The sequence below is a fragment of the Hymenobacter rubidus genome (assembly GCF_016734815.1).
Classification (GTDB): domain Bacteria; phylum Bacteroidota; class Bacteroidia; order Cytophagales; family Hymenobacteraceae; genus Hymenobacter; species Hymenobacter rubidus.
On the sequence record NZ_JAERQF010000039.1, the window covers coordinates 1 to 49,761 of the forward strand.

Consider the following 49,761-nt stretch of genomic DNA (forward strand, 5'->3'; position numbering starts at 1 on the left):
GTAAAAGCAGGCGAATAGGGCGGCAAAAACAGCAGACGGGTTGCCGCCCCGCGGGCGGCCACTGCTGGCCGCCCGCGGGGCCTTGTGCACGCGCAGGTTGTCGAGCACGACCACTTAGCCGGGCACGAGCGTAGGGCTGAGCACCTACTCGAGGTAGGCCACGAAGCTGACCGTGTTCACGGCCCCATCAAGTTCCATGACGGCCTCCACACCCTGCGGCGTGAGGGCAGCGAGCACCGACACGTTCGGCACTTATGCCGGGACACGTCCTGGTCGAACCGGCGGCCCCCTGCAGCGTGGCCATAGCGGCGCGTATACGTCAAATTTACGCTCGTCTACAAACTTGAAGCGCGTGATGTCTTCGCCCGGCAAGACTTCGAGGAATGCTCGACGCAGCCCCTTCGCATGTTCGGTGCCGCGCTCGGCGGCGTGGACGCTCTTTTTGCGTCGCAAGTCCAGCGCCTGCACCGCCTGCCAGACCTTGGTGCGGCCCGCCGGGGCTCCGGCGGCGAGTTGGGCGCGTAACTCGTCCAGCGTGGCGTCGGGCTGCTGGGCCACGCAGGCCGCTAGTTCGGCGCGGGCTGCGGCATCGGGCAACGGGGCCGAGCCGCCGCGGTGGGGTAAAGCCGCGGCTGACCCCGTGGTGCGCTGATGGCGGCGCAACTGGTGGACGAACGAGTACGACACGCGAAACCGCGCGGCGAAGGCGCCAACTGAACTAGCACCCTCGGCGCAGGCGGCAAAGCCCCGTTCGCATGAATCGTCAGAATACGCCTTCATACTGTTACGTAAAATAAATCGTTGTACACTGCCCTCGAAACCTCTAAAAAAGCCTTGGTCATCTTCGGCCAGCCGTCCCCGTGAGCGTCTACCAGCACATCGCCCACCAGCCTCCTACGTGCCCGTGCGTCAGTTCTGCCAAGTGCTGCGCGTGGCTCCGGCTGCCTATTATGCGTGGCAGCGCCGCCAAGAGTAGCTTGCGGTCGAGCCGGTTTGGCAAGTGGCCGTGCGCGAAGCCTTTGGGCGGCACAGCCAGCGCTATGGCACGCGCCGAAGTATACGCCGAAGGCCATGCGGTGGGCCCCTGGCGCATCTGCTGCGTGTTCCACGCCCGCGGCCTACGGGCGCAGCAGCCCCGTTCGTTTGTGCCACCTACCACCGACTCGGACCCGGCCGTACGGGCGGCGCCCAACCGCCTGCTCAGCCAGCCGGCCTCAACCGCCCCGAACCGGGTGTGGGCGGGTCGTGCACGGCAGGGCGACATCACGTACTTGCCCTGCTAGGGCGGCGGCTGGCTCTACCTGGCCATGTGGCTTGACCGCTGCTCACAAAAAATCGTGGGCGGGGATGTGCGCGAAACGATGCCGGAAGACCTGGTCAGCGAGGTCCTGCGCCGGGCCCTTGTGGTGCGCCACCCACCGGCTGGACTTATCGTGCACTCCGACCAGGGCAGCCAGTACACGGCTACCCGCTTCAAGGGCTCGCCCGCCACGAGGCCGTGCCCAGCATGAGCCGGCGTGGCAACTGCTACGATAATGCGCATGCCGAATCGTTTTGGAGCCGATTCAAAGCTGAATTGCTCGATGGCGGTAGCTTCCCCGGGATGGCCGACTCCAATCTTGAAATCAGCCACCACATCGCCGACTACAACGTCGAGCGGCGGCATTCTTCGCTCGGCTATCTTGTCCCCAACCACTTCGCAATCCACCTTCAAAAAACGTCCCAGTTCTGTCCGGCTTAGTTAGACCACGTCAGAAGTACCTTTGGTACAATTGACCAGCAGCGGTGCGAATTCCTCGGCCTTTACCCCAACGATTCAAAGCCCTGGTAGTGTCACGGCACTTGTGCGCCAACCGAACGGCCAGTTTATTATAGGCGGTAATTTTACCGAACTTAATGGCCAGCCTGTGCACAGGATGGTCCGCCTCACAACGACTGGCGCGCTGGATGCTGGCTTTACTGCCGCTGTTGGCGTGCTACCTGCGCCGGTGAGTTGTCTTGCTTTACAGCCAGACGGTAAAGTGTTGGCTGGTACCGCGCAGGGTACCTTCCGGTTTGCGCCTAGTGGGAATCCGGACCCTTCCTTTTCTTCGGCGCTTGCTGCTACTGTCCTTGCAATACAAGCCGACGGCAATATAGTAGTTGGCGGGGGGTTCACATTCACTGCCGGGGGAGCCACGTACAGCCGACTGGTTAGATTGACTAGTACAGGAGCTGTTGACCCAAGTTTTACTCGAAACACAACCGGCGCTTGGACACCAAGTACCACAGATGCCATATTGCTACAACCCAATGGTCGAATTCTAGTAGCGGGCACCTTCTTGCCTCCTGGCCAGCCGGTAGTCACAAGGGTAGTTCGATATGAGGTCAATGGAACTCTTGACGCCACGTTCAATAACAACCTAGCTTTCACAAACGCCAACGGGTCTACATCAAGTACCAACCGTATTTTCGCACTAGCCTTACAGCCAGACGACAAAATCCTAGTAGGTGGGAACTTTGGCGCTGTGGACGGAACGTTTCATCCTCAATTAGTGCGCTTCGACCCCAATGGGGTTTTAGATGCGACTTTTGGGTCAATATCAACTTTGTCAGGCAGCGTTTTTAGCATTGCTTTGCAGCCTAATGGGCGAATATTGTTGGGCGGAAATTTCGTTAATACAGGTTCGGGAAGTGCTGGGACATTAAATAATTTAGCTCGCGTACTCGATAATGGTCAGACGGATGCTTCATTCTCCACCAGTACAATACCTAATGATATAGTTCGAGCTATACTAGTCCAACCTGATGGGGCAATTGTTCTCGCAGGAAATTTTCTCACGATAGGAGGTCAATCTGCCGTTGGGGTAGCACGAATTATTGCGGCGAACGTATTGCAGATTAGTGAACCCGTAAAAACTCCTGAAGCGAAAATCTACGTATGGCCAGTTCCTACTAATTCAGTGTTGCATGTTGCCTTAGCAGCTGGTGAGCATGCTTTGTATTATGAGTTACTAGACCTATTGGGAAGGTCGGTTCGTTTCCAAACAACCACGAACGAGCCAGATTTTCAAATAAATGTATCTAACTTACCTGCAAGCAGTTATTTGCTTCGAATAAGATTGAGCGGTAGTATAGTCACACATCGCATTCTTGTACAATGATAAAATGGGACAGTTTAGTAAAAACTGAGGTGTTCCAGCTAAGCCGGACACAAGTGGGACATTGTTTGGAGTTGGGGTTCGAGGTGGTTGGGCGATTGGTTGCCGAGCGGGGAATGGCGGTGTTCAGCGTTGCAGTAGGCGATGAGGTAGCTGATTCCGGGCCTGGCTTCGGCCAGACAGGGGAAGCTTCCGCCGTCGAGCAGTTCGGTTTGAAGCGACTCCAAAAGGATTTGAGTCGTACTCGGTAGTTATCGTAGCAGTTGCCGCGCCGGTTCATGCTTTGCCGGGCGCCGTATTTGGCGACTAGGTTCTCGAGTTGGGTAGCTGTGTACTGGCGGCCTTGGTCGGAATGTACAACGAGTCCAGCAGCGAGGGCATGTACCGTCAGCGCACGGCGCATGCCCTCGCTGACCAGGTCTTCCGGCATCGTTTCGCGAAGGTTCAAGCTGACGGCCTTGCGTGAGCAGAGGCCCAGCCAAGTGGCTAGGGAGAGCCAGCCCCCGCCCTGTTTGGGCAGGTAGGTCGCCCACCCTCACCCGATTGGGGCCTGCTGGTCGAGTAAGGGGTTGGGCGCCGCCCGCCGGGCGGAGTCTGAATCCGTGGTGCGCGGCACGAAGGCCATGCGGTCGGGTGGGGCGCGCAAGCCGTGCGCGGCTAGCGTGCGGCGGATGCGCCCCACCCGACCGCACGGCCTTCGGCGTGCAGCCGGTGGGTTCCATAGCGACGACCGTGCTGGGCAAACGCTTGCTACACGGCCATCTGCTAGGCCAGCTCGAGGGTCAGCGCTTGGGAGATGATCAAGGATTTTTTAAAATATCGAGCTCCTGCTCGGCCCGCTTGAGGCAGGCACGTAGGGCGCGCACTTCGGGGCCACATCCTCACTGCCCAACTCGGCCACGAACTGCGCTTGTTACCCGCAGTAAAGCAGCTTGGGGCTGATGCCCAATTGCCGGGCGGCCGCTTGCCTTCTGCGGCTCTCAGACGCCAGGCGCAGGGCCTCGGCTTTGAAAGCCTCGTCGTATTTTCGGCGTTTGTTGGGCGATGCCCACTCTTTTTGGCTGTTATCACAGAAGAAATATACGTCCTGCTTCTATCCGGCTTGCCTAGACCATCTCAGCACGCAACTGCTCCATCCAACAAAGCCACCTTGCGCATTGAGCTGAGTAACAAATAAAATCTTGCCCTAAAGGGAGCTTTAACTGGCTTACCTAAAAAGTAAAACCGACCAACACGACGCCCGCCTGCTCTGCCGCTCAAGCTTGGAACATGCCCTACGGGCGTGGCAGCTCCCCACTCCGGCGTTGCGCCCTGCAGGCGCTTTCGCGCGAGTGCCAGAGCCTGCCCCAGCAGACCGCGCGCCTCAAGAAGTAGCGCCATGCCCATTAGCACCGCTATAAGCCCGATGCACATACCCTCCCTGGCTAATCGCCCGCCGGCACCTGCTCGAGCAGCAACTGCAGACCCTGGACCAGGACGTATCGGCGCTGCTCAAAGCCGAGCCCGAACTCGCACGCAAGCTGGCGAACCTGGCCAGTATCCCGAGCATTGGCTAGCCCCCGCCATTGCTACCGTCGCCGAAACTAACGGCTTCGTGCTGCTGGAAAACGAGCGCCAACTCGCTTCATAAGCCTGCCTGGACATGGTGCAGCGCCTAAGTAGGCTCTCCGCTGGGACGTATCTCGCGTTGCGGCAACGTGTGCACACAGCCCTGTATCTGCCGGCCGTGAGCAGCTTGCGCTACAAACCGCAGCAATGGCCTTTCACACCCGGCAGCAAGCCCGCTTCGTTGCCGTAATGCGCAAACTGTTTCTCTGCTACGCGCTGTGGAAAAACAACCGGCTCTACGACCCGCAGTACCAATCACCCCACATCGCCGAAAAAGAAGTAACCCCGACAAGCTAATGTGCCGAGGCTACACAGGATGAACCCAAAGGCCCTCTTTCAAGGAGTCCAAAGATAAAAAAACTGCCCGATTCCTTGTTTTTCATCACAGTATCTATTGCCATCGAGAAAGAGATGGGCGAGTTCGAGTGCAGGATTTCTTCCTTTTGTTGTACGGGCCGGGTGCCAAAGCTGGCGTTAGGCCGCCCACGCTACTACCTCAACGTGGGGAGCTGCCAAGAAACAAGAGGGGACAACGCGGGGACATTGGAATTGAGCAAGGGGCAAAAAAGGCTTTTGCTGCATCCATTGCAACCGTTTTTCAATCCTGTCCCCTAAAACGTCCCCCATTGAATAAAAAACCCTGTTTCCAGTGCGGAAACAGGGTTTTTAGTAGAGAGCGAGGGATTCGAACCCCCGGAGGTTTAACCCTCAACGGTTTTCAAGACCGCCGCAATCGACCACTCTGCCAGCTCTCTGGGTCAATTGTTCCTGCGCTGTGATACGTTTGGTCAACAAAAAAGGCTTTTTCCAGCGCAGAAAAAGCCTTTTAGTAGAGAAGGGGGGATTCGAACCCCCGATACCGTTGCCGGTATAACGGTTTTCGAAACCGTCGCATTCGACCACTCTGCCACCTCTCTATACAGGCCCCCGAGCGATTGGGGAGTGCAAAAGTAGAAAGGAATGAGGAATGAAGAATGAGGAATGAAGAATTTTTCTTGCGTTTTTTTCTATTGCGCTCAAAATCAATTCCTCATTCCTCATTCCTCATTCCTCATTCCTCATTCCTCATTCTAAGCTGCTCGCGCATCATCTGGCGGCGCCGGCCGGTGATGGCGTCCATGCTCACGTTCACTTCGAAGCCGATAATCAGCGTCATGCACACAAATTCGAGCCACACCATGAAGCCCACCAAGGCGCCAATGGAGCCGTAGAACGTGTTGTAGGAATTGAAAATGCGGACGTAGAGCGTGAAGAGAAACGACACCAGAAAGATGAGCAGCGTGGCCACCACCGCCCCGGCCGAGAGCAGCGGCCATTTGTCGTGCACGGGCGGCACAAAGTAGTAAATCACGCAAGTCGTGCTCAAAAACAGCCCCACCAGCGAGCCGTAGCGGATGAGCGTGAGCACCAAATCGGTGAACCGCTCGGGCACAATTTCATAGAACACCAACCCGTCAATCAGATAGGTGCCGAAGAAAATGCCCGCGATGGACAGCAGCAATATCAGCGCCAGCACGAAGGTGAGAGCAGTGGCAATCATGCGCTTGCGCAGGTAGCTGCGGTGCTTAAACCAGGGGTATTTCTTCTCGAACGCATCGAGCAAGGCCATGATGCCATTGGAGCTGAGCACCAGGGCCGTGAGAAAACCAAACGAGAGCAAACCGCCGTGGTGAATGGTCACGATGTCCTCGATGGTAGAAGCCGTGGCCGCATACAACTCGCGCGGCATGAAATCGGCCAGAAACTGCAAAATGTCCACGTTCAGGTTCGGCACGGGGATGTACGGAATGAGCGTGAACAGGAAAATGATGGTCGGGAACAGCGCCACCGTGAGGTTGAACGCCATGTAAGCCGCCCGTTTTTCCAGCGAATCCAGCCGCAGCTCGTGCAGAATGCGGTCGAGCACGTCATAAAGCGAGGCGTGCCCCCCTGGCAGCCGCAGCCGCTTCAGGCCCACAATCATCCGCCGGTAGGTGCGCTGCTTGCGCACATCGGGGAAGCGGGCTCGGCTGATAGCGGCGGGGGCTTTCAAGGGGGTTGGAGTATTATGAACGCGCTAATAGAACGTCATGCAGAGCGCAGCGAAGCATCTTTACTGCAACAGTAAATCCTTTTGATTGGATTGCGTTGCGCAGTAAAGATGCTTCGCTGCGCTCTGCATGACGTTCATGCTACTTCCGAAAAGCCGCCGGCGCCGGCGCATCGGGCAAGATGGCGCCGGGCTTGGGCAGCACCGGGCTTTCCAGGTCGTCTTCGCTAAAATACGGCGCCAGCTGCTGCTGGATGCTTTCCGGGATGGGCACGGGCCGGCCGGTGGTGGTTTTCACGAACACCATGAGCGTGTGGCCTTCGGTAAGCAGCTCGTGGGCTTCGTTGTAAATCTCGTACTCGAACAGCACCCGCGTGCCTTCGGGCGGCTGGCGCAGCAGCAGGCGTACCGTCAGCAGGTCGTCGTAGCGCGCCGGGCGGCGGAAACGGGTGCGCAACTCCCCTACCGGCATGCCCACACCATCCGCCTCTAGCTCCTTGTAGCTGATGCCGAGCTTGCGAAACGCCTCGGTGCGCGCCACTTCAAAATACGCCGCGTAGTTGCCGTGATAGACGTAGCCCATCTGGTCGGTTTCGGCGTAGCGCACCCGGATTTGGATGTCGGATTGGTACATATGCTTTGATGTCCTTTGTCATCCTGAGCGCAGCGAAGGACCTTATTACGCAAAAACAGTTTTGCAGTAACTCATGCTGCGTGAACGTGATAAGGTCCTTCGCTGCGCTCAGGATGACAGACGAATTACTTAATCCCCGCCCGGTTCAGCGCCGCCTGGTAGCGTCTTGCATTCGCAATGTGCTCGGTCTCGTTCGTGGCAAAGGCATGGTAGCCGCTGAAATCCTCCTTGGCGCAGAAATACAAGTAATTATTGCTCTCCGGTTTCAGCACGGCGTCGATGCTGGCAATGCTGGGCAGGTTGATGGGGCCGGGCGGCAGGCCGGCGTACTTATAGGTGTTGTAAGGGGAGTCTTTTTGCAGGTGCACATTGAGCACGCGCTTGATGGTGAAGTCGTGGTTGGCGTACACCACGGTGGGGTCGGCCTGCAGCTTCATGCCGCGCTTGAGGCGGTTGAGGTACACGCCGGCAATGCGAGGGCGCTCGTCGGCGTGCTGCTGCTGCTCGGCTTCCACGATGCTGGCGAGGGTGCTCACCTGGGCGCGGGTAAGGTGCAGCTTCTCGCGCTCGGCGTCGCGGGCAGGGGTCCAGAACTGCTCGTAGGACGTTTTCAGGCGCTGAAAAAGGCGCTTGGCTGAAGTATTCCAATACACGTCGTAGGTGTTCGGGATGAACATGGTGAGCACCGTAGTGGTGTCGAAGCCCAGGCTTTTGGTGTACGCCGGGTCGCGCAGCAGCGAGTCGAGCCGGGCGGCGGGCACATCTACCTGGCTGGCCAGCTTGGTCACCAGCTCGTTGCGCAGGCGCACTGTGTTGAAGGTGAGCTTCACCGGCGACTGGGCGCCGCTCTTGAGCACGTTGATGAGCTGGCGGTTGGTGAAGCCGTTTTTCAGCTCGTAGTTGCCGGGTTTCACGGCGCCGGGCTTGTCGTACTTCATCAGCCGGGCCACGAAGTGCAGCGAGAGCTTGTCGACCACGGCTCCGGTTTTATCGATGGCCGCAAGGGCCGTTTTCCAGGTGGCGCCGCGCGGAATCACCACGTAGGTGGGCTTGCCCTTGGTTTCGATGTTGGCGGTGAAGAACACCTGGTAGAAATAATACGAGAAGCACACCAGCGCGAGCGTGAACACGACGCTCACAACGCCCCAGCGTTTGCGGCGTTTGAGGGCATCGTCGCGGCGTTCGAGGACGGACTTTTGGGCGGGTTTGGCCATGGGAAATAAAGCGGATAGCAAAGGAGCGGCGCCAAAAGTACGAAGGCCGGCAACCCGGGCGCGCACGGCCCGCGTAGTTGTTTCGTTTCGGCTGGGCGTAGTACCTTGCCCGCCCCTTCGGCTTGGCCGGCCCCGCGCCGCCGCCCGGGGCTGTCCAATGCCGGCCGCGGCTGGCCCTCACGCATTCATTCCCCACCTCACCTCATGCCCGCCACCCTTCTTCGCATTCACCCCGAAAATCCGCCGCAAAACCGTATTCAGCAAGCTGTTGACGTGCTGCGCAAAGGGGGAGTTATTATTTATCCCACCGATACCGTGTACGGCATCGGCTGCGACGTAACCAATGCCAAGGCCGTGGAAAGAGTGTGCCGCATCAAGGGCATCAACCCCGAAAAGGCCAACCTGAGCTTCATCTGCTACGACCTGTCGCACATTTCCGACTACGCCCACGGCATCAACACGGCCACCTACAAGGTCATCAAAAAAGCCCTGCCCGGCCCGTTCACGTTCCTCTTCGAAGCTAGCGCCAACGCCCCCCGCTTCGGCGGCACCAAGCGCAAAACCGTCGGCATCCGCGTGCCCGACAACCAGATTATCCGCCAGCTGGTGAAGGAGTTGGGCAATCCCATCGTGAGCACCTCGGTGCGCGAGAGCGAGGAAACCCTCGAAGAATACGTGACCGACCCGGACCTGATTTACGAGAAATACCGCCTGCTCGTCGACCTCGTCATCGACGGCGGCTTCGGCGGCAACACCCCCAGCACCATCATCGACTGCACCAACGACGACTTCGAGCTGGTGCGCGAAGGCGCTGGCGACATCGAGCCGTATTTGTAGGCGTTAAGGCGATAACAGGCAGCTGACGCTTTTAACCGGAACGTCATGCTGAGCGCAGTCGAAGCATCTCTACCGCAATAGTAAATAGTTACTTGCGCAGTAGAGATGCTTCGACTTCGCTCAGCATGACGTTCTTTTTTGCTTCTAACTGCGCTTGTGCTTCCACCTTCTATGCGTCCACAGGTACTGCTCGGGCGAGGCGCGCATGTCCGCTTCCAGCTGCCGAGCGAAGGCTTCGGTGACGGGGAAGGTGCCGGCCGGCGCTAGCTTGGCCTGGCGGCCATCGGGCAATTCGGTGAAAGTGACTTCGTAGTAGCCGCGCCGCACGCGGCGAATGCCCACGTAGAGCACGGCGCAGTCGAGCTGCACGGCCAGGCGGTCGGCGCTGGTGTAGAAGCTGGTGTCCTGGTGCAGGAAATTGGTCCAGTAGGGCTTGTCTTCGGGGCCGGCGGCCTGGTCGGATAGCAGGCTGAGGGTGTGACCCTGGCCGCGGTGGGCCACCAGGTAGCGCAGCGTGGCCAGCATGGGCACTGCATCGGCCCCAAGGCGGGTGCGCAGACGCCGCATAAAGCTCTCGAAGAACAGGTTGTTCAGCGGTTTATACACCCCCGCCGCCCGGCCGGGAAACTCCAGCGCCGCGCCGCTCAGAATCCATTCCCAGTTGCCCATGTGCGAGCCGAGCGAGAGCACCAGCCGCTTCTCGGCGAAGTAGCGCGTCATTAGCTCGGGGTTCACGAAGCGCATCCGCTCCCGCAGTTCGTCGGGCGAAATGGCCGCCAGCCTCAAAATTTCGATGATAACCTGCGAAAAATGGCGGTAGAACGCCTTGCCGATGCGCTCGATTTCGGCCGGCGACTTCTCCGGAAAGGAGTTGCGCAGGTTTTCCGTGACGACGCGCCAGCGGTAGCGCACCACGTAAGCCAGCAGGCAATAGATAACGTCCGCAAACAGGTAGAGTACCGCCAGCGGCAGGTGCGCCAGGCCCAGCAGCAGCCAGCGCAGCGGCTCGAAGTACCAGGCATAGGGCCGGCCGGTGCCGGCAGAAGCGCCTTTCGTGGCCATGCCTATTTAGCGGCCGGGGCGCTTACCTGCCCAAACTCGGCCGAGGCGCGCTGGCCAATGGAACGGTGCCCTGCGAGCAGCTTCTTGTTGCCCGGCCCGCCATACACTTCGATGAAGAGCGTGAACGGCCCATCGGGCAATGGCCCCAGCGGAATCTGGCCCACGATGGTGGTGGGTCGGCCGCTTTGGGGCGTGAGCGAGGCATCGGCATCGGCGGCCGAACCGTCGGGGGTGGTGAGGTGGTAGTGCACGCGCAGGGGCTGGTCCACGGGCGCGTTGTGCAGCTCGGTGTAGAAGAACACATTATCGGCCCCGCGGCCATACACGCCGCCGGCCGCGCGGGTGAGGCGGTAGCCGCCGCGGGCGAAATTATCGTCGCCTCCGCTCTTGGCCGCCGGGCGCGAGAGCAGCACCACATCCGATATGAACGGGCCGGTGGGGCCTTCCAGCACCAGGGGCTTTTCGACGGTGGTTTCGCCGCCGGCGCTACGGTACTGGTCTTTCACGGTGCCGCGCAGGGTGTATTTGCCATCGGGCAGCAGGATGCGCTTTAGGAAGCTCTGCGGGTTTTTGATGGCAATGGTGGTGTCGTTGAGCACCGGCGGCTTCAGCGTGATGACTTCGTGGTAGGCTGAGGAGCCGTCAGCTTTCAGTATGTCCAGCGTGACCACGGCCGCCGACTGAAACGCCTTGGGTGCCCGCTGCCGGTACTGCAGCGACTGCGTGGGCACCGTCACGTAGATTTCCACCTCGGCGCCCTTTTCCACCCGGTTCAGGTTGCGGAAGCGGGCCACGTCGAGCAGAATTTGCGGCGGCCCGGCGTGGGCGGCCAGTGTGAAGAAAGCGACGAGGAGAGTCAGGAAGTAGCGCATGGGGCAAAAGTACGGCGGGGGCTAATAGAACGTCATGCAGAGCGCAGCGAAGCATCTTGCCCGCCACACTAGCCAATGACGCCCTCACAATTGAGTTAGTGACTGCGGGCAAGATGCTTCGCTGCGCTCTGCATGTCGTGCTTTATAACCCACCAGGCTATTTTTGTGCCAACAACCCGCCAAACATTTGCCGCGCCCGCTTCGTTTACCTGCCGCTATGCGCTCTACCGTCGCCTTCTTTCTGGGAATACTGATGCTGCTGGGCAGCTTCGTGCCCGAGAACGACCTGGGCGAGTTGGCCAAGCTGCCGGAGCTGGTGAAGCACTACGAATACCACCATTCGGCGGCGGGTGGCGGGCTGAATTTCGGCCAGTTCATTGCCGAGCATTACGGCGCGGGCACCAAGCACTACGCGGGCTGCACGCTCTCGCCCCGCCACCAGCAGGACCACCACAACCTGCCCCTGCGCTGCCACCATGGCTGCGTGGCGCTGAATTTTATTGTGGCATCGGTTACGCGGGTAGTTTTCACGGCCCAGCCTGAAATGGCAGTACCCCGGGCCTACCGTGTAGCCGCCGCGCCGCGCTACGCCTTCAGCATCAGCCGCTCGCTGGCCCAGCCGCCCCGAGCCTAGCCCGCCCGCGCCCCCGGACGCAGTGTGCCCGTGCCTGATTGGCTTCGGCACCGAAATCTCGGCCCCTCCCCTCTCTTATTGGATTGTTAGCGCCTCCCGGGCCGGCCACTGGCCGCGTCCGGCCGGGCCGTAGTGCACCGTATTCGCATGATTTCGGCAATTATTAATTTCAGCATCCGCAACAAGCTGCTGGTGGGTTTGATGCTGGCGGGCCTCGTGGCCTGGGGCATTTTTTCGGCGGCCAGCCTGCCGCTCGACGCCATTCCGGACGTCACCAACAACCAGGTGCAGGTCATCACCCAAAGCCCCGCGCTGGCGGCGCAAGAGGTGGAACAGCTCATCACCGTGCCGCTGGAGCTGCAGCTGCGCACCATCCCGGGCGTCACGGAAATCCGGTCCATTTCCCGCTTCGGGCTGTCGGTGATAACCGTGGTTTTCGACGAGGACGTGGACACCTACCACACCCGGCAGCTCGTGGCCGAGAAGCTCAAAGTGGCCGAAGCCGACCTCGGCCAGGGCTTGGGCGCGCCGGGCATGGCGCCCATCACCACCGGCCTGGGCGAGATTTACCAGTACACCATCAAGGTCAAGAAAGGCTACGAGAAAAAGTACGGCCTGGCCCAGCTGCGCGACGTACAGGACTGGCTCATCAAGCGCCGCCTGGCGGGCGTGACGGGCGTGGTCGACGTGAGCAGCTTCGGCGGCTACGTGCGGCAGTATGAGGTGAGCGTGGACCCGACGCGCCTGGCCGGCGCCGACGTGAGCATGGCCGAGCTGTACGAAGCCCTGCAGGCCAACAACGGCAACGCCGGCGGCAGCTACCTGGAGCGCGGGCCGCGGGCCTTTTTCATTCGGGGCGAGGGCCGGGCCACGTCGTTGCAGGACATCGGCAACATCGTGGTGAAGCCCGTGGCCACGCCCGGCCAGGGCGGCGCCCCGCTGTTGGTGCGCGACATTGCGGCCGTGCGCTTCGGCCACGCCGTGCGCTACGGCGCCATGGACCACGACGGCCTGGGCGAAACCGTGGGCGGCGTGGTGCTCATGCTGAAGGGCGCCAGCTCCGAGGCCACCATCAAAAACGTGAAGGAGCGGGTGGCCGAAATCCAGCAAACGCTGCCGGCCGGCCTGGAAATCGTGCCCTTCCTCGACCGCACCAAGCTGGTGGACAAGGCCATTCATACGGTCGTCAAAAACCTAATTGAGGGCGGCATCATCGTGATTGTGGTGCTGCTGCTGCTGCTCGGCAACCTGCGGGCCGGGCTGGTGGTGGCGGGCATGATTCCGCTGTGCATGCTCTTCGCGCTGGCCATGATGAAGCTCTTCGGCGTGTCGGCCAACCTGATGAGCCTGGGCGCGTTGGACTTCGGCCTCATCGTGGACGGGGCCGTGATTATCGTGGAAGCCGTCATCGCCCACCTCGTGCTGGAGCGCGAAAAAGCCGCCCACGAAACCATGGACGGCATCACCGAGGGCGTGGCCACGCGGCTCATGCGCTCTGCCCTGTTCGGGCAGCTCATTATTCTGATTGTGTACCTGCCGATTTTGTCGCTCACCGGCGTCGAGGGCAAGATGTTCCGGCCCATGGCCCTCACGGTGAGCTTCGCCATTTTCGGGGCCATGCTCCTGTGCCTCACCTACGTGCCGGCCGTCACGGCCTGGGCGCTACGCAAAAACATCGGCGAGAAAAAGAACTGGGCCGACCGCATCGTGGGCTTCCTGCACCGGCTCTACGACCCCGTGATTCGGGCGGCGCTGGGGGTGCGCTGGCTGGTGGTGGGCGGGGCCGTGGCGCTGCTGGCGCTGGGCGGCTTCGTGTTTTCGAAGCTGGGCGGTGAGTTTATTCCGCAGCTCGACGAGGGCGACTTTGCCGTGAACGTGACGCTGGCGCCGGGCTCGTCGCTGGACGAAAGCATCCTGCTCACCAGCCGCGTGCAGCGCATTCTCAAGAGCAAATTCCCGGAAGTCATTCAGGTAGTGGGCAAAATCGGCACCTCGGAAATCCCCACTGACCCCATGTCGCTGGAAGACTCCGACCAGATGGTCATCCTGAAAGACCGCAGCGAGTGGACCAGCGCCAGCAGCCGCGAGGAGCTGGCCAACAAGATGCAGGCCGCCCTGGCCGGCGTACCCGGCGTGAGCCTGGAGTTTCAGCAGCCCATCCAGATGCGGTTCAACGAGTTGATTTCGGGCGTGAAGTCGGACGTGTCGGTGAAGATTTACGGCGACGACCTCGACGTGCTCAAGGCCAAAGCCGACGAGGCCGCCGCCCTCATCCGCCCGCTGGCCGGCGTGGGCGACATCAAGGTGGAGCAGATTATCGGCCTGCCCCAGCTGCGCGTGGCCTACGACCGTGCCAAGCTGGCCCAGTACGGCCTGCGCGTGGCCGACCTCAACGCCCTGCTGCAAACCGCCTTCGCCGGCCAGACGGCCGGGCAGGTGTACGAAGGCGAGCGCCGCTACGACCTCGTGCTGCGCCTCGACTCGCTGCACCGCCGCGGCCCCGACGACCTCAGCCAGCTGCTGGTGGCCCTGCCCGACGGCAACCAGATTCCGCTGGCCGAAGTAGCCACCGTAGCCCTGAAACCGGCCCCCGCCCAAATCTCCCGCGACGACGCCCGCCGCCGCGTCAACATCGGCGTGAACGTGCGTGGCCGCGACGTGCAAAGCCTCGTGCAGGACATCCAGGGCAAGCTGAAAACCGGGCTGCGCCTGCCGCCCGGCTACAGCATCACCTACGGCGGCCAGTTCGAAAATTTGAACCACGCCAAGGCCCGGCTGGCGGTGGCCGTGCCGGTGTCGTTGGTGCTGATTTTCATGCTCTTGTTCCTGGCCTTCCGCTCGGTGAAGGAAGCGCTGCTGATTTTCACGGGCATTCCGCTGGCGGCCATCGGCGGCGTGCTGGCGCTGGGCATCCGGGGGATGCCGTTCAGCATTTCGGCCGGCGTGGGCTTCATCGCGCTGTTTGGCGTGGCAGTTTTGAATGGCATTGTACTGGTAGCCAGCCTCAATGAGCTGGCGGCGGCCGGCGTGGCCAAGGTGCGCGAGCGGGTGCTGCGCGCCACCGAGGAGCGGTTCCGGCCGGTGCTGCTCACGGCCTCGGTGGCCTCGCTGGGCTTTTTGCCGATGGCCTTGTCTAACTCGGCCGGCGCGGAGGTGCAGAAGCCGCTGGCCACCGTCGTCATCGGCGGGCTGATTACGGCCACGCTGCTCACGCTGCTGGTGCTGCCGGTGCTCTACACCTTCTTCGTGAAAGACGACGAGCCCAGCCCCGTGGAAGCCGCCAAGGCCGAGCACGACGCCAAAGTGCGGGAAGAAACCGGCGAAGAGCCCAACGCAGCGATGACAGCCAACCCCACTGAAACCCCCAAACAACCCGAGACAAAAGCTTCTGGCGCCCCGGGCGCGGCTACGGTGGCGCTGCTCCTGGTGGCGCTGGCCGCCCTGCTGCCCGCCACCGCCCGCGCCCAAAAGGCCCCGACGGATGCGCCGCTTAGCATCTCGCAGGCGCTGAGTACCGGCCTGGCGCAGAGCCCGCTGGTACAGGCCGCTGCCCTGCAGGCCCAGCAGCAAACCGCCCTCGCCCGCACCGGCTACGACCTGCCGCGCCTGGTGTTCGACTATCAGTACGGTCAGATTTCGGGCCCGCTGGCCGACCACAGCTTCAACGTGTTGCAGCAGTCGGCCTTCCCTACCGTGTATGGCGCGCAGCGGAAGGTGCTGCAAACCACCGCCGAGGGTGCCAATATCCGGGCCCGCGCCCAGCGCCGCGAGCTGAGCCGAAGCATCCGCTCGGGCTACTACAACCTGCTGGTGACCTACCGCCTCGCAGCCCTGCTGCGCCGGCAGGATAGCCTCTACCAGCGCGCCGCCCGCGCCGCCCGCATCCGCTACCAGGTGGGCGAAACCAACCGCCTGGAGCAGGTTTCGGCCGAAGCCCGGTCGCGCGAGCTGCAAAACCGCCTCGCCACCCTGCACTCCGAGCTGCTGGTGCAGCGCCGTCAGCTGGCCCTGCTACTGGGCCAGCCCGGCCTAGCCAGCATCGACACTACCGCCAGCCCCCGCGCCGTCCTGCTGCCCGCCGACACGGCCGCCCTCACGCCCGCCACCAACCCCACGCTGGCCCTCTACCAACAGCAGCTCACCCTCAGCCAGCAGCAAACCAAAGTCGAAAAGCTCCGCCGCCTGCCCGACCTGCGCGCCGGCTACTTCAACCAGACCATCAACCAGGAGCGCGGCTTCAACGTGGCCCAGGCCGGCATTGCCGTGCCGCTGCTGGGCGGGGCCCAGCGCGCCCGCATCGCCGCCGCCAAAATCGGCGAGGAAGCCGCCCAGGTGCAGCTGAACTATGCGAACACGCAGTTCGGCACCCAGCTCAGCACCCTGCGCCAGCAGCTGGCCCGCGCCCAAGCGTCGCTGCTTTACTACGAAAACTACGCCCTGCCCCAGGCCCGCCTCATCCTCGACACGGCCGAAAAAAGCCGCCGCGCTGGCGATATCGAGTACGTGGAATACGTGGTGAACACCCAGCCCGCCTGGCAGATTCAGGAAGCGTATTTTGAGCAGCTCCGGCAATACAACGAGCTGGTGGCCAACATCCAGGCCCTGGCCGGGGCCGACGCTCCATAAAGCCGTCATGCAGCGCAGCATCTCGCGTGCCACCACTAATTAACCAGAAATGCTACCCCACGCGAGATGCTGCGCTACGCGCTGCATGACTGGCAGAATACCCCATCACGGAACCCATCCCATGAAAGCCCTATCCTACATCGCCCTCCTCCCCTTCCTCATCGCCTGCGGCGGCAAAACCGAAAAGGCCGCCGACAAGCCCGCGCCGCCCCCACCCCGCGCGCCCAACGAAGTCTTCCTCTCCAAAGCCCAAATGCAGGCCGCTGGCATCGAGTTGGGCACCTTCACCAGCCGCGACCTCGGCATCGAAGTGCAGGCGACGGGCCAGATTGACGTGCCCCCCAGCCACAAAGTATCCATCACCGCCGTGATGGGCGGCTACGTGCAGCAGTTGCCGGTACTGCCCGGACAGCACGTATCACAGGGCAGCGTGCTCGCCACGCTGCGCAATCCCGACTACCTCAAGCTCCAGCAGGACTACCTCCAGAGCAAGGCCCGCATCGTCTTTCTCCAGCAGGAAACCGCCCGCCAGCAGGTGCTTAACGATGAAGACGTGGGCGCCCGCCGCAAGCTTCAGCAGGCCACTTCTGAGCTGCGCACCGAGCAGGCCGCCGCCGGCAGCCTCGCCGCCCAGCTCCGCCTCATCGGCCTGAACCCAGGCAATATTACGGCCGGCAATATCCGGCCCAGCGTGCCGCTCATCGCACCCATCGGCGGCTACGTGAAGGCTGTGCTGGTGAACCCCGGCCAGTTCGTGAACCCGCAGGATGTGCTTATTGAACTGGTCGACCGCTCCGACCTGCACCTTGAGCTCAAGGTGTTTGAGCGCGACATTGCCAAAGTGAAAGTGGGTCAGGACATCCTGTTCCGCGTGCCGGCCCAGGGCGCCAGCGCCCGGCCGCTGCCCGCCACCGTCTTCCTCGTCGGCAAAGCGTTTGACGACGACGGCCGCACGGTGAGCGTGCACGCTCACCTGCACGACACTGGTCCCGATGCCGCGGCCACTGCGGCGTTGCTCCCCGGCCAATACGTCAGTGCCCGCATCCTCGCCGGCCGCACGCCCCAGCGCACCCTGCCCGAAGACGCCCTGGTGCCCGGCGGCGAAGTAAGCTACGCCTACTACCAGGTTAAAGCCGACGCCAAAGGCAGCACCTTCCGCCGCTTCAGCCTCCGCCCCGGCGCCACCGACCAGGGCCAGGTGGCTGTGCGCCCGCTGGACAAGCTGACTGACACCACGCACTTGGTTGTGAAGGGAGCCTATTTTCTGGATGCCGAGCGTAGCAAAGGCCAGGGCGGGGACGAGTAACGCGCCCACGCCAACCTCACCCCCGGCCCCTCTCCCGCGGAGAGGGGAGCCTGACGATTCTAAACCGCACCGAACCGGTGCCCCCTCTCCGCGGGACTCTGCGCTTAAAGCAGATGCGGGGTCAGGGGGTGAGGTCAACGTCTGGCTGATTCCCGTTATTTGCGCCCCATGATTCTCCTCTCCGAACTGCACTACCACCCGCCAGCCGCCCTCTTCGCGGCACTCATAAACGCTGATGTCCTCTTACTAGAAGCCCACGAGCACTACCGCAAGCAAACCTACCGCAACCGCTGCCTCATCCGCACCGCCCAGGGCGTGCAGCCCCTCACCGTGCCCGTTATTGATGGCAGCCGAGCAGAAAAGGTCCGCGTTTCGGCCATTGAAATTGATTACCGGCAGAACTGGATTCACCGACACTGGCGCACCTTGCAAACGGCTTACGGCAACAGCCCATATTTTGAGTTTTACGCCGACTACCTGCACGATATATATCTGAGTAAACCGGCGCTGCTATTTGACCTAAATCAGCAGTTTTTGCGTTTATTGCTAAAGTGTTTCCGGCTCACCCTGCCGGTGCACCTCACCGCCGAATACCACGCCCACTACCCCGCGCAACCTTCTACCCCGATTTCTGGTCTAGCTTCTACCCAATTAGTCGTTGCCGACCGGCGCGACTGGCTGACACCCAAAGCCGACTCAAAAACCCGCGAACCTGACACTCCGGCAGCCTCTACCCTGGTGCGGCCCTATCCGCAGGTGTTTGGCCCAGGTTTTGAGCCCGGTTTAAGTGTGCTGGACCTGCTGTTTTCGCAGGGCCCGGCAGCTGGCTCTTTTTTACAGTAATTCTGTACTCCCTACAGCAACCTGTAATTTTCTACCGACGTTAAGAGGAACGACTCATCGGTTGCTCTTGGCCCGAACCTTCGCCCGAACCAGCTTGTTTTCAAGCTACATCGGCCCAACCCGTACATCGTGTTTTTCGCCCGACGCGGGGCTTATTAGATTTTTCACTACGTTTATTGGCATGGAAGCTAAATTCTCAAACCGCGTCAAAGAGGTTATTTCCCTCAGTCGGGAAGAGGCCATCCGTCTCGGCCACGACTATATCGGCACCGAACACCTGTTGCTCGGCATGATTCGCGAGGCCGAAGGCACCGCCCTCGGCCTGCTGCGCAAGCTGGGCGTGAGCATCGACGAGCTTAAATTTTCGCTCGAACAGGCCACCCGCAACACCGCCAGCCAGGGCACCAGCATCACCGGTTCGATTCCGCTCACCAAGCAGACCGAAAAGGTGTTGAAAATAACCTATCTGGAAGCCAAAATTTTCAAGTCCGAAATCATCGGCACCGAACACCTGCTGTTGTCCATCCTGCGGGACGAAGACAACATTTCTTCCCAAATTCTCAGCAAATTCAACGTGAACTACGAAACTGTGCGCGACTCGCTGGATTACCACGGTAATGCCGGCGCGGCTCCGCAAAACCGCACGCCCGACACCGACGACGACGATAACGACAAACTCTTTGGTTCGTCGGGCCCCGGTGGCCGCGGTAGCTCGGGCAGCTCGTCGACCAAAAAGCCCGGCGAAAAATCGCGCACTCCGGTGCTCGACAACTTTGGTCGCGACCTGACCAAACTGGCCGAGGAAGACAAGCTCGACCCCATTGTGGGCCGCGAAAAAGAAATTGAGCGCGTGGCCCAAATCCTGAGCCGCCGCAAGAAAAACAACCCCATCCTCATCGGTGAGCCCGGCGTGGGCAAAACGGCCATCGCCGAAGGCCTCGCCCTGCGCATCATCCAGAAGAAAGTAAGCCGCGTGCTCTTCAACAAGCGCGTTGTGACCCTGGATTTAGCTTCGCTGGTGGCCGGCACCAAGTACCGCGGCCAGTTCGAAGAGCGCATGAAGGCTGTGATGAACGAGCTGGAAAAATCGCCCGACGTGATTCTGTTCATTGACGAATTGCACACCATCGTGGGTGCCGGCGGCGCTTCGGGCTCGCTCGATGCTTCGAATATGTTCAAGCCGGCTTTGGCCCGGGGCGAGATTCAATGCATTGGCGCCACCACGCTGGACGAGTACCGTCAGTACATCGAGAAGGACGGCGCCCTGGCTCGTCGTTTCCAGATGGTGATGGTGGACCCCACCACGCCCGAAGAGACTATCGAAATCCTGCACAACATCAAGGATAAGTATCAGGACCACCACCACGTGGTCTACACCGATAAGGCCATTGAGCAGTGCGTGATGCTATCGGACCGTTATATGTCCGACCGTTTCCTGCCGGACAAGGCCATCGATATTCTCGATGAAGCTGGTGCCCGCGTGCACATCAACAACATCGTGGTACCCGAGGACATCCTCAAGCTCGAAGAGCAGATTGAGAACATCAAAGGCGAGAAAAACGCCGTGGTGAAATCGCAGAAATACGAGGAAGCCGCCCGTCTGCGCGACACTGAAAAGAAACTTCTGGAGCAACTCGAATCAGCTAAAAAGAGCTGGGAAGAGGAAACCAAGAAGAAGCGCTACACGGTGAAAGAGGAAAACGTGGCCGAGGTAATCGCCATGATGACCGGCATCCCCGTTTCGCGCGTGGCCCAGAACGAAAGCCAGAAGCTCCTCAACATGAACGAGGAGCTGCAGGGCAAAGTAATTGGCCAGGACAAAGCCATCAAGCAGTTGGTGAAAGCTATTCAGCGCACCCGCGTGGGCTTGAAAGACCCCAAGAAGCCCATTGGCTCGTTCGTGTTCCTTGGCCCGACAGGCGTGGGTAAGACGGAGTTGGCCAAGGTGCTGGCTACTTACCTCTTCGACAAGGAAGATGCCCTCGTTCGTGTTGACATGAGCGAGTACATGGAGAAATTCAGCGTATCGCGCCTGGTGGGCGCGCCTCCCGGCTACGTGGGCTACGAAGAAGGCGGCCAGCTGACGGAAAAAATCCGCCGCAAGCCGTATTCGGTGATTCTGCTCGACGAGATTGAGAAGGCACACCCCGATGTGTACAACCTGCTCCTACAGGTGCTGGACGATGGCATTCTGACCGACGGTCTCGGCCGCAAGGTGGACTTCCGCAACACCATCATCATCATGACCTCGAACATCGGGGCGCGTGACCTGCAGGACTTCGGCGCCGGCATCGGCTTTGGCACCAAGGCCCGTCAGGACAACATGGACGAGTTGACCAAGGGTACCATCACCAACGCCCTGAAAAAAACCTTCTCGCCCGAGTTCCTCAACCGCTTGGATGACGTCATCGTCTTCAACTCGCTGGAGAAAAAGGACATCCACAAAATCATCGACATCAGCCTCAGCAAGCTCCTCTCGCGGGTGCAGGCCCTGGGCTACCGTGTCGAGTTGACCGAAAAGGCCAAGGATTTTGTGGCCGACAAAGGCTACGACCCCAAATACGGTGCCCGTCCGTTGAACCGCGCCATCCAGAAGTACATCGAAGACCCGATTGCTGAGGAAATCCTCAAAGCTCAGGTAGTCCACGGCGATGTTATCACCGCCGACTACACCGAAGGCGCGGAGGAGTTGACCTTCGCCGTAAGCAAGAGCGGTGAGGCCCAGAACCTCGCCAGCGACGAGCGCCCGGCCGAAACGCCGGAAGCCCCCGATACGGATGCGAAGAAATAAGCCTGTAGCATAAGCTTTAGCTTGTGCCCGCTAGCAGAAGCCGGCTCCAGCAATGGAGCCGGCTTTTTCGTTGTTAACTTGGAGGCCAGTACCAACGGCCACGCCACCCATTATGCCTGCTACGCTCCCTCAAACTACGCTGCCGCCCAAAACCTGGTACAGTCCGGAGGAATACCTCGCCTTCGACAACGCCGCTGAAGGCCGGTTCGAATACATGGACGGCCGCATCACACCCGTGGGCCAGCCCGACATGGTGAACGTGCTCGACCCGACGTTTCGGGCCGGTGCCAGCCCGGCGCATTACGAGTTATCACGTGTAGCAGGAGGCCTACTGTTTAGTAGACTTTCTGCTTCGTGCCGGGCATACACCAGCGATGCCCGCGTGCACATTCCCATTACACGAGCCTACACCTACCCCGATATCGTCATCGTGTGCGGCAAGCCTGAATACCTTGACCCCGAGGCGGCCATTCCGTCGCTTACCAACCCCAGGGTTATCATCGAAATCTTATCGGAATCGACGGCTGACTACGACCGCATGGGCAAATTCATGCGCTACCGGAGCATTGCGGCGCTGCAGGAATACGTACTAATTGACTCGCGTCAAATGGCCGTTGAGGTATTTACCCGAAACGAAACCGGCTGGAACTACCTGCCAGCCAACGAGCCCGTCGATTCTCTCATTCTAACCAGTGTCGGGGTTTCGATAAGCTTAGCCGAACTATACGCAGACATTTTGCCCGATGCGGCAGCCCTGGCAGAGCAGCTATAAGCGCGGGGTGAACCCACGTATTTGCGCACCGTTTGGGAGGTTGTTTTCCGTGTCCGTAATCGGCCGATAACCTACCTTTGACCTCCCACTCCCGCGCATCCCTCCCACCCGCGCGCCCAACCTAACTCATGCCCGACCCACACGCCAACGCCCATCTCTCCAAAACCGAATTGCTGGCCCGCAAAAACGAAGAAGCCCTGTTGGGCGGAGGCCAGGCACGCATCGATGCTCAGCATAAAAAAGGCAAGCTCACCGCCCGCGAGCGGGTGGATTTGCTGCTGGACGAAGGCTCGTTCGAGGAAATTGGCAAGTTTGTGATGCACCGCTCCAAAGATTTCGGACTGGATAAGGAGCACTACCTCGGCGACGGCGTAATAACCGGCTACGGCACCGTGCATGGACGCTTGGTGTATGTTTTCTCGCAGGATTTCACCGTTTTCGGTGGCTCGCTGAGCGAAACGCACGCGGAGAAAATCGTCAAAATCATGGACCTCGCCATGAAAAACGGCGCGCCCGTAATTGGCCTGAACGACTCGGGCGGCGCCCGGATTCAGGAAGGCGTGGTGAGCCTCGGCGGCTACGCCGATATCTTTTATAAAAACACTCTGGCCTCGGGTGTGGTGCCGCAGTTGTCGGCTATTATGGGGCCATGCGCGGGCGGCGCGGTGTACTCGCCGGCCATCACGGACTTCATTCTGATGGTGGAGCACACGAGCTACATGTTCGTGACCGGCCCGAACGTGGTGAAAACCGTGACCCACGAGGAAGTAACCAGCGAAGAGCTTGGCGGGGCCAGCACCCATTCGGCCAAAAGTGGCGTTACGCACTTCAGCTGTGCCAATGAAGTGGTGGCCATCAACCACATCAAGCAACTGCTGAGCTACATGCCACAGAACTGCGAGGAAACCACGCCGCACCAGCCCTACGAAACCAGCGGCGACGAAAGCCGCACCGTGCTGGATAAACTGATTCCGGAAAATGCCAACCAGCCCTACGACATGCGCGAGGTTGTGGAAGGTATTATTGACGAAGGTTCTTTCCTGGAAGTGCATCAGAATTTTGCCGAGAACATTGTGGTGGGATTCGCCCGGCTGGCGGGCCGTAGCATTGGCATCGTGGGCAACCAGCCGGCGGTGCTGGCCGGTGTGCTCGACATCAATGCCAGCACCAAAGCCGCGCGCTTCGTGCGCTTCTGTGACTCGTTCAATATTCCGTTGCTGGTGCTGGAAGACGTGCCCGGCTTCCTACCCGGCACCGACCAGGAGTGGCGCGGCATCATTACCAACGGCGCCAAGCTGCTCTACGCCTTCTGCGAAGCCACCGTGCCGCGCATCACTGTCATCACCCGCAAGGCCTACGGCGGGGCGTATGATGTGATGAATTCCAAGCACATCGGAGCCGATATGAACTACGCCTGGCCCACCGCCGAAATCGCCGTGATGGGCGCCAAAGGCGCGGCCGAAATCATTTTCAAGCGCGAAATTGCTGCGGCCGAAAACCCCGAAGCCAAGCTTCAGGAAAAGGTGGACGAGTATCAGGAAAAATTTGCCACGCCCTACCGCGCGGCGCACCGCGGTTTCGTAGATGAGGTAATTTTGCCCTCACAAACCCGGCAAAAATTGATTCGCGCCTTTAAGATGCTGGAAAACAAAGTGGATACTATGCCGCGTAAGAAGCACGGCAACATTCCGCTGTAAAACCATTTGTCATGCTGACGAAGGAAGTATCTTATCACGGCTGCCTTCGTCACCTCTTCTACCCAGCGGCGCGGACGTGATAAGATTCTTCGCTGCGCTCAGAATGACCATTACCATGCGCCCAGAATCCTTCGAATTTCTCCAAAACTACCTCAACAACTCCTCCCCAACTGGCTTCGAAAAAGAAGGGCAGAAACTGTGGCTGGAATACCTCAAGCCCTATATTGACGAATATTTCGTGGATACCTACGGCACAGTGGTGGGCGTGATTAACCCCGAGGCGAAATACAAAGTTGTCATCGAGGCGCACGCCGACGAGATTTCCTATTTCGTGAATTATATCACGAAGGAAGGCTACTTGTATTTGCGCCGCAACGGCGGTTCCGACCCGCTGGTGGCCCCCAGCAAGCGCGTCAATATTTTCGGTGAAAAGGGTATTGTGAAGGGCATTTTTGGCTGGCCCGCCATTCACGTGCGCAAGGTGGAGCAGGACAAGGCGCCGACCATCGAAACCGTATTTCTGGACTGCGGCGCAAGCAGCGCCGACGAGGTAGCCGAAATGGGCATTCACGTGGGTTCGGTGGTGACGTTTGAGGACGAATTCACGGTGCTGAACGACAAGTTTTACGTGGGCCGCGCGCTGGATAACCGCGTAGGCGGCTTCATGGTAGCCGAAGTGGCGCGTATGCTGAAGGAGAATAACAAAAAGCTACCCTTCGGCCTCTACATCGTGAATGCGGTGCAGGAGGAAATCGGCCTGCGCGGCGCCGAAATGGTGGCCCACCGCATCAACCCCGACGTAGCCATCATCACCGACGTGACGCACGACAGCCAGTCGCCGATGTATGAGAAAAAGACGGCCGGCGACATCAGCTGCGGTAAAGGCCCCGTGATTACCTACGGCCCCGCCGTGCAGAACAACCTGCGCGAACTCATTATCGACACCGCGAAGCAGGCGAATATTCAGTTCCAGCGCGCCGCCGCCACCCGCGCCACCGGCACCGATACCGATGCATTTGCCTACTCCGGCTCGGGCGTGGCTTCGGCCCTGATTTCACTGCCGCTGAAATACATGCACACCACCGTGGAAACCGTGCACAAAGACGACGTGGAAAGCGTGACCCAACTGATTTATGAGACGCTGTTGCGTATCGAGGACGGGCACGATTTCCGGTATTTCAAATAAGCCTTAAAACACGTCTGTCATCCTGAGCGGAGCGAAGGACCTTATCACGGCTGCACAAATTGCTTCAACGTGGTAAGGTCCTTCGTTTCGCTCAGGATGACAGACGTTTTTAGATAGCCTTGGAACTGCCAATAATTCCTTCCCTTCCGCTCACCGTGACCGACCAGATGGGCCGGCGCGTGGCAGTGCCGTTTCCGCCGCGCCGCATCGTGTCGCTGGTGCCTTCGCAAACGGAATTATTGTTCGATTTAGGCTTGGGCGAAAAGGTCGTTGGCGTCACCAGATTCTGCATTCATCCGGCCGAAGCCCGAACCAAAACCACTGTAATTGGCGGCACGAAAAACTTCGATTTTGAAAAAATAGCCGCGCTGAAACCCGATTTAATTATTGGCAATAAAGAAGAGAACTATCAAGGCGGAGTTGAACAATTAGCGGCCGAATACCCAGTGTGGCTGAGCGACATCAGCAACTTACCGGAAGCGCTGGATATGATTCGGCGCGTCGGCTTTATTGCGGGCGCCAAGGAAAAAGCCGACGCGTTGGCCGCCGAAATAGATGGTTCTTTTGCTGCGCTGGTTACTGCTGCCAATGAAGCCGCGCCCGTTTCCGTCGCTTATTTCATCTGGCGCAAACCCTACATGGTGGCTGCCAGCGGCACATTTATTGACGACATGCTGCACCGCGCCGGCTTCACCAATGCCTTTGCCGACCAAGCCCGCTATCCGGAAATATCTGCCGAGCAGTTGGCCGCCGCGGCTCCGCAGCGCATTTTCCTATCCTCCGAGCCCTACCCGTTCGGCGAAAAACATTTGGCCGAATTCCAGACTATTTGCCCCGACGCAAAAATTGAGATTGTCGACGGCGAATTATTTAGCTGGTACGGCAGCCGGTTGCGGAAATCGGCGGCGTATTTCAGTCAGCTTCGCTAATTACGAAGCCAGTTTTTGCCAGCTCTTTCCAATACTGCGGGTACGATTTCCGCACCACCGTTGGCGCTTCGATATGGAATGCCCCGCGCAGGGCCAGCGGCGCGAAGGCCATGGCCATGCGGTGGTCGTGGTAAGTAGCTACCGACTGATTTTCTACCGCAAAACCATTGGATTCGGCCCGAAAACGACCTTCGCCAAGGTCGCGCAAGTCGCCGCCGAATTTAGCCAGCTCGGTTTGCAGCGCCGCAATGCGGTCAGTTTCCTTAATGCGCAGGCTTTCCAGGCCGGTCATATCCACGGGCCGATTGAGGGCGGCGGCTACTACGGCGACCGTCTGGGCCAGGTCGGGGCAGTCGGTGAAATCGATGGTTTGGATTTCGGTTTGCGGCGCGAGCGGCAGTTGCTGCAAGTGGACACCGTCGGGTAGAAACGTAGTTTTTACACCGAATTGCATCATTATTACGGCAATGGCCTGGTCGCCTTGCAATGATTTCTGCCGCAGGCCGGGCAATGTGATTTCGGAGCCTGCCGGTGCTAAAGCAACCAACGAATACCAGTAGCTGGCCGCCGACCAGTCCGATTCGATAGTGTAATTGGTAGGCTGGTACTGCCCGGGCTGCACCGTCAGCGCGGCGTCCTCCGTCGAAACGGTAGCGCCAAAAAGCTGCATCAGCGCCGCCGTCATATCGATATATGGCCGCGAGCCCACGTGGCCGGTAAGCGTGAGGCGCAGCCCGCCCGGCAGCATCGGCCCCACCATCAGCAGCGCCGAAATGTACTGGCTGCTGATGTCGCCGCGCACAGTCAATTCGGTGGGTTCCGTAGCGTCGGCCGCAGCCGAGAAACTGCCAAACTCCAGCGGCGGGTACCCTTCCGCGTTCAAATAGGAGATGCGGGCTCCCGCCTGCCGAAGCGCCTCGACCAGCACCCCAATGGGCCGCTCCTGCGCGCGTGCGGTGCCCGTGAGGCGCCCGCGCCAGCTTGTCACAGCCAAGTACGCCGTAAGGAAGCGCATCACGGTGCCGGCATCCTCGGCATCAAGCACAGCCGTATTGGGTGCCTCCAGCAGCAAGCGCCGCATGAGCTGCGTGTCGTTGGCATCGGATAGGTTGCTCAGGGTGCCGCCGCCGGCCAGGGCCTGCAGAATGAGGGCACGGTTGGCTTCGCTTTTGGAAGCCGGGAGTTGGGCAACGCCGCGCAGCGGGCTGCCAGACCAGGATAGACGCATAAGATGGTAACGCACGCTTCGGCTTGCGCTTTTGGGAATTCGGAATGTTCTGACAGGCAAAGACTAACGCCTGCCTGCGCTAGGCTTGCAACCGATGATAATACCGCAACGACTCGGCAATTTCGGCCAATGTCACCGGCTGGTCAAACACGCCATTACCGATGCCGTGGAGCAAGGTGCAATTGATGGCGGTGCCCGAATTTTTCTTGTCTTGCAAGGCAAATTCGGCAATGGCTTCTGTTTCGAGGCCCACGAAGGCAATTTTATCGAACACCGAAAACACAAACGTTTCAATTTTATCCAGCTCTTCGCCGCTCAGCAACCCGCGTTGCACCGATAGCCAGCTTTCGCACACCAGGCCGGCGGCCACGGCTTCGCCGTGCAATGCCTCGCGGCCGGCCTGGGTGAGCAGGTAGCTTTCGAGGGCGTGGCCCACGGTGTGGCCGAAATTGAGCAGCTTGCGCACGCCGGTTTCGAGCGGGTCCTGCGCCACAATGCGCTGCTTGAGGGCCACCGATTCGCGGATAATGGGCGTCCAGTCCTCCGTCGGCCAGCCCAAACGGCGGTTGGTGTTGAAGGCTTCGGCATCGGCAATGAGCCAGTGCTTGATGACTTCGGCGTAGCCGGATTTTACCTGGCGCAGGTCCAGCGTTTGCAAAAACCCAGGGTCGATGAATACGGCAGCGGGCTCCTGAAACACGCCCAGCTGGTTTTTATACCCTTGAAAATCAACGCCGGTTTTGCCGCCCACGCTGGCATCTACCTGCGCGAGCAGCGTGGTGGGCACCTGCGCAAACCGAATGCCGCGCTTGTAGAGCGCCGCCGCAAACCCGCCCAAATCCGTGACCACACCGCCGCCCAGGTTCACCAGCACGGCGTGGCGGTCGGCGCGGTGTTCGGTGAGCTCGCACCATACGGTATCGCAGCTGCTGAGGGTTTTGTATTCTTCGCCGGCGGGTATTTCGATGAGACGATACCCCATAGGTAAATGCTTTTCCAACAGCGGCAGGCATTTGCGGGAGGTATTGGTATCTGCCAACACAAACACGCTGCTCACGGCCGGGCGGCGCAACAGTTCCGCTAGCGCGGGCAGGGCTTCGGGGCCAATCAAGACGGTGCTATCCATGGGGCAAAAGTCGGCACAAAAAATCGGGCCTTGGCAGCCGGCCACGCAACCATTTTGCGACAGCGCCGGTCAGGGGCTCAACGGCATTCGTTTTACAACTAGTCCCATGCGCTTCACTCGCCACCTCTTCTTCAGCCTTATCCTGCTGGCTTCGCTGGGCTTCACCGCCTGTGAAAAAACAGCCCCGTCACCCGAATCCGCCACGAAGGCCCAGTTGGTGGGGCGCTGGCAATTTGTGGAAAGCAGCGGCGGAAGCACCGGCAAGACCATTCCCGCCGACCCTGCCAAGAAGTACGAAGTTGTTTTCACCGCCGCTGGCCAAGCCACGGGGCTGCTCAATGGCACGGTCACGGGCACGGCCCCTTATACCCTAACCGTAGCCGACGCCATCACGGGCCCAAACAAAATCTTTCTCAACTGCAGCGGGATTCAGGGCTTGTTCGCTCAAGGCCCCATTGAAATTTCAGGCAACAATTTCTACTTGTCCGACAATTTCTATGACGGCTTCATGTCGCACTACGTTCGGCGTTAAGTCTCACATATCGAGCCTCTTACTCCCATACCTTTTTCTTTTGCATCATGCGCCATCTTCTTCCTGTTGTGCTGCTCCTTACCGCAACCAGCTTCAGCGGCTGTCAAAAAGAATCGGAGCCCGAGGCGCTACTGCCAACTGGCCTGGTTGGCACCTGGCGGCTGGTGCAGCACCAGTGCTACTGTTTTCCGGCTTCGTTGCCTAACGTGCAGGTCACCTTCACCAACTCCGACTTCACCTTTGTGGAGAATAATCAACTGAAGTCTACCGGCACCTACACGTATTCTACTACCACAACGTGCGGCGGCAACGGGCCCTTACCCGCCATTGCCTTGGCGTACGCCACCGTCAACATGACGCCGCAAGCAGTGGCCTACACCCTCAACGGCAACCAACTGGTGCTGGATTACGGCGGCCCCTGCGATGCCCCCGTCGACACCTACGAACGGGTGGAATAGCCGCGCTACAGCCCCGGCCCCAGGTGCGTGATACCATCGAGCGGGCGGCCATTGAGCACCTCGGTTTGCTTGCGGATGCTTTCAATGTGAATGAGCTTATACAGCTCCGCCACAAATTTGTCGTTCACGTTCAGCTTGCTGGCCCACTCGGTGCGGGTATTGAAGATTTCCTGCCAACGGTCGAATTGCAGGATTTTGACGTTGTTTTCCTTCTTGTATTCGGCCAGTTCTTCTACCAGGGCCATGCGGCGGGCCAAGGCTTCGACAATCTCGCGGTCGGCCACGTCCATTTTCTGGCGCAGTTCCTCCGCTTTATTGAGGTAATCGGCATTGTCGGAGGAGCGGTAGCGGTATTTTAGTTCGCTCAGAATTTCGCCCAGGCGCTGCGGGGTCACCTGTTGCTCGGCGTCGCTCAGGGCGTGGTCGGGGTCGGGGTGGGTTTCGATGATGAGCCCATCGTAGTCCAAATCCAGCGCTTTCTGGGCGATGGGCAGCAGCAGGTCGCGCCGCCCGCCAATGTGGCTGGGGTCGCAGATGAGCGGGATGTGCGGGAAGCGGGTTTTCAGCTCAATGGGCAAAATCCAGGTGGGCGCGTTGCGGTAGCGGCTGGGCGCAAACGTGCTGAAGCCCCGATGAATAGCCGCTAAATCGTGGATGCCGGCCCGCTCCAGCCGCTCCAGCGCGCCGGCCCACAGGGCCACGTCGGGGTTCACGGGGTTTTTCACCATCACGGGCACGCCGGTGCCGGCCAGGGCGTCGGCCAGCTCCTGCACGGCAAAGGGATTAACGGTGGTGCGGGCGCCAATCCAGAGCACGTCGATGCCGTGGGCCAGCGCTTCCTCCACGTGGCGCGGCGTGGCTACCTCAATGGCGGTGGGGATGCCGGTTTCTGCTTTCACGCGCTGCAGCCACGGCAGCGCCGCCGCGCCCATGCCTTCAAACGAGCCGGGCCGGGTGCGCGGCTTCCAGATGCCGGCCCGAAATAAATCGATGTTGCCCAGCGCCTTCAGGCCGTGCGCGGTGGCCATTACCTGTTCCTCGGTTTCGGCGGAACAGGGGCCGGCGATGAGGATGGGCTGTCCTTTCTGAGCTAGTAAGCGGGTAAAGAACGTATTAGCCACAGTGGGCGGTTGGGTGACGGACATGAGCGAGGAATGCCCCGGCCAGGCGGCCGGGAAGAAGGGCAAACGTAACTCGTTTCCCCGAAACGTTGTTTACCGGTTACCTTCGCCGGCCCATCCCACCCGTCCAGCTTTCACCAAAGCCACCCGCCTATGCCTGCTGCTCCCCCTACTTCCGCCCCGTCTATTTCCTTCGAAGACACCCGCGTAGCCTTTGCCTCCAAGTCCGATGCTCAGCTGCGCAAAGTTTACGCCCTGTTCGCAGCCATGAACAACGGCAGCTTGGTGAAAGTGGGCAGCGGCCTGATGAAAACGGCCCTGAAGTGGCACCTGCCCGGCACCAAATTCCTCATCAAGCACACCATTTTTGAGCAGTTCTGCGGCGGCGAAACCATTGCCGAATGCCGCCCCGTCACGGCCGAGCTGGGCAAGTACAACATCGGCACCATCCTCGACTATTCGGTGGAAGGTGAAGGCAGCGACGCCAGCTACGACCACACCCGCGACGAAATTCTGGCCACCATCGACGAGGCCCACCGCTCCCGGCACATCCCTTTTTCGGTGTTTAAAGTAACCGGCGTGGCCAACGTAGCCATCCTGGAGAAAATCCAGGCCGGCCAGTCCCTCACCGCCACCGAAGAAGCCGCCCACGCCCGCGCCGTGGCTCGCGTGGAGGCCATTTGTGCCCGCGCGCACCAGCACGGCATCCGCTTGTTTATCGATGCCGAGGAAAGCTGGTTTCAGCACACCATCGACCGGTTGGCCTACGACATGATGGCCCGCTACAACCGCGAGAAAGCCATTGTCTGGAATACCTACCAGCTCTACCGCCACGACCGCCTCGACGCCCTCAAAGCAGCCCACGACGCGGCGGCGGAAGGCGGCTACTACATTGGGGCCAAGCTGGTGCGCGGCGCTTACATGGAAAAAGAGGCCCGCGTGGCCCGGCAGCGCGGCTACCAAAACCCCATCAACCCCACCAAGCAGGCCACCGACGACCTTTACGACGAGGCCCTGCGCTACTGCGTGGCGCACATCGACCGCATCAGCATTTGCGCGGGCACGCACAACGAAGCCAGCTCGCTGCTGCTCACCCAGCTCATGCAGCAAGCCGGCCTGGCGCCCGGCGACCCCCGCGTGTGGTTTGCCCAGCTCTACGGCATGAGCGACAACCTCACCTACAACCTGGCCCATGCCGGCTACAACACCGCCAAGTACCTGCCCTACGGCCCCGTAGCCGCCGTGATGCCCTACCTGCTGCGCCGGGCCGATGAAAACACGGCCATCGCGGGCCAGAGCAGTCGCGAATTTTTGTTGATTCAGAAAGAGATTCAGCGCCGGAAAAAGCGGTGATTCTGAAGAAAATCTATCGTCGAACTGAATAATGCTTATTTTTTAATATTCTAAAATTCACCATCTTACAGGCAGCATGGAAGTAGACTAGGTCAGTTTGGAATGATTGTGGCAGGGAGTGGCCATCGGGGAATTAAAATTCGCTAATTTTCAGCCCCCAAAACGGTTTTTCGTTCACTTGAAGCCCTGCCATGATTGGTCGCATTCGCACGTACTTAATTCGCTATGCCCGGCTACAAACCGGAACCGTAAGCTACCTCACGCTGGTGCAGGAAGCCGAACTGGGATTAAATCTGGAGATTTCACACGAGAAATCGCGGCTCAACGAAATGCTGGCCGAAATTTCCACCACCGAATACGAAGCCGGCCGCCCGCCCCTGAGCTGCCTGGTGAAGGTGCAAGGCTCGAAAGGCCAGGGCGACAACTTCTACAAGCTCTGCGAAAAGATGGGCATGGGCGAGTGGCGCGCCTTGAAACAGGACGAGGCGTTCTTGAAAACCCTTATCCGCGACAGCCGCGCCTTCTGGCGCGACGAAGCCAATTTCCAGCAATTCGCCTAAGCTTGCTCTTTAAAACACAAACCGCAGCCCTGTTGGACAAGGCTGCGGTTTTTTGCGTCCCTATTGCGGCTGTTGGGTTGGGTAAGAAACTCGAAATGCAACTAAATGTAACCTCGGCTGGGATGGTCCCGTTAAGGTCATCACCTGGCTACTTTAAGCAGGTTTCTCATTTCCACATTTACTTTTCTTTCCAAAATGAATACCAACGATTCGAACAACCCGCAAAATTCCGGTACCGGTGCAGGCTCTAACTACGGCACCCAAGCTACTGGCACCGGCATGGGCAACAGCACCGGCCTGAGCAACGAAGGCACCAGCTACAACGCTGGCACGGGTTCTACTTCCGGCACCGGCGTTTCTTCTGCTTCCGGCGCGTCGTCGGCCAATGTTAACAACGTGGATGGTGACGACTTCAGCGCTACCGCCAAAGGTGCCGCAGTAGCCGGCACGGCCGGAGCCGTAGTAGGCCGCGCCATCGATGGTGTGCAGAACACCGCCGACAGCGCCGCCCACGCCGTAACCGGCGAGCCCTACCGCGACGGTGGCAACGTAAGCGGCATCTTCCGCGACCGCAGCAGCGCCGAGAAGGCTTACCAGTCGCTGCACTCGCGCGGCTATGGCAAAGACGACGTGAACCTGTTGATGTCGGACGAAACCCGCAAAACCCATTTCGGTGATGACACCGCGCATACCGACCTCGGCGATAAGGCCATGGAAGGTGCCGGCGTAGGTTCGGCCATTGGTGGCACCGCCGGTGCTATCATCGGGGCCATTGCCGCCATTGGTACCTCGGTGGCTTTGCCCGGCCTGGGCCTGATTATTGCCGGCCCGCTGGCTGCGGCTTTGGCCGGCGCGGGTGCCGGTGGCCTCACGGGCGGTCTGGTTGGCGCCCTGGTGGGCTCGGGCATCCCCGAGGAGCACGCGGCTGAGTACGAAAGCGGCATCAAAAACGGCGGCATCGTGATGGGCGTGAAGCCCCGCAACGCCGAAGATGCCAAGTACTTCGAAGACGAGTTCCGTCGCAACAACGGCGACAAGATTTACAAGTACTAATTCTGTCTGCGGCTTCGGCCGGTTAGTCATCAAAAAAGCCTTTCCCGTCTGGGAAAGGCTTTTTTATTGCAACTCCAACCCGGCAAATCTGTTCTGTAGTTTACACCGCAACAGCACGGTTTAGGTGGGGCACTTATTTTATCAGCTGCTGCGTTTTCAAAGCATGCAACGGGCGTAAGAATTGCTTCGTACTCTCCGTATATTTGATTTTCATCCCTGTTTTATTTTTGCTGATGACCTTTCCCCGCTTAAAAGTCGGACTGTATGCCTTTCTGGTCGCGGCCGTCTTTGTTCTGGCATCTTACCGGCTGTACCGCCGGACCGACTCGGCGGTTCCGAGCAAAGACCAGGTGCTCATTGGCATCATGCTGAGCGGCTTATCCTCGCAGCATTACCAGCCCGAGAAAGTAGACGATGCTTTTTCGCGGCGCGTGTTCGATTTGTACTTGAAGCACCTCGATTACCGCAAGCAGTTCTTGTTGGCCAGCGACGTGGAGCAGCTGCGCCGCTACCAGACCCAGATTGACGATGAGGTGAAAAACGGCACCCACGAGTTCCTCGACCTCAGCACCAAGCTGATGGCCGAGCGCACCAAGGAAATGCAGGGCCTGTACCGCGAGATTCTGGCCAAGCCGTTTGATTTCACCACCGATGAAACCTTCCAAACCGATTTTGAAAAGGCCCCTTTCCCTGCCGACAAGGCGGCCCAGCGCGAGCTCTGGCGCAAGCTGTTGAAGTATGAAACGCTGACCCGCGTTTCGGAAATGATGGAGGCGCAGGAGAAGGCGCACGAGCCAAAGCCCAAAGGCGTAATCGCCGCCCCCGCGGCAGCCGATGCCTCGGCCCCTACCGCGGCCGAGCCCGTGCGCACCCCCGCCCAAATGGAAGCCGAAGCCCGCAAGCGCGTGCTGAAGTACTACGACGACCAATTTGAGGAACTGAACGAAACCGACGCCAACGAGCGCCTAGCCACGTACGCCAACACCATTGCCAATACCTACGACCCCCACACCGAATACTTTGCCCCCAAAGCCAAGGAGGATTTCGACTACGAAATGACCGGACGCTTCGAGGGCATCGGAGCCACGCTGCGGGAGAAGGACGGGCTGATTTACGTGGATGAAATCATTCCCGGCTCAGCGTCGGCCCGGCAGGGCGACTTGAAAAAGGGCGATGCCCTGCTGCGCGTAGCCCAGGGCGCCGCCGAGCCCGTCAGCATCGAGGGCTGGCACACCGCCAAGGCCGTAACCCTGATTCGGGGCAAAAAAGGCTCGGAAGTGCGGCTTACGGTGAAAAAACCTGACGGCAGCACCAAGATTATTTCCATTGTGCGCGACGTGGTGGTGGTAGAAGACAAGTACGCGCAGTCTTCCGTAATTACGGACAAGGGCCAGAAAATTGGCTACTTGCGCCTGCCCGGCTTCTATGCTGACTTCAACGACAACGGCGGCCGCAGTTCTTCTGACGATGTGAAGAAAGAGCTGGCCAAACTCAACGCCGAAGGCGTGAAAGGCGTGGTAATGGACCTGCGCTTCAACGGCGGCGGCTCGCTTACCGACGCTGTGTCCATGGCTGGCCTGTTTATGGAAAGCGGCCCCATGGTGCAGGTGCGCGACGGCCAGGGCCGGACGCAGGTGCTCACCGACAACGACCCCCGCGTGCAGTACAGCGGCCCGCTCGTGATTCTGGTGAACAAATACAGTGCGTCGGCTTCCGAAATTCTGGCGGCCGCCATTCAGGATTACCACCGCGGTGTCATCATGGGTTCGACCAGCACTTACGGCAAGGGCACGGTGCAGCGCATCTTTGACCTCGACGAAGCCCTGCCGGCGGAGCTGAACAGTGTGAAGCCCATTGGCTCGCTGAAACTGACCACGCAGAAGTTCTACCGCGTGAATGGCGGCTCGACCCAGTTCAAGGGCGTGGTTTCTGACATTGTAGTGCCGGACCTGTACTCGTACCTCGACCAGGGCGAAAAGGAATCGGACTACCCGCTGAAGTGGGATGAAATCCAGCCGGCCCGCTACCGGCCCTGGGATGCTGCCCCCAACCTCGAAAAACTGCGCACCAACAGCAAGGCCCGCGTCGCCAGCAACCCCAGTTTCAAGGTGATGGACGAGATGGTGAAGAGCGCCCGCAAGCACAAGGACGAAACCATTGTTTCGCTCAAACTCAGCGCCTACCGCGCCGAGCAGGAAGAGTCGAAAGCCATTTCGGACCGTTACGACGCTGCGCAGAAATCTTCTACTTCGCTGGCTTTCTCTCCGCTGTCGGCTGATGTGCGGGCCCTGGGCGGCGACACGGTTAAGATTAACCGCGCGGCTCGCTTCACCAAAGGACTGAAGAAAGACATCACCATTGGCGAAGCTGTAGCCGTGATTCAGGACGAGATAAAGCAATAGCCAACCGACGGGTAAGCCTGCCAAAGGTTACCTACCAGTACCCCAAGCTGTTTACCGAAAGCCCCCGTGCCACTTGGCGCGGGGGCTTTTTTAGGGCCATGGCAGCATGACAATGCAGTTAGTAAATAGGGCATAAAATTTTATCCCCCTCAAAGTTGATATATTTACTTAAAATTCTGATTATCAACGTGATTAATATTAGTAAAATTAGACAAAAAAGTTAGCAAACAGGCAACTAATTACCCTGCCCATGCTGTTTACTTGGCATGACGACGAAAGAGGAAACCCGCATTATCCCGCTCAACCCGCAGGTAGATACCATCGGCGACGAGCAACAGCAGAAGCTGGCTGACGAAAACTGGCGCAAATCCATTCCAGCGCAGGTTTTTCTCAACTACTTCTTTGCCATTAACTATCACATTCAGGAGCAGGATGACGTATTGGGCGGCTTGCAGAACCTGCCGTTCTTCCGCGCACACGCTGCGGAGTTAGGTGATGCCGACGTGGCGGCGCTTACCAAGCTGCTGCACACGAGCTGGAGCACCGAGTACGCCCTGCGTGCCACGGCCGAGCTGGGCGACGAGAACTTCCTGCGCAATGCCCTGCACTGGACCTTCCCGCAGGCCTACCACGCCATTCTGTCGAGCTTGCAGGCCTTTCTGTACACGACAGGCGTGCGCAGCAGCAATGGCCAGCTCATCCGCCGCGAGGTGGGGCGGCTGGTGGTGAAGAATGCTTACCCGCGTCCGGTGTCATTTTACGCAGCCGGTGCCTACGGCGACTTCAGCATTCACCGTTTGCCCCTGGCGGGCTACAAGGCCGGGCTGCACATTGCCAGCAAAGAGATTGACGCGCAGGCCCAGATTGGCCAGTTCTTGCGCACCACACGCAAGATGAAGGCGCAGTGGACCCGCGCCCAGGTACAGGCCAACCCCAACACGGCCATTCGCAGCCAAAAGACCGGTCGTCCGCTCGATAAATGGACCTCCGCTCACTGGCAGCAGATAACCTGGCGCCTGGGCTACACCACCATTTTCGATTTGCTGGGCCGGCTGCGCATTTCGCAGACCAGCCGCGAGATTGAGCGCTACGTGGAAGCGGATATTGATTTTGGCCTGTTCCATGCTTCGCTGCTCAACATTGTGAGCTACCTCAACGGCGTGCACGAAACCTACGTGGCCAAGGCCTTGGGCTTGGAACGCTACCGCCAGCTGGTGGCCGAACTGCCCGTGCACCTGCAGTCCGGCTTTGTGCAGGACCGGTTGCGCACCCGCGTCGAGCCGGTGCTGGCGCCCACGCCGCCTACGGCTCCGGCCCTGGCTGCCGAGGCACCGCAGTACCGCATGGCTGCCTAAGACCACAGATTTAACGGATTTCAGCAAATTGAAACGGATTATTTGGGGTTCTGCATGGCATTGAAATGCGGCAAGTTTTTCTGGAAAGCCGCTCCGGTTTCGGAGCGGCTTTTTCGTGCCGTACTTTTGCGGCCCGCCACAACCACGCGGCGCGTTGCACTTCGTACCATAATCGGCTCTGAAAACGGCAAGCGACTGGCCCGGCAACCACAAAAACATCTTTCATCCGTTAAAATCCGTTAAATCTGTGGTCCATTTAAGCGAACAGGAAATACTACGCCGTCACAAACTCGAAGAGCTGGAAAAGCTGGGCATTGAAGCCTATCCATCCGAATTGGTCGACGTGACGTTCTACGCCAAGGAAATCCACGACAACTACCACCCCGAGCTGAACAACTTCCAGGAAGTGACGCTGGCGGGCCGGCTGATGTCGTCGCGGGTGATGGGCAAGGCCTCGTTCGCCGAGCTGATGGATACTTCGGGCCGCATCCAGCTTTACATCAACCGCGACGAAATCTGCCCCGGCGAGGACAAGACGCTATACAACGTGGTGTTCAAGAAGCTGCTCGATTTGGGCGATTTCATTGGCGTGAAAGGCCGCGTTTTCAAGACGCAGGTGGGCGAAACCTCGGTGCACGTCACGGAGCTGAAGCTGCTCTCGAAAGCGCTGCGCCCGCTGCCCGTGGTGAAAACCCACAAGGACGAAACCACCGGCGAGGTGACCACCTACGACGCCTTCACCGACCCCGAGCAGCGCTACCGCCAGCGCTACGTGGACCTGGTGGTGAACCCCAGCGTGCGCGACACCTTCATCAAGCGCACGCAGCTGGTGCAGTCGATGCGCAATTTCCTGAACGACAAAGGCTATTTGGAGGTGGAAACCCCGATTCTGCAGCCACTGTACGGCGGCGCGGCGGCGCGTCCCTTTACCACGCACCACAACACGCTGGACATGACGCTGTATCTGCGTATTGCCAACGAGCTGTACCTCAAACGCCTGATTGTGGGCGGGTTCGATGGCGTGTACGAGTTCAGCAAGGACTTCCGCAACGAGGGCATGAGCCGCTTTCACAACCCCGAATTCACCCAGATGGAGCTCTACGTGGCCTACAAGGACTACGCCTGGATGATGGACCTGGTGGAGGAAATGGTAGAGCGCGTAGCCCTGGCCCTGCACGGCCAGACCGAAGTACAGGTGGGCCAGAACGTTATCAACTTCCAGCGCCCTTGGCAGCGCTACACCATGTTTGAGGCCATTGAGAAATACACCGGCGTGGCCATCGGCGAGATGGACGAAGCAGCCCTGCGCGAAGCCGCCGGCAAGTTGAATGTGCACCTCGACCCCAGCATGGGCAAAGCCAAAATCATCGACGAGATTTTTGGTGAGCACGTCGAGCCCAAGCTCATCCAGCCCACCTTCATCACCGATTATCCGGTGGAGATGTCGCCGCTGGCCAAGAAGCACCGCGACCGGCCCGGCATGGTGGAGCGCTTCGAGGCCATCTGCAACGGCAAGGAAATCTGCAACGCCTTCTCGGAGCTCAACGACCCCATTGACCAGCGCAAGCGCTTCGAGGACCAGCTGGAACTGGGCAAGCGCGGCGACACCGAGGCCATGGTGCTCGACGAGGACTTCCTGCGCGCCCTGGAATACGGCATGCCGCCCACGGCCGGCCTGGGCATCGGCATCGACCGCCTGAGCATGATTATGACCAACTCGCACTCCATTCAGGACGTGCTGTTCTTCCCGCAGATGAAGCCGGAAAACGTGCAGAAGGAGAAGCAGGAGAAGGAATAGAACGAGTACCCCGAAGTTTTACTTCGGCTCGCGCTGAACAACTTACGTTCTAACGCGCCGAAGTAAAACTTCGGGGTACTCGTGCCATACAAAATCGAAAAGCCCCACACGAAATGTCGTGCGGGGCTTTTCTTTTTACAATCTCCTTACCCTTCAAACCGGCATTGTTTACTGGAAGTTTGCGATGGAACGTCTGATTTTACTGCTGAATTGTTTGACCAATTTCAGGAGAAGCTCCTACGTCGGCAATTGTACCGGTAAAAATTCTCGGCCTTCTTTCAAGGCGATTGTGAGGGGTTGTACGCAGGTGCCGGGAAGCGGGTTGCAACCAGCGTAAAATATTTTTTTTGTACCTACAAGCGGGGCTGGTGGCGGGTGTCGTCGCCGAAGCCATCGTAGTCGGGGTTGTCCTCGTTGTGTGTGTGGGCCGTGGAGGGGGTGCCGCTCAAGCCCTCAAGCAGGCGGTCGGCGGCTTGTTTGTCTTCGCTCACGGCCGCATCGGGGTTGGTGCGGCTGGGGGCTTCGCCTTGCACTTTGGCAAAGGCGTCTTTGGCCAGTTTGCTGAGGTCGCCGCCCCACTTGCTGGCCGTTTTGCGCAGGTTGGAGCGGGTATCGTCGCCGGTTTCGGGGGCCAGCAGCAGGCCGGCCACAATGCCAGCGGTGGCGCCGGCCAGCAGCGAGAGAATAACTTTGCCTTTGTCGTCTTTCATGGGGTTTGCAGGAAAATGGAAGAATGTAAGTATTCAGTAACGGGAAACGCAGCCTACTGGTTGGGCCCGCAAAAAGCCCCGCACCTTGCGGCGCGGGGCTTGGCGGTAAGCGGCAAAAGACCGGCTTACAAGTCGTTCAGCAATTTCGTTATTTCGGCTTTGCCTTTGCCGAGCTTGTCTTGCAGGCGGCCAACCAGTTCGTCGCCTTTGCCTTCGGTGTAGGTCAGGTCTTCGTCGGTCAGCTGGGCGTATTGCTGCTTCAGCTTGCCTTTTACTTCGTCCCAGTTGCCTTTGATTTTGAGGCTGCTGCCGGGCAGGGTCACGCCCAGGTCTTCGAGCTTGCCGGCGTATTCTTTGAATTTAGCTTCGAGGTCGGTGCCCAGCTTTGAGGCTTGCTCGCCGAGTTGGCCACTGTATTTGGAAGCAACGCCTTTCCAGTTTTCGCGGGTGGCCGAACCTTTGTCCGGGGCCAGGAGCATACCGGCAATAATGCCAGCGCCGGCACCGGCGAGGGCGGCTAAGAGAATTTTACCGGCGTTGTTGTCTTCTTCGTGGTACGACATGGTAATGGGTAATGAAGGGTGAAAGGGTGTTGAAAGAGTGAGTAGCGAGGTGCCGGCCGAATATAAAAGCCAATATGCGGATTTTTCGGCAGGAGTTGGTTTGGCAGGCTATACGAATGGCAGGGCCAGGGGTTGAGCTTATCAGTAAATTTTCCGACTACCCGCAGCAAACAAAACGGCTTTCCCAGTTTCGGCCCGGCGCTAGTCTGCGCAAACGGCCGTAGTTTCGTCCCTTTGCTACCTGCCCTATGAATACGTCTTGGATTTGGGGAGCGGCCTTGGTGTTGCTGCCGGCCTGCCAGCGCCCGGCCGCCCCCACCGCCGCTTCGGAGTGCATCGATGCCCGTAAAATCAACCCGCAGGGCATCTGCACCATGGAATATGCCCCGGTGTGTGGCTGCAACGGCAAAACCTACGCCAATGCCTGTGCCGCCCGCAACGCCGGCGTGCGCACCTACACCGACGGCCCCTGCGGCGGGCCCGCTGCCAAATAACGCCCCCGCATGTCTGCCAAAGCCCGCTACCACGACTTCTGCCGCAGCGCCCCCGACGTGCCGGTGTTTGCCCAGCCGTGGTACCTGGAGGCCTGCGCCGAGGGCGGCGCCTGGGACGTGGCGCTGGCCGAGGAAAACGGCCGGGTGGTGGCGGCCCTTCCCTATTTCTATAAGCAGAAAGGCCCCTTTCGATACGTCACGATGCCGCCCTTTGTGAAGTGGCTGGGGCCGTACCTGCTGCCGGAGTTTCGGCATGTCCTGAAAAAAGAGCACGCGCTGCTGGAAGACTTAATCAGGCAGTTGCCGGATTTTGCCGCGTTCAAGCAGAATTTTTACCCCACGGCCACCAACTGGCTGCCCTTCTACTGGCAACGCTACCGCCAGACGACTTACTACACCTACCGCCTCACTGGCCTGCACCAGCTTGCACAAATAGAGGCGGGCATCAACCGCAACATTCGGCGCAACATTCAGAAGGCCCGCCAGCAGGTGCGCGTGGTGCACCACCTCACGCCCGAGCAGTTTTACCAGGTCAACAAGCTGAGTTTCGACCGCCAGGGGCTGCCCATGCCGTACTCGTGGGCGCAGTTTGCGCGGCACGATGCGGCGCTGGCGGCCAACGGCGCCCGGCAGCTATTCTTTGCGGTGGATGAGCAGGAGCGCATTCACTCGGCCGCCTATCTGATTTGGGACCAGCAGGCCGCCTACTACCACCTCTCCGGTGACGACCCGGCCCTGCGCGAGAGCGGGGCGGGCATTCTGCTAATCTGGGAGGCGATTCGCTACGCCAGCGAGGTGCTGGGCCTAGCCTGCTTCGACTTCGAAGGCAGCATGCTGCCCGCCGTAGAGCGCATCCGGGTGCAGTTTGGCGCGGTGCAGACGCCTTATTTCTTCGTCTGGAAACACCATTCGCGCTTTTTTGAGCTATTGGAGAAATTCAGGCCTTAGATTGAACGTCATTCCGAGCGCAGCCGAGGAATCTCGCGTGTGGTAGTAAATCACGTGTGGTAGTAAATCAATCGTGCAACGATGCAAGCGAGATTCCTCGGCTGCGCTCGGAATGACGTTCTGTTACTTCTTGCTTCAACTCCACCCAATCCTTCTCATCAAAAACAATGTCCGAAAAACGCTACGTTCTCAACCCCTCCCCTTTCATCGTGCCCACCACCGACGGCAAACTCATTGAAGAGCACGTGGGCGGAGCCAGCACCGGCACCACGGCCTACAGCCTGGCCCACATGGTGGCCCCGCCGCACTGGAGCGAGCCGCACCAAACGCCCTCCTTCGACGAAATAACCATTGTGGTGCGGGGCCAGAAGCGGTTTGAAATCGACGGCGACGTGGTGGAACTGCAGGCCGGCCAGGCGCTGCTAATCAAGGGCGGCGCCCGGATACGGTATTCCAACCCGTTTGATGCGGAATGCGAGTATTGGTCTATCTGCGTGCCGGCCTTCAGCCCCGACACTGTGCACCGGGAGGAAGAATAATTTCCGACGACCAAATACCTACATTTAGGCTCATGGACCAGCGCATCATCAACCTCTTCGACGAGTACACCCACGCCCCGCTCACCCGCAAGGAATTTATGGAGCGGCTCATTAAGCTGGCCGGCGGTACCGCCCTGGCCCTCACGGCGCTTTCGGTGCTGGAGCCCGGCTACGCGGCCGCGGCCACCGTTGCTCCCGAGGCCGATGACCTGGAAACCGAAGACGTGAGTTGGGCCGGCGATGGCGCCACCGTGCGGGGCTACCTGGTGCACCCCAAAGGCAAGAAAAAACGCGGCGCCGTGGTCGTTATTCATGAAAACCGGGGACTGACGCCGCACATCAAAGACGTGACGCGGCGCGTGGCCCAGGCCGGCTACTTGGCCTTGGGCGTGGATGCGCTGTCGGTGCTGGGCGGCACGCCCGCCGACGAGGACAAGGGCCGGGAGCTGATTGGCCAGCTCGATGCCACGAAAAACCTTAATAATTACCTCGCCGCCCTGGCCTACCTGCGCGCCCGGCCCGACTGCAACGGCCACACCGGCGCCGTGGGCTTTTGCTGGGGCGGCGGCCTCGTCAACCAGCTGGCCGTGCACGACGCCAAGCTGGATGCGGCCGTGGCCTACTACGGCCAGCAGCCCAAAGCCGAGGACGTGCCCAACATCAAAGCCGCCCTGATGCTGCACTACGGCGGCCTCGACCAGCGCATCAACGCTGGCATTCCGGCCTACGAAGCGGCGCTGAAAGCCGCCGGCACCAAATACGAACTCTACGTGTACGAGGGCGTGAACCATGCCTTCAACAACGATACCTCGCCGGCGCGCTACAACGCCGAGGCCGCTAAACTGGCCTGGGAACGTACGCTACGGCTTTTTAAGAAAAAGCTGGGGTAGCCGGGCAACGAAATAGCCGGGGGTGGCATCTTTGCGGCATGCTCCCGCTGCCATGTTGAGGAAAAAGCTTCCGTTTTGCTGGTTGCCTTGCTGCTGAAAGCTGCCAACAGCCTGGCGCAGAGCCAGCCGGCGCCGGCGCCTCATTTTTTGGTCGAGCCTGACTACCAGCGGATGAGTGTGACCGTGCCGCGAGCTGTGACCCTGCTGGCGGACGTAGCCAGCGCCTTGTTTTCGCACGATGATGCGGATAAAGGCAAACTGCAGGCCTTGCTGGGCCGCCGCCGGGAGCGGTCGAAAACCGGAAACCAGAACCTGACTTTTACCGTGCCCAAAAACGCCGTGACGCGCACGCTGGGGCTGGTCGCATAAGGGCGGAAGATACATTACGGGGTTCAGTCCGAATAATGGACGTTCTGGTCGGGGTTTCCGGCCGGTCCGTCCACCTTTTCGTTTCTGGCGGGCTTTCGGTCGATGGTTTGCAAATACCCCGGCAGCAAGCGTCGGCTCCCTTTTTCGGGTTCGTTGGCAGCCGCCGCCCCTTTCTTTTTCAGTCCCTCTCCTCCCCTTTCTTCATCCAGAAGCCATGAAAGCCTCCTTGTTTTCCGTCATCGCTGCCGCTGCGCTCTTCACTTCCACTGCTTCCTTCCGCCGAAGGTCCTTTCGACCGTCGCCACGACGACTGCAATAGCAAAAGTTTCAACTATGGCTATGACCGCAACCACCGCGTAACGCCTAACGAAAAAGCCCGCGGGGAAAATGCCCACCGCAACAACGGCCGCCGCTAAGCCACGCAGGCTTGAATTGACGTAAAGAGTCCCGTTTACTTACTCCTGACGGGAATTTTTCGTACAGCCCTTCTAAAGTACCCATTCCATTTCTCACCCCCAACCATTTCCCCTCATTCCATGAAAAATACTGTGTTGCTCCTGTTGGCCGCCTTCGCTCTCACCGTAGGCAGTGCCGCCGCCCAAACCACCGACGCCGGCGCCATGCAGCAAGGCCGGGGCCAGGGCCGCATGCAAGGCTCGCCCGATGAAATGGCCAAGCGCCAAGCCGACCGCATGACCCAGGAACTCGGCCTTAATGCCGACCAAACCACCAAAGTGCAGCAAATTCTGTTGGCCCGTGGCCAGGAAATGCAGAGTATGCGCGGCCAGGCCGGTGGCGACCGCGACAAGATGCGCGAGCAAATGCAAGCCAGCCGCACCAAGTACGATGCCCAGTTTAAAGAAGTGCTGACCCCCGACCAGTACACCAAATACACTGCCATGCAAGCCGAGCGCATGAACCGCGGGGGTGGTCCCGGCATGGGTGGTCCCGGCATGGGTGGTCCCGGCATGGGTGGCCCCGGCATGGGCGGCCCCGGCTCCGATGCCAGCATCGACAAGTTGAAGGCCAAGACGGACGATGGCGAAAAAGTGAAGGTGAAAGGCGACAAGGTTAAGACCAAAGCCGATAAGGTGAAGGTTAAAGCCTCAGCCGAATAAGCTTCCTTCCACAGCACCAAAAAAGCCCTGGCCATCCGGTCAGGGCTTTTTTGGTGCTGTTCCAATTTCTAAGCGACAGAACTTGTGCCTCTACCTTACAACTACAACCCTTTGTTTTTCAATAGATAAAAGCCTCATCAGCGTAAGCAACGGCACCTGTTGCTACGCCGCCAACGCCACGCGCTTCCGGGCTTCGGCAATGGCCGGGGCGTGCGCCGCCGCCCAGTTGCCCAATTGGATGACGGCGCCCAGCAGGCCCTGCCCCAGCTCCGTGAGCTGATACTCGACACGCGGCGGCACCTCGGCATACACGGTGCGCTGCACCAGCCCATCGGCTTCCAGCGCGCGGAGCGTGACGGTGAGCATGCGCTGCGAAATGCCGTCGATGCGCTTGCGTAACTCGTTGAAACGCAGACTATCGGTGCTACCCAGGTGCAGGATGGACAGCAACGACCATTTGTCGCCGATGCGGTCCAGAATGTCGCGCACCGGGCACAGGCCGAAGCCGTCGGCGGGTACAGTGATAATTTTTTTGGCCGCCGCCCGAATTTTAGCGGTCTGATTGTCAGCAGTAGTTACCTCCATGTTCCTTGAGCAGAAATAAATGCCTTCTTGCGCCGGGGCAAAAGGGTCGAATACCTTTTAGTTACCAAAAGTAACCATTGGCTCTTAAATCTCCAACTGTATGATTGCCATCACCGGCGCCACCGGCCACCTCGGCCTCGCCACCATCAAAGCCCTCACGGCCAAAATTGCCCCTTCCGAAATCGTCGCCGTGGTGCGCGACCCGCAAAAAGCCGCCAACACGCTCCCGCAAGGCGTGGCCGTGCGCCAGGGCGACTACAACGACCCGGCCGCCCTACTCGCCGCCTTCCAGGGCATCGAAACCGTGCTGCTCATTTCCAGCAGCGAACTAGAAACTGAGCCCCGCATTCGCGAGCACCGCAATGTGATTGATGCTGCCAAGCAAGCCGGCGTGCGCCACCTCATCTACACCAGCGTAGTCAATCCGTCACCGGAATCGGCCTTTGGTGCGTCGCCCAGCCACTTTGCTACGGAGGAATACCTAAAGGATTCGGGCCTGACCTACACCGTTTTCCGCAACACGCTCTACCTCGACATCATCCCGATGCTGGTGGGCGAAGGCACGCTGCCCAGTGGCAAGCTCTACTCCTCGGCCGACGACGGCAAGGTGAGCTACGCCCTGCGTGAAGAAATTGCCCAAGCCCTGGCCAATGTACTGACCTCCGAAGGCCACGACAACCAGATTTACGACATCGCCCCCGGCCCCGCCTATTCCTTCCAGGACATTGCCGCCGGCCTGAGCGAAGCAACCGGCCAGCCCGTGGAATACGCGCCTGTTTCCGGCGAGGAAATTGCGGCTAGCCTTCGCGAGCACCAGGTGCCGGAGCCATTCATCAACCTGCTGCTGGGTATGAGCAAGGCCATGAAGGATGGCGAATTCGACGCGGCCAGCAGCACGTTTGAGAAATTGTTGGGTAGCAAGCCGACGGATTTGAAAACGTATTTGGCAGGCGTGTACGGGAAGTAATTTCTGCTGCGATTATCTGAGAAGGCACCCTGGCGAGCCGCGTAAATGCGGTGGGTCGGGGTGCCTTTTTTTGTGGTACCGGCGCGATTTTAGCTCAACGCAACTTGTGCCAGATGTGGCTATTAGCAACCTATTAACTCAAAAAGGCATCTTGAAACTTCAACTATACCGAGCATTGGACCATGAAATCCCTTCTGTTTCTGCTACTCCCTTTATTCTTCTTAAAATGCCCTTATATCTATGCGCAAGCTTTAAAAAAGTCGACTCTAACGTAGATTATTGTATCACTCTGGATAGCTTGACCACAATGCGGAGCACTAATAGATTTAGCTTATATGCAAACCGATTAATTCCTCAAATCGAAAAAGCATCCGGAATTGAAGCGCATTGCAACAATGGTTTTTTTGGCCATATCTATCGCAATGAACAACAATTCAATTCCGACATAACAAGCTGGAGAAATTATTTTAAGTGCGCGAGCAAAACGATTATATTAATTAAATGACACCCAAGCGCTGCGAAACAATCCGCCAAAACAACTCCACCCCCGCCCCGCCCGTCTAACCGGTTCCAATGTAGGGGCGGGGCCTGCCCCCGCCCGTCGTTGAACGGGCTCATTGTTTCGGCCCGAACGGCGGGCGGGGACAGGCCCCGCCCCTACGAAACGCCCCGATTAGATGAGCCTCTGGCAGATTATCCAACGCCTGCTGCCTTTTGTGCGGCCCTACCGCCGCCTAGTCCTTGCCACGCTGCTGCTCACGCTGGTGGGCTCGCTGGCCGCGCAGGTCAACCCCTTCGTGCTGCGCTACACCGTGGACACCGTGCAGGGCATGCTGGACAAAGGCCAGGGCCTGGCCGAGGGCTGGGCGCTGCTGGCCTGGGTGAGCGGGCTGCTGCTGGGCAAGGAAATCATCAACACTTTCATCCAGTTCGGGCAGAAATACTACGGCGAGAAAATCCGCATCCAGATTTCCGGCGTGCTGGCCCAAACGGCCGTGAGCAAGATTCTGAGCTACCAGCTTGGCTTCTTCTCCGACGACGGCAACCAGACCGGCAAGCTCCAGACCCGCATCGACCGGGGCGTGGAGAGCCTCATGAAGCTGGTGCAAAACTTCTTCATCGACATCATGCCGCTCTTCGCCAACGCCCTGGTGGCGCTGGTGGTCATTTTCCTCAACAACAAGTGGGTGGGGCTGGTGGCGCTGGCCGTGTTGCCGGTCTATTTCTGGCTCAGCTACGCGCAGGCCGAGAAATTGCAGGGCGTGCGGCGCGGCCTCCAGCGCCTGCGCGAGGAGAAAAACCACGGCCTCATCAGCATCATCGACAGCATTGTGGTCATCAAAAGCTTCGTGCGCGAGCAGTACGAGGGCCAGAAGCAGGCCAGTGTGCAAAGCCGCCTCGAAGGCGCCCAGCTCCTGACCCGCAAAACCAACTTCCGCTTCGACGGCCTCAAAACCTTCATCGAGCAAATTGGCGTGGTGGCCATCATCGTGCTCACGGCCTACCTCGTGCTCGGCCGCCAGATTTCCATTGGGGCCATCATGTTCCACATTCTGCTCTTCAACAACGTGTCGGCGCCCATCCGGCAACTCCATCGCATCTACGACGAGATGAACGAAGCCCTTACTTATTCCGAAGGCTTCTTCGCCATCCTCGACGCCGACGACCAGCGCGAGCGCCCCGGCCCGCTGGAGCCCGGCGACAACCTGCGCGGCCAGTTCGAACTGCGCAACGTCAACTTCACCTACCCCAGCGGCACGGCCGCCCTGCACGACGTGAGCCTGACTATCCAGGCCGGCAAAACCACCGCGCTGGTGGGCCTCAGCGGGGCGGGCAAAAGCACCATCATCAACCTGCTCTGCCAGTTCTACCGCCCCGACAGCGGCGAAATCCTGCTCGATGGCCACCCGCTGGCCCAGTACGACACTTTCGCCCTGCGCCAGGAAATCGGCCTGGTGCTCCAGAAAAACCACATTTTCAAGGGCACCATCGAAGAAAACATCCGCTACGGCGACTTCACCGCCACCCAGGCCCAGATTGAAGCCGCCGCCCGCCAGGCCTACCTCCACGACCAGATTCTGGACCTGCCGCGCCAGTACGAGTCCGATGCCCAGCAGCTCAGCGGCGGCCAGCAGCAGCGCATCGCCATCGCCCGGCTCTTCCTCAAAAACCCGCCCATCATCTTCCTCGACGAGCCCACCGCCAGCCTCGACGCCATCGCCACCGAGCAAATCAAAAACTCGCTCGACGCCATCAAGCAGGGCCGCACGGTGGTCATCATCTCCCACAGCCTCGCCCAAATCGTGGATTCGGACTGCATCTACGTCATGAAAAAAGGCTACATGGTGGAAAGCGGCACCCACGATGAACTCTACGATATGAAAGGCACCTACCGCGAGATTTTCGACGCCTCGGCGCGGAGCTTAAATATCGAGAAGCTGGCCAAGACTATGGCCGATGATGGGGACGACGTGCTGGATACGGCTTCGTGAGGGAAAATATATCTTGGCAAATAATGTATCAAACCATTCATTTATAACCACTCAAAAAACCCCATAATCAAAATGAAACGCTCAGCTAATAAGCCTACTATTAACTTATCATACTGGACATATCCTGAAGGTGTAATGTTTGATGACTTTAAAAACATTGACAAATTCAAGACTGAACTCACGGAGGATTATGACATAAATCTTGAAAGTCGTCAAACTGATGCCCTAGGCGGAGGCTTATATGAGTTGGCAATTGAAATAATCTCTGATTTTAATTTCAAAACTTATGCGTTGGAAATAATTCGCGACAATTCTAAAACAGCTATTGTAGCAGGAGCAATATATTTTTGGAAGCCTTTGATGAAAAAAATCAAAGCATTATTCGCTCAAAACACAGAACTATCCCCTAACATAGAATCAGCCCTTATCAAGTTCAAAGACACTAGCATATCAATCTATTCTATCTATCCCAATGGCATCAGCGAAATAATTGATGATATCATCCCTATTATTTCAGAGCATTATATTCAAATGGAGCAAAAATCAACATCTCATATCAAGTCAATCCACATTCCTATATTCAATCAAGTTGACACATATTCAATTTGCGCTTATCGTGTCAAGTTGAATGTTGATGAAAATATCCCTAAATTTGACAAAGGTGATTATTATAAAATATGGGGTATAGAATATCAAGATGGCACAAAGGCAGTCTATGAAGTCAACAGTAGCAATCTAATCAATGCTCCTTTTTATACGCAGAGTGAATATGACGAGCTACTTGAGAAGAAATTTGAATCTGAGTATTAGTGTTGATTTTTTCACACTTAATTAGAGCGTTATTGTAGGCTTCCCCTCGAAGTAGGCCAGTGAAAAGTAGAGGAAAGGGGTATATTTTCTCACTCTTTCCCTACTGCCCC

At 59.2% G+C, this 49,761-nt stretch carries 44 protein-coding genes, 2 tRNA genes and 2 pseudogenes; 32 read left to right on the forward strand and 16 right to left on the reverse strand.

Annotated elements, in window-relative coordinates; translation table 11 throughout:
* Positions 1 to 252: 252 nt before the first annotated feature.
* The gene (locus JKL48_RS19675; protein WP_201986526.1) at positions 253 to 780 is read right to left on the reverse strand and encodes a hypothetical protein; all 528 of its coding nucleotides are present in this window, start codon (positions 778 to 780) and stop codon (positions 253 to 255) included.
* Between the two features lie 260 nt (positions 781 to 1,040).
* Here JKL48_RS19675 and JKL48_RS19680 point away from each other — a divergent pair, with 260 nt between their 5' ends.
* The 4 genes and pseudogenes from JKL48_RS19680 (at position 1,041) to JKL48_RS19695 (ending at position 3,143) form a co-directional block, all read left to right on the forward strand.
* Complete coding sequence (locus JKL48_RS19680) at positions 1,041 to 1,283, forward strand: hypothetical protein (RefSeq protein ID WP_201986528.1); 243 nt, start codon at positions 1,041 to 1,043, stop codon at positions 1,281 to 1,283.
* 15 nt (positions 1,284 to 1,298) lie between these two features.
* Positions 1,299 to 1,511 (forward strand): annotated as a pseudogene (locus JKL48_RS19685) (DDE-type integrase/transposase/recombinase); the annotation flags it as partial.
* The gene (locus tag JKL48_RS23810; protein WP_394368872.1) at positions 1,508 to 1,741 is read left to right on the forward strand and encodes an integrase core domain-containing protein; all 234 of its coding nucleotides are present in this window, start codon (positions 1,508 to 1,510) and stop codon (positions 1,739 to 1,741) included. The pseudogene JKL48_RS19685 and the gene JKL48_RS23810, both read left to right, overlap by 4 nt.
* A gap of 103 nt (positions 1,742 to 1,844) precedes the next feature.
* A complete protein-coding gene (locus JKL48_RS19695) occupies positions 1,845 to 3,143 on the forward strand; it encodes a T9SS type A sorting domain-containing protein (protein WP_201986533.1) in 1,299 nt (432 codons plus the stop codon).
* Here JKL48_RS19695 and JKL48_RS23815 read toward each other — a convergent pair.
* Together JKL48_RS23815 and JKL48_RS23820 are read right to left on the reverse strand one after the other, a co-directional pair.
* Positions 3,118 to 3,660 carry a DDE-type integrase/transposase/recombinase gene (locus JKL48_RS23815; RefSeq protein WP_201986612.1) on the reverse strand — a complete coding sequence of 181 codons (543 nt, stop codon included), beginning with the start codon at positions 3,658 to 3,660 and terminating at the stop codon, positions 3,118 to 3,120. The two genes, JKL48_RS19695 and JKL48_RS23815, sit on opposite strands and share 26 nt — an antisense overlap.
* 393 nt (positions 3,661 to 4,053) lie before the next feature.
* Positions 4,054 to 4,164: pseudogene (locus JKL48_RS23820) on the reverse strand (transposase); the annotation flags it as partial.
* Between the two features lie 731 nt (positions 4,165 to 4,895).
* Between JKL48_RS23820 and JKL48_RS19710 the strand changes: the two are divergent.
* A complete protein-coding gene (locus JKL48_RS19710; protein WP_201986535.1) occupies positions 4,896 to 5,045 on the forward strand; it encodes a hypothetical protein in 150 nt (49 codons plus the stop codon).
* Between the two features lie 373 nt (positions 5,046 to 5,418).
* Here the strand turns inward: JKL48_RS19710 and JKL48_RS19715 are convergent.
* The 5 genes from JKL48_RS19715 to mltG all read right to left on the reverse strand — a co-directional run bounded on the left by JKL48_RS19715 (position 5,419) and on the right by mltG (position 8,625).
* Positions 5,419 to 5,503 (reverse strand) — tRNA-Ser (locus JKL48_RS19715).
* 75 nt (positions 5,504 to 5,578) lie between these two features.
* A tRNA-Ser gene (locus JKL48_RS19720) sits at positions 5,579 to 5,665 on the reverse strand.
* Between the two features lie 134 nt (positions 5,666 to 5,799).
* Positions 5,800 to 6,780: a YihY/virulence factor BrkB family protein gene (locus JKL48_RS19725; RefSeq protein ID WP_236668933.1), complete on the reverse strand. Its 981-nt coding sequence runs from the start codon at positions 6,778 to 6,780 to the stop codon at positions 5,800 to 5,802.
* A gap of 139 nt (positions 6,781 to 6,919) precedes the next feature.
* Positions 6,920 to 7,411 (reverse strand): acyl-CoA thioesterase, encoded by a 492-nt coding sequence (locus JKL48_RS19730; RefSeq protein WP_201986537.1) that lies wholly within the window; start codon positions 7,409 to 7,411, stop codon positions 6,920 to 6,922.
* 125 nt (positions 7,412 to 7,536) lie between these two features.
* Positions 7,537 to 8,625, reverse strand: a complete 1,089-nt coding sequence (gene mltG, locus JKL48_RS19735; RefSeq protein WP_201986539.1) for an endolytic transglycosylase MltG — start codon at positions 8,623 to 8,625, stop codon at positions 7,537 to 7,539.
* Positions 8,626 to 8,829: 204 nt separating this feature from the next.
* Here mltG and JKL48_RS19740 point away from each other — a divergent pair, with 204 nt between their 5' ends.
* Complete coding sequence (locus tag JKL48_RS19740; protein WP_201986540.1) at positions 8,830 to 9,462, forward strand: L-threonylcarbamoyladenylate synthase; 633 nt, start codon at positions 8,830 to 8,832, stop codon at positions 9,460 to 9,462.
* Between the two features lie 144 nt (positions 9,463 to 9,606).
* Here JKL48_RS19740 and JKL48_RS19745 read toward each other — a convergent pair whose 3' ends face one another.
* Positions 9,607 to 10,524, reverse strand: a complete 918-nt coding sequence (locus tag JKL48_RS19745) for a lysophospholipid acyltransferase family protein (protein ID WP_236668934.1) — start codon at positions 10,522 to 10,524, stop codon at positions 9,607 to 9,609.
* 2 nt (positions 10,525 to 10,526) lie between these two features.
* Positions 10,527 to 11,396 carry a hypothetical protein gene (locus JKL48_RS19750; protein ID WP_201986542.1) on the reverse strand — a complete coding sequence of 290 codons (870 nt, stop codon included), beginning with the start codon at positions 11,394 to 11,396 and terminating at the stop codon, positions 10,527 to 10,529.
* 217 nt (positions 11,397 to 11,613) lie between these two features.
* On the opposite strand from JKL48_RS19750, the gene JKL48_RS19755 reads away from it, so the two are divergent.
* The 9 genes from JKL48_RS19755 to JKL48_RS19795 all read left to right on the forward strand — a co-directional run bounded on the left by JKL48_RS19755 (position 11,614) and on the right by JKL48_RS19795 (position 26,180).
* Positions 11,614 to 12,030, forward strand: coding sequence for a hypothetical protein (locus JKL48_RS19755; RefSeq protein WP_201986544.1), 417 nt, complete (start codon positions 11,614 to 11,616; stop codon positions 12,028 to 12,030).
* Between the two features lie 147 nt (positions 12,031 to 12,177).
* Positions 12,178 to 16,656 (forward strand): CusA/CzcA family heavy metal efflux RND transporter, encoded by a 4,479-nt coding sequence (locus JKL48_RS19760; RefSeq protein WP_201986546.1) that lies wholly within the window; start codon positions 12,178 to 12,180, stop codon positions 16,654 to 16,656.
* Positions 16,657 to 16,777: 121 nt separating this feature from the next.
* Positions 16,778 to 17,962: an efflux RND transporter periplasmic adaptor subunit gene (locus JKL48_RS19765; protein ID WP_201986547.1), complete on the forward strand. Its 1,185-nt coding sequence runs from the start codon at positions 16,778 to 16,780 to the stop codon at positions 17,960 to 17,962.
* Positions 17,963 to 18,130: 168 nt separating this feature from the next.
* Positions 18,131 to 18,805: a WbqC family protein gene (locus JKL48_RS19770; RefSeq protein ID WP_201986549.1), complete on the forward strand. Its 675-nt coding sequence runs from the start codon at positions 18,131 to 18,133 to the stop codon at positions 18,803 to 18,805.
* A 181-nt stretch (positions 18,806 to 18,986) separates the two neighbouring features.
* Positions 18,987 to 21,596, forward strand: a complete 2,610-nt coding sequence (locus JKL48_RS19775; RefSeq protein WP_201986551.1) for an ATP-dependent Clp protease ATP-binding subunit — start codon at positions 18,987 to 18,989, stop codon at positions 21,594 to 21,596.
* A gap of 112 nt (positions 21,597 to 21,708) precedes the next feature.
* Complete coding sequence (locus JKL48_RS19780) at positions 21,709 to 22,368, forward strand: Uma2 family endonuclease (protein ID WP_201986553.1); 660 nt, start codon at positions 21,709 to 21,711, stop codon at positions 22,366 to 22,368.
* 128 nt (positions 22,369 to 22,496) lie between these two features.
* On the forward strand, positions 22,497 to 24,065 hold the full coding sequence (locus JKL48_RS19785) for an acyl-CoA carboxylase subunit beta (protein WP_201986555.1): 1,569 nt from the start codon (positions 22,497 to 22,499) through the stop codon (positions 24,063 to 24,065).
* A gap of 115 nt (positions 24,066 to 24,180) precedes the next feature.
* Positions 24,181 to 25,251 (forward strand): M42 family metallopeptidase, encoded by a 1,071-nt coding sequence (locus JKL48_RS19790; RefSeq protein WP_201986557.1) that lies wholly within the window; start codon positions 24,181 to 24,183, stop codon positions 25,249 to 25,251.
* Positions 25,252 to 25,418: 167 nt separating this feature from the next.
* Entirely contained in the window at positions 25,419 to 26,180 is a 762-nt protein-coding gene (locus tag JKL48_RS19795) for an ABC transporter substrate-binding protein (RefSeq protein WP_201986618.1), read from the forward strand.
* On the opposite strand, the gene JKL48_RS19800 is transcribed toward JKL48_RS19795, so the two are convergent.
* Positions 26,164 to 27,408, reverse strand: a complete 1,245-nt coding sequence (locus tag JKL48_RS19800; protein ID WP_201986559.1) for a 3-phosphoshikimate 1-carboxyvinyltransferase — start codon at positions 27,406 to 27,408, stop codon at positions 26,164 to 26,166. The genes JKL48_RS19795 and JKL48_RS19800 overlap by 17 nt on opposite strands.
* A gap of 79 nt (positions 27,409 to 27,487) precedes the next feature.
* Positions 27,488 to 28,534: a 3-dehydroquinate synthase gene (gene aroB, locus JKL48_RS19805; RefSeq protein WP_201986561.1), complete on the reverse strand. Its 1,047-nt coding sequence runs from the start codon at positions 28,532 to 28,534 to the stop codon at positions 27,488 to 27,490.
* 106 nt (positions 28,535 to 28,640) lie between these two features.
* On the opposite strand from aroB, the gene JKL48_RS19810 reads away from it, so the two are divergent.
* Entirely contained in the window at positions 28,641 to 29,066 is a 426-nt protein-coding gene (locus JKL48_RS19810; protein ID WP_201986563.1) for a hypothetical protein, read from the forward strand.
* A 47-nt stretch (positions 29,067 to 29,113) separates the two neighbouring features.
* Positions 29,114 to 29,524 carry a lipocalin family protein gene (locus JKL48_RS19815; RefSeq protein ID WP_201986565.1) on the forward strand — a complete coding sequence of 137 codons (411 nt, stop codon included), beginning with the start codon at positions 29,114 to 29,116 and terminating at the stop codon, positions 29,522 to 29,524.
* A gap of 5 nt (positions 29,525 to 29,529) precedes the next feature.
* Here JKL48_RS19815 and JKL48_RS19820 read toward each other — a convergent pair whose 3' ends face one another.
* Positions 29,530 to 30,669, reverse strand: coding sequence for a chorismate mutase (locus JKL48_RS19820; protein ID WP_201986567.1), 1,140 nt, complete (start codon positions 30,667 to 30,669; stop codon positions 29,530 to 29,532).
* Between the two features lie 129 nt (positions 30,670 to 30,798).
* On the opposite strand from JKL48_RS19820, the gene JKL48_RS19825 reads away from it, so the two are divergent.
* From JKL48_RS19825 to lysS, 6 genes are all read left to right on the forward strand, one after another.
* A complete protein-coding gene (locus JKL48_RS19825; protein ID WP_201986570.1) occupies positions 30,799 to 31,998 on the forward strand; it encodes a proline dehydrogenase family protein in 1,200 nt (399 codons plus the stop codon).
* Between the two features lie 191 nt (positions 31,999 to 32,189).
* Positions 32,190 to 32,558: a hypothetical protein gene (locus tag JKL48_RS19830; RefSeq protein ID WP_201986572.1), complete on the forward strand. Its 369-nt coding sequence runs from the start codon at positions 32,190 to 32,192 to the stop codon at positions 32,556 to 32,558.
* A 195-nt stretch (positions 32,559 to 32,753) separates the two neighbouring features.
* Entirely contained in the window at positions 32,754 to 33,611 is an 858-nt protein-coding gene (locus tag JKL48_RS23825; protein ID WP_394368871.1) for a hypothetical protein, read from the forward strand.
* Positions 33,612 to 33,844: 233 nt separating this feature from the next.
* Positions 33,845 to 36,013, forward strand: coding sequence for a carboxy terminal-processing peptidase (locus tag JKL48_RS19840; protein WP_201986576.1), 2,169 nt, complete (start codon positions 33,845 to 33,847; stop codon positions 36,011 to 36,013).
* A gap of 266 nt (positions 36,014 to 36,279) precedes the next feature.
* On the forward strand, positions 36,280 to 37,368 hold the full coding sequence (locus JKL48_RS19845) for a hypothetical protein (protein ID WP_236668935.1): 1,089 nt from the start codon (positions 36,280 to 36,282) through the stop codon (positions 37,366 to 37,368).
* A 247-nt stretch (positions 37,369 to 37,615) separates the two neighbouring features.
* Positions 37,616 to 39,166 carry a lysine--tRNA ligase gene (lysS, locus tag JKL48_RS19850; RefSeq protein WP_201986579.1) on the forward strand — a complete coding sequence of 517 codons (1,551 nt, stop codon included), beginning with the start codon at positions 37,616 to 37,618 and terminating at the stop codon, positions 39,164 to 39,166.
* 353 nt (positions 39,167 to 39,519) lie between these two features.
* Here lysS and JKL48_RS19855 read toward each other — a convergent pair whose 3' ends face one another.
* Together JKL48_RS19855 and JKL48_RS23650 are read right to left on the reverse strand one after the other, a co-directional pair.
* Positions 39,520 to 39,876, reverse strand: coding sequence for a YtxH domain-containing protein (locus JKL48_RS19855; RefSeq protein WP_201986583.1), 357 nt, complete (start codon positions 39,874 to 39,876; stop codon positions 39,520 to 39,522).
* A 125-nt stretch (positions 39,877 to 40,001) separates the two neighbouring features.
* Positions 40,002 to 40,439: a CsbD family protein gene (locus JKL48_RS23650; RefSeq protein ID WP_201986586.1), complete on the reverse strand. Its 438-nt coding sequence runs from the start codon at positions 40,437 to 40,439 to the stop codon at positions 40,002 to 40,004.
* Between the two features lie 248 nt (positions 40,440 to 40,687).
* Between JKL48_RS23650 and JKL48_RS19865 the strand changes: the two genes are divergently transcribed.
* The 6 genes from JKL48_RS19865 (at position 40,688) to JKL48_RS19890 (ending at position 44,797) form a co-directional block, all read left to right on the forward strand.
* A complete protein-coding gene (locus tag JKL48_RS19865; RefSeq protein ID WP_201986589.1) occupies positions 40,688 to 40,933 on the forward strand; it encodes a Kazal-type serine protease inhibitor family protein in 246 nt (81 codons plus the stop codon).
* Positions 40,934 to 40,942: 9 nt separating this feature from the next.
* Entirely contained in the window at positions 40,943 to 41,881 is a 939-nt protein-coding gene (locus JKL48_RS19870) for a GNAT family N-acetyltransferase (protein ID WP_201986592.1), read from the forward strand.
* A 167-nt stretch (positions 41,882 to 42,048) separates the two neighbouring features.
* Positions 42,049 to 42,420: a cupin domain-containing protein gene (locus tag JKL48_RS19875; RefSeq protein ID WP_201986595.1), complete on the forward strand. Its 372-nt coding sequence runs from the start codon at positions 42,049 to 42,051 to the stop codon at positions 42,418 to 42,420.
* Between the two features lie 32 nt (positions 42,421 to 42,452).
* Positions 42,453 to 43,310, forward strand: coding sequence for a dienelactone hydrolase family protein (locus JKL48_RS19880; RefSeq protein ID WP_201986598.1), 858 nt, complete (start codon positions 42,453 to 42,455; stop codon positions 43,308 to 43,310).
* Between the two features lie 87 nt (positions 43,311 to 43,397).
* Positions 43,398 to 43,679, forward strand: coding sequence for a hypothetical protein (locus tag JKL48_RS19885; RefSeq protein ID WP_201986601.1), 282 nt, complete (start codon positions 43,398 to 43,400; stop codon positions 43,677 to 43,679).
* Positions 43,680 to 44,215: 536 nt separating this feature from the next.
* On the forward strand, positions 44,216 to 44,797 hold the full coding sequence (locus JKL48_RS19890) for a hypothetical protein (protein WP_201986602.1): 582 nt from the start codon (positions 44,216 to 44,218) through the stop codon (positions 44,795 to 44,797).
* A gap of 162 nt (positions 44,798 to 44,959) precedes the next feature.
* Here JKL48_RS19890 and JKL48_RS19895 read toward each other — a convergent pair whose 3' ends face one another.
* Positions 44,960 to 45,382 carry a winged helix-turn-helix transcriptional regulator gene (locus JKL48_RS19895; RefSeq protein WP_201986604.1) on the reverse strand — a complete coding sequence of 141 codons (423 nt, stop codon included), beginning with the start codon at positions 45,380 to 45,382 and terminating at the stop codon, positions 44,960 to 44,962.
* A gap of 100 nt (positions 45,383 to 45,482) precedes the next feature.
* On the opposite strand from JKL48_RS19895, the gene JKL48_RS19900 reads away from it, so the two are divergent.
* From JKL48_RS19900 to JKL48_RS19910, 3 genes are all read left to right on the forward strand, one after another.
* Positions 45,483 to 46,349 (forward strand): SDR family oxidoreductase, encoded by an 867-nt coding sequence (locus JKL48_RS19900; RefSeq protein ID WP_201986606.1) that lies wholly within the window; start codon positions 45,483 to 45,485, stop codon positions 46,347 to 46,349.
* A 677-nt stretch (positions 46,350 to 47,026) separates the two neighbouring features.
* A complete protein-coding gene (locus JKL48_RS19905) occupies positions 47,027 to 48,841 on the forward strand; it encodes an ABC transporter ATP-binding protein (RefSeq protein WP_201986608.1) in 1,815 nt (604 codons plus the stop codon).
* A 72-nt stretch (positions 48,842 to 48,913) separates the two neighbouring features.
* The gene (locus JKL48_RS19910; protein ID WP_201986610.1) at positions 48,914 to 49,651 is read left to right on the forward strand and encodes a hypothetical protein; all 738 of its coding nucleotides are present in this window, start codon (positions 48,914 to 48,916) and stop codon (positions 49,649 to 49,651) included.
* Positions 49,652 to 49,761 lie beyond the last annotated feature (110 nt).

What these genes read in the sequence shown, in the direction of transcription:
- JKL48_RS19675 (WP_201986526.1), bottom strand. Translation starts at nt 780, where the DNA reads ATGAAGGCGTATTCTGACGATTCATGCGAACGGGGCTTTGCCGCCTGC.
- aroB (WP_201986561.1), bottom strand. Translation starts at nt 28,534, where the DNA reads ATGGATAGCACCGTCTTGATTGGCCCCGAAGCCCTGCCCGCGCTAGCG.
- JKL48_RS19740 (WP_201986540.1), top strand. Translation starts at nt 8,830, where the DNA reads ATGCCCGCCACCCTTCTTCGCATTCACCCCGAAAATCCGCCGCAAAAC.
- JKL48_RS19795 (WP_201986618.1), top strand. Translation starts at nt 25,419, where the DNA reads ATGGGCCGGCGCGTGGCAGTGCCGTTTCCGCCGCGCCGCATCGTGTCG.
- JKL48_RS19840 (WP_201986576.1), top strand. Translation starts at nt 33,845, where the DNA reads ATGACCTTTCCCCGCTTAAAAGTCGGACTGTATGCCTTTCTGGTCGCG.
- mltG (WP_201986539.1), bottom strand. Translation starts at nt 8,625, where the DNA reads ATGGCCAAACCCGCCCAAAAGTCCGTCCTCGAACGCCGCGACGATGCC.
- JKL48_RS19710 (WP_201986535.1), top strand. Translation starts at nt 4,896, where the DNA reads ATGGCCTTTCACACCCGGCAGCAAGCCCGCTTCGTTGCCGTAATGCGC.
- JKL48_RS19770 (WP_201986549.1), top strand. Translation starts at nt 18,131, where the DNA reads ATGATTCTCCTCTCCGAACTGCACTACCACCCGCCAGCCGCCCTCTTC.
- JKL48_RS19865 (WP_201986589.1), top strand. Translation starts at nt 40,688, where the DNA reads ATGAATACGTCTTGGATTTGGGGAGCGGCCTTGGTGTTGCTGCCGGCC.
- JKL48_RS19815 (WP_201986565.1), top strand. Translation starts at nt 29,114, where the DNA reads ATGCGCCATCTTCTTCCTGTTGTGCTGCTCCTTACCGCAACCAGCTTC.
- JKL48_RS19785 (WP_201986555.1), top strand. Translation starts at nt 22,497, where the DNA reads ATGCCCGACCCACACGCCAACGCCCATCTCTCCAAAACCGAATTGCTG.
- JKL48_RS19765 (WP_201986547.1), top strand. Translation starts at nt 16,778, where the DNA reads ATGAAAGCCCTATCCTACATCGCCCTCCTCCCCTTCCTCATCGCCTGC.
- JKL48_RS19880 (WP_201986598.1), top strand. Translation starts at nt 42,453, where the DNA reads ATGGACCAGCGCATCATCAACCTCTTCGACGAGTACACCCACGCCCCG.
- JKL48_RS19800 (WP_201986559.1), bottom strand. Translation starts at nt 27,408, where the DNA reads ATGCGTCTATCCTGGTCTGGCAGCCCGCTGCGCGGCGTTGCCCAACTC.
- JKL48_RS19845 (WP_236668935.1), top strand. Translation starts at nt 36,280, where the DNA reads ATGACGACGAAAGAGGAAACCCGCATTATCCCGCTCAACCCGCAGGTA.
- JKL48_RS19775 (WP_201986551.1), top strand. Translation starts at nt 18,987, where the DNA reads ATGGAAGCTAAATTCTCAAACCGCGTCAAAGAGGTTATTTCCCTCAGT.
- JKL48_RS19745 (WP_236668934.1), bottom strand. Translation starts at nt 10,524, where the DNA reads ATGGCCACGAAAGGCGCTTCTGCCGGCACCGGCCGGCCCTATGCCTGG.
- JKL48_RS19730 (WP_201986537.1), bottom strand. Translation starts at nt 7,411, where the DNA reads ATGTACCAATCCGACATCCAAATCCGGGTGCGCTACGCCGAAACCGAC.
- JKL48_RS19870 (WP_201986592.1), top strand. Translation starts at nt 40,943, where the DNA reads ATGTCTGCCAAAGCCCGCTACCACGACTTCTGCCGCAGCGCCCCCGAC.
- JKL48_RS19790 (WP_201986557.1), top strand. Translation starts at nt 24,181, where the DNA reads ATGCGCCCAGAATCCTTCGAATTTCTCCAAAACTACCTCAACAACTCC.
- JKL48_RS19680 (WP_201986528.1), top strand. Translation starts at nt 1,041, where the DNA reads ATGGCACGCGCCGAAGTATACGCCGAAGGCCATGCGGTGGGCCCCTGG.
- JKL48_RS19810 (WP_201986563.1), top strand. Translation starts at nt 28,641, where the DNA reads ATGCGCTTCACTCGCCACCTCTTCTTCAGCCTTATCCTGCTGGCTTCG.
- JKL48_RS19900 (WP_201986606.1), top strand. Translation starts at nt 45,483, where the DNA reads ATGATTGCCATCACCGGCGCCACCGGCCACCTCGGCCTCGCCACCATC.
- JKL48_RS19905 (WP_201986608.1), top strand. Translation starts at nt 47,027, where the DNA reads ATGAGCCTCTGGCAGATTATCCAACGCCTGCTGCCTTTTGTGCGGCCC.
- JKL48_RS19750 (WP_201986542.1), bottom strand. Translation starts at nt 11,396, where the DNA reads ATGCGCTACTTCCTGACTCTCCTCGTCGCTTTCTTCACACTGGCCGCC.
- JKL48_RS19755 (WP_201986544.1), top strand. Translation starts at nt 11,614, where the DNA reads ATGCGCTCTACCGTCGCCTTCTTTCTGGGAATACTGATGCTGCTGGGC.
- JKL48_RS19760 (WP_201986546.1), top strand. Translation starts at nt 12,178, where the DNA reads ATGATTTCGGCAATTATTAATTTCAGCATCCGCAACAAGCTGCTGGTG.
- JKL48_RS19830 (WP_201986572.1), top strand. Translation starts at nt 32,190, where the DNA reads ATGATTGGTCGCATTCGCACGTACTTAATTCGCTATGCCCGGCTACAA.
- JKL48_RS19825 (WP_201986570.1), top strand. Translation starts at nt 30,799, where the DNA reads ATGCCTGCTGCTCCCCCTACTTCCGCCCCGTCTATTTCCTTCGAAGAC.
- JKL48_RS19875 (WP_201986595.1), top strand. Translation starts at nt 42,049, where the DNA reads ATGTCCGAAAAACGCTACGTTCTCAACCCCTCCCCTTTCATCGTGCCC.
- JKL48_RS23810 (WP_394368872.1), top strand. Translation starts at nt 1,508, where the DNA reads ATGAGCCGGCGTGGCAACTGCTACGATAATGCGCATGCCGAATCGTTT.
- JKL48_RS23825 (WP_394368871.1), top strand. Translation starts at nt 32,754, where the DNA reads ATGAATACCAACGATTCGAACAACCCGCAAAATTCCGGTACCGGTGCA.
- JKL48_RS19780 (WP_201986553.1), top strand. Translation starts at nt 21,709, where the DNA reads ATGCCTGCTACGCTCCCTCAAACTACGCTGCCGCCCAAAACCTGGTAC.
- JKL48_RS23650 (WP_201986586.1), bottom strand. Translation starts at nt 40,439, where the DNA reads ATGTCGTACCACGAAGAAGACAACAACGCCGGTAAAATTCTCTTAGCC.
- JKL48_RS19895 (WP_201986604.1), bottom strand. Translation starts at nt 45,382, where the DNA reads ATGGAGGTAACTACTGCTGACAATCAGACCGCTAAAATTCGGGCGGCG.
- JKL48_RS19820 (WP_201986567.1), bottom strand. Translation starts at nt 30,669, where the DNA reads ATGTCCGTCACCCAACCGCCCACTGTGGCTAATACGTTCTTTACCCGC.
- JKL48_RS19855 (WP_201986583.1), bottom strand. Translation starts at nt 39,876, where the DNA reads ATGAAAGACGACAAAGGCAAAGTTATTCTCTCGCTGCTGGCCGGCGCC.
- JKL48_RS19910 (WP_201986610.1), top strand. Translation starts at nt 48,914, where the DNA reads ATGAAACGCTCAGCTAATAAGCCTACTATTAACTTATCATACTGGACA.
- JKL48_RS19890 (WP_201986602.1), top strand. Translation starts at nt 44,216, where the DNA reads ATGAAAAATACTGTGTTGCTCCTGTTGGCCGCCTTCGCTCTCACCGTA.